This is a genomic window from Paraburkholderia sp. GAS32, assembly GCF_050434225.1.
GTDB lineage: Bacteria > Pseudomonadota > Gammaproteobacteria > Burkholderiales > Burkholderiaceae > Paraburkholderia > Paraburkholderia madseniana.
Genome location: NZ_JBNPVS010000036.1, coordinates 1 through 57,226 on the forward strand (window position 1 = coordinate 1; position 57,226 = coordinate 57,226).

Sequence of the window (57,226 nt, forward strand, 5' to 3'; positions counted from 1 at the left end):
TGGTTACCAAGGCGGTTTCGGTGACGGCGGCTTAAAACGCCGAAGGCCGTCATCAGGCTTTCAGGGCGAGGTTTCTGACTTCGCCCGCCTGATTGATTGCTGTGCCAGGTCCGCGAGCGCTCGTTCGCGGACTTTTTTGTTTATTGCAACTTCCCTCACGTCATGCAACCCACACTGATCGGACAGGCCGTCGAACTCAGGCCACTTCAACAGGAACACGCCCAGGCACTGCTCGACGCAGCCGTGGACGGGCAATTGTGGAATATGAAGCTGACTGTCGTGCCGGGTCCTGAAACCATCGGCAGCTATATCGCGACCGCGCTCGACGGGCGCGCGGCCGGCACGGTGATGCCGTTTGTGATCGTGAGGCGCGACACCGGGGCGATTGTCGGCAGCACGCGGTTCTGGAAGATCGATCGGATGAACCGGAAGCTGGAAATCGGCCACACGTGGCTGGGCGAATCGGTACAGCGCTCGGCGGTGAACACCGAGGCCAAGTACCTTCTGCTGAGTCAAGCGTTCGAAGCGATGCAGTGCGTGCGCGTGCAGTTCACTACCGACGAGCTCAACGAGAAATCAAGAGCGGCGATTCTGCGGATCGGCGCGAAACAGGAAGGGATTGTCCGGCACGAGCGGATCATGCCGGATGGGCGCAAGCGCAATTCGGTGCGCTTTAGCATCATCGATGAAGAGTGGGCGGAGCTTAAGGCGATGTTGGAGAGGAAGCTGGGGCGGTGAAGCCCCACCTCCACGTCACGTGACTCGCCCCACTTCTTCGCGTTCAGACGCAAACCAGCCGCCCCACCCCTTCAAACGTGCACGTCCCGCTCACTAAGCGGCTGCGGTGGCGTCGTCGCTGCCGCAAACTCCTCGCGCAACGCATCGCGCGTATGATGCCGGCGCACCCAAAGCGCGGTCAGAATCGGCACCAGAATCGCGGTCACGAGACACGCCGTCGCGACCATCGCCGTCGCAGCCGGCACCAGCGGCTTGAAGCGCGGAATCATCTCGCCGATGATCGCCGGATTCGCCACCGCGGCCCCCGCCGTCGACGAAGCCGCCAACCCCGCCGCCCCATTTCCGCCCGCGATCCACCGATCCGCGAGGATCAGCGGAATGCCCGTCACGACGATCACCCCAAGGCCCAGCACGATGCCCGGCAAGCCGCTCGTGACGATCACATTCAGGTCGATACCGTTACCGAGCGCGAAGCCGAAAAAAGGAATCAGCGGATGCACGCAGCGGCCAAAGAACTCGCGCAACTCGCTGTCCAGGTTACCCAGCGCGAAGCCGATCAGGAACGGCAGCACCGCGCCGACGAACAGCCGCGGTTCGAAGAACGCGACGCCGGTCGCGCCGAGGATGATCATGCTGACGAGCGGCCCCGATTCGATCGACATCAGGACGAACGCGCCCGCCTCCTCCTTGGAGCCGTATTGCTGCATCACGGCCGCATAGAGACCGCCGTTGGTCATGTCCATCGACGTCGTGATCGCGAGCACCGAGAGGCCCGCGAACAGGCCCGCCTTGACGCCGTCGATCGGAATGAAGTGCGAAGCAACGATCGTTGCAATCCACGCCACCACCATTTTGGTCACGAGCAGCGTGCCCGACTTGCGCAGTACCGTGCCGGTCGCCCGCAGGTCGATCGTCGCGCCCATGCAGAAGAACCACACCGCCAGAATCGGCACGGTGCCGGTAATCAATCCATTGGTGAACGACCCGAGGTACTTCCCTCCGCCCGGCGCAAACGTGTGGACACAGGCGCCGAGCAGCAACGGCACCAGCATCAGGCCGCCTGGAATGCGGTCGATGGCCTTCTTGAGCTTCATGCCTCCTCCATGGACTTTGCGTCCAGTTGTCGGGTGGATCACCCGGGGTGATGTCCCGTTCTTGCGCCGGGCGACTCCCTTTCGGCGCAATATAGCATCGCGATAGGAACAACGTTCCGATTTTGATAGACTTCCTGATCATCGTTTACCCGTGTGTCACCCAGAAGGCTTGCCGCGCTTGATGTGGCAGTGCAATATTTTCGGACCGATGTTCCAGATTTGAAATTCTGCGCTACAGTCAGCAACAGAACGCCGTCGTAAAACGGCACGGCAAGACACCCCATCCGACCGGAGGCAAGAGCAATGGAAGTGAGACAGAGCATCAACAGCGAGCACGCGAAGACCCTGGATACCGCCGGACTGCGCAAGCAGTTCCTCGTCGAAGACGTGTTCGAACGCGACGCGCTGCGCCTCACGTACAGCCATATCGATCGCATCATTGTGGGCGGCGTGTGGCCGGCGACGCGCGCGGTCGAGGTGCCTACCTCGCTAGGCAAAGCGATCGGCGTCGGCTATCTGCTGGAGCGTCGCGAGCTTGGCGCGATCAACATCGGCGGCGATGGCTGGGTCGACGTGGACGGCACGCGCTATACGGTGCGCAACGAAGAGGCGATCTACATCGGCAAGGGCAAGCAGGCCGTCGCGTTCGGCAGCGACGACGCGGCGCGCCCCGCCAAGTTCTACCTGAACTGCGCGCCCGCGCATGAGTCGCACCCCACCCGCACGATCTCGCTCGCGCAAGCATCGCCCGAAACGCTCGGCGACCCCGCCACAAGCAATCGCCGCACCATCTACAAGTTCATCGTTCCCGAGGTGCTACCCACCTGCCAGCTCTCGATGGGCATGACGAAGCTCGAACCGGGCAACCTCTGGAACACGATGCCGTGCCACACGCACGAGCGCCGCATGGAGGTGTACTTCTATTTCAACGTCGCCGACGACGCGGCCGTCTTCCACATGATGGGCGAACCGGACGAAACGCGGCACATCCTCGTGCACAACGAGCAGGCCGTGATCTCGCCGAGCTGGTCGATTCACTCTGGCGTCGGCACGCGCGCGTACACGTTCATCTGGGGCATGGTCGGCGAGAACCAGGTGTTCAGCGACATGGATCACATTGCGGTGCGCGATCTGCGTTGAAGGCGAGCAGGCTCCTCCCTCAGCGCTGCACGGGCACCGCAAGCACCGCAGGCACATAGGTACCACGAGCACCCTGGACGCCACCGGCACCGCGAACGACATAGGAACCTACGCACAGTGAACAGCTTCGATCTGACCGGTAAGGTCGCCATCGTCACCGGCAGCAATGCGGGCCTCGGCGCCGGCATGGCCGTCGCGCTCGCCATGGCCGGCTGCGACATCGTCGGCGTGAGCCGCGCGGACGCCGGCAATACTCCCGCGCACGTCGAAGCCACCGGCCGCCGCTTCGCGGATGTGCGCGCCGATCTCGCCTCGATCGCTCCGGTCGACGACATCGTGCGCGCCGCAGTCGAAGCGTTCGGCCGCGTCGACGTGCTCGTGAACAACGCAGGCATCATCCGCCGCAAGGACGCGCTCGACTTCGGCGAAGACGACTGGGACGCCGTCATGGACGTCAACCTGAAGAGCGTCTTCTTTCTTTCGCAGGCCGTGGCGCGGCAGTTCGTGAAACAGGCAAGCGGCGGCAAGATCATCAACGTCGCGTCGATGCTGTCGTTTCAGGGCGGCATCCGCGTGGCGTCGTATACAGCGTCGAAAAGCGGCGTGCTCGGTCTCACGCGGTTGCTCGCGAACGAGTGGGCCGCGCAGGGCATCAACGTGAACGCGATCGCGCCGGGCTACATGGCCACCGCGAACACGGCGGCGCTGCGCGGCAACGCGCAGCGTAACGATGAAATCGTCGGACGTATCCCGGCGGGCCGCTGGGGCACGCCGGCGGATCTCGCGGGACCGGTGGTGTTCCTCGCGTCGTCCGCGTCGGACTACGTGCACGGCCATACGCTTGCAGTGGACGGCGGCTGGCTCGCGCGCTAGCGTGATGGAAGCAGAGAGGTCACGCGGCTCGCGCGACGCGGTATGCTCTCGGCGCTGGGGGCGATCGGCATCGGGCTGTGAGCGGATTTTGATCGGTTTGGCATCAACAGGGAATGACGGACATGGCAGCAATGGGCAAGCAGCGCAAGGACGACGACGCCGTACACATGCAGGAAGCGGACAGCGCGGGCGGTATGGCTAACGACAGAGGCGAATCGGCCTCGTCGATCGGCAGGGTCTTCGCGATTCTTGGCGCGATCGGCGACAGCGGGCAGATCGGCATCAGCGAATTGTCGCAGCGGCTCGGCATGTCGAAGACCACCGTGCACCGCGTGATCCAGACGCTGAAAGCGCTCGGCTATGTGACGCAGGAAATCGAAACCGAGCGCTACCGGTTGACGATCCGCCTGTTCGAACTCGGCGCGAAGGCGCTGGAAAGCGTCGATCTCGTGCGCGAGGCCGATGTCGAGATGCGCCGCATCGGCCAGGTCACGCGCGAGGCGGTCCACCTCGGCGCGTTTGACGAAGACGCCATCATCTACATCCATAAGATCGACGCCGACTACGGGCTGCGCATGCAGTCGCGAATCGGCCGCCGCAATCCCCTGCACAGCACGGCGATCGGCAAGGTGCTGCTCGCGTGGATGGACCCGGCAGAAGCGCGCGAAGTACTCTCACACGTGGAATTTCGCAAGTCGACGCAAAAGTCGCTCGCCTCTGCCGACGCTGTGTTGAGCATCCTGCCGCGCGTGCGCGAGCAAGGCTACGGCGAGGATAACGAGGAACAGGAGGAAGGGCTGCAGTGTCTCGCGGTGCCGGTGTTCGACCGCTTTGGCCGCGTGATCGCCGGCCTGTCGATTTCGTTTCCAACAATGCGCTGCGGCGCCGACACGAAATCGCACTACGTCGCGCTACTCAAGCAGTCGGGGCTCGCGATCTCGACGCGGCTCGGCTATCGCGAGGCGACGGAGCATGTAATTGTCGAAGGGTTGAACTGAAAAACGCAGGCCCCCCAAAAAATTCGACGGAATTCTTCGGGGCGCCTTCATCACGTACGCAAGCAGTGTGGCATGCACAGTGTACGCATGCATAAGCGGCCCGCGACGTTCAAGCAGCCCTCGCAGCCGGATTCGGTTCGACGCTGCGCGTAAAGCTGCGGCGACCATCGACGCTCACCGGCACGTCACCCTTCAGCGTCACACGACGTACCACGCGGTGAGCGTCGCCGTAGTCGTTGACGGCGTAGTGCTGGGTCGCGCGGTTGTCCCAGATCGCGACGTCGCCTGCCTGCCAGCGCCAGCGCACGATGTTCTCGAGACGCGTCACATAGGCCTGCAGCAGTTCCAGCACATGCGCCGACGCGCTCGGCGTGAGACCGACAAAGCTCTTCACGAAATGACCGAGAATCAGCGTCTTTTCGCCGGATTCCGGATGCACGCGCACGACCGGATGCTCGGTCTCATAGCGTGTCGACACGAACACTTCGCGATAGCGTTTGAGCGCTTCGGCATCTCGCCCGCGCTCGCCGACGTTGCCATAGTTCGCGTAGTCGTATTCATTGCTGTGCACGGCCCACAATTGCTCGGCGAGCGCTTTGAGCGGCGGCGGCAGATCGTCGTATGCGGTCGCGGTGTTGGCCCAGACGGTGTCGCCGCCCACTTCCGGAATCGTCACGCCGCGCAGGATCGACGCTTGCGGATATGCGTCGACGAAAGTCACGTCCGTGTGCCACGAATTCGCACGGCCGCCACGATGCGAATCGAGTTCGAGCAGGTAGTCGGTGCCGTCCACCACCGGCACCGTGGGGTGTGAAACCGGCTCGCCAAGCAGCTTGGCGAAGGCCTCCTGATCGGTATCCTGCAGGTGCGTCTGGCCGCGGAAAAAGATCACCTTGTGGCGCACCAGCGCGGCGCGAATCGCTTCGACGGTGGCCGGTTCGAGCTGGCCCGACAGGCGCACGCCGCGAATTTCCGCGCCGATGCGGCCGGTGACGGGATGAATGTCCAATGCGCTGGACGTCGCGAGACTGAGATTCGACATGCGACGCAACTCCTGGGTTTGAGGATGAGACAGGTCAGAGCGCCGGTTGAATCAACACTTGATTGGCTCTGTCTGCTGAATCGACGAACCATTATCGGCAGAGTGGGCGCCGCGAATCTATCGCGCTTTGGACACTTGATAGAAGAGCTTTTTATATCGTTATGAGTTTTCTCACGCGGCATCGCTCACGTCCCGCAATGCGTCCATATCGATCACGGTGATCCGGCTATAGCGCACGTCCACGATGCTAACCAGTGTTAGCGGCGCGCGTAAAAGACTTGTTTTTTATGTGCTTATCACGCGCTCGGGAGTGGCGATCGCGCGCCGATGCAATGACGTCGAAATCGCCATGATCCAGGCATCAGGGAAGGATATTGGTAGGCCCGTTGGCCACCGACGGAACGCGGCTCGCACGCAGACGACAGGCGATTAATACACGAGAAGCAACAAGCCGCTAACGCACACTAACCGATCACGGCAGCATCCGCTGCATTGTCTGATCCTTGAGCACGAAGCGATGAAACAACGCGCCCGCGATATGCAGTGCAACCAGTGCGAACAATACCCAGGCCAGATAGCCATGAATATCGCCCATTTCATGCCCCACTGACGAACCGACCGCCGAGATGCCGGGATATGGCAGTACGCCGAGCAGCTTGACGGACCATCCACGCGAAGAAGCGTTGGCCCATCCCAACAAAGGCACAGCCACCAGCGCGAGATAAAGCAGACCGTGCGTGATGTGCGAAACGACACGGAGGAAAGGCGACAGCGAGGCTGGTGATGGTGCCGGCGTATGCGTGAGACGCCAGACAATTCTCACCACCACCGCTGCAATCAGCGCTGCCCCGACGCCGAGATGCCACGCGATCAACCCATCGGGCCGCGTGCCCTTATGAATATCCGGCATGGTCCAACCGATCACGAACTGCGCAGCGATCAACAGAACCACCAGCCAGTGAAGAAACCTGGCTACACCGTCATAGCCTGATGCATAGCGTGAGAAACTGGCCGAGTCCGAGCGCATGGTCATGAGAATGTTTTAGCCGCAGTGAAGCCATTGAATGAAGAGAGCGTATTTGCGCCGAGGATACACACATTCTGGGCGCACTCACGCAGGATGCTACGGATCAAACCTTAAGAAAAGCTGATGCCGCGTTTGACGATCTCTTTCACGCGCGTGGGGCGGCGACGCACCGGTAACGCATCAGCGACCACGTAGAAAGTGCGAATCGCAACCCATCACATCGACTCACATCCCTAGTCTGCAACTGAATGTATCCGTCAGGCATACGTGTGGCGACCTGTTACGCCCTGCCTGCTCCAGTTGTTCATAAGCATGCGTTTCAACCTGCCCGAGCACCACGGATGCATGAAGGCCCGACGTTTTTCATAGCGCGCTCAACGGGTTGCCCACCGCGGGTTGCCCACCGATTTCTCGCTGGCGGAACGACTAATCGCAGCGCTGCAACGCGTCCCCATACCGTGTCACATGCGCGGCCGACATGCGAATGAATCGACACGTCCTGTTACACACGAACACACCGGTAATCCAGCCGCTCAGTAGAGTTCGATCACACGCAAAAGGGAAGGCAACGTCATGAAACGAATTTTCGCGCTGGTGTTGTTAGCTGTCACCCTCGGGAGTGCATTGGGCGGTTGCATCATCGTGCCAGAGGGCGGCTATCACGACCATGAGCACTACTACCACGATCACGACCATTACTAAGCGCTGCTCGCGCGGCGCACTCCACTCTCAATCGTAAAACCCGAGAATAAAACATGAGCAATTCACGAAACCGCTGGCTGTCCATGGCGATCGTTGCAGGCCTGGGGATCGGTGCATCTTCTGTCGCGCTGGCGCACGTCGATGTGGGGGTGAACATCGGCATTCCAGGCGTGGCCTATGCCCCTGAGCCGGTCTATGCTCCGCCTCCGCCTGTCTACGTACCCGCTCCGCCGGTGGTAATAGTGAGTCCGGGCTGGTACGGCGAGCGCTATTACGACGGCCACCGCTACTGGGAACGACGCGAGTGGGAAGAACGCCATCACGAGCGCGAATGGCATGACGCGCGCGGCTATCGCGACGGCCCGCACGGCGACCGGCACGGCCACGACGGCGATCACGGCGATTGGCACGGCCATGGCGATGACCACGGCCGGGGCGATCACTAATGCATGGGCCGGTGCAGCGTCGCTGACGCCGCCGGCCCGCGCAGGCATTCGCGCCACACCTTTTTCAGGAGCGACGATTTGCTACGCAGCGATCCACGGCGTGTAACCGCACAAATCGACGGCACGCTCATCTCCGCCGAATACAGCGAACAAACCGGCCAACTATGTTTGCGTCAGGATGGCGCCGTGCTCCGCGAATGGTTCCCACCTCATTCGTGGATCGCGATTGCATCAGTGGCGGGAGCGCGGCACTGGGGTACGCGGCCCACCGACGAGGACCTTCGCGCCCTGCTGCGCAACGAAATGACCTTGTTGCGCACGCCATAACCGCGTGACGGATACGAAAAAAGGCCGGTCATCGGACTTGTTCCGATGACCGGCCTCTTATTTTCAACTCGCAGATATTGAACGAGCCGAATAGCGCCGCAATGATCCGCGTGTTTCGTTGTGCCCTATCGTTGTGCCCTTAGCGCGCGTTATAGATCGGCGGCGAATACGAGCTTACCGACATGTCATTGCCGTGACCTGCTTGCCACGAGCCGCGACTGGCCGAACCATAACCGCTGGTATCGGCTTGAGCAGCGCCCTGCTGCGTGGAAACTTGCGCTTGCGTGCCCTGCGCGTCTTGCGGGGCAGGCTGATTCGATTGCGCAAACGAAGCGATCGGGGCGCCAAGAACAACGGCAATAGCAACAGCTTTGATGAGCGATTTCATGAAACCACCTCTAGAGAATGTCTTATACGCGCTGCAGATGTCACAGATCGTGCAGTCGGTGGAAGCAGTGTAGAGGTCGATCAGACGCGGATAAATCCTCCATTCCTGAATTCAGTGTTGCTTTTGACACGACAATCGCGGAAGCCCGCCCATCAAGGGTTTGCCGGAGTGCGCGGGTCCCGCCGGGGTTCGTCTGAGCAAAAATTTCCCGCGCATTCTATAAACGCTGGCGACACAAAGCTGCGCGCGCAGATCTCCATCCCTCTTAAACGACAGCGATGCCCACGTAGTTCTCCGCCATCACGGTAGCCGCCGCACGCGACGTGGTCACGTATTCGAGCTCGGCTACCTGCAACTGCTGTTCGAACGGCGAGGCACCTTCAATGCGGTGCATCATGCTCGTCATCCAGTACGAGAAATGCTCCGCGCGCCAGATACGCTTGAGCGCGGTTGCACTGTAACTGTCGAGCAGATCGGTGCGATTTTCGACGTAGAACGCGCTCAGCGCCTGGGTCAGTACACGCACATCGGCAACGGCGAGATTCATGCCTTTCGCGCCGGTGGGCGGCACGATATGCGCGGCATCGCCGGCGAGAAAGAGCCGGCCATGCTGCATCGTCGCCGATACGAAACTGCGCATGCCGACAATGTTCTTCTGGAAGATCTTGCCGTCCACGATGTGCTGGCCGTCGTGCGAATCGACGCGTGCGTGCAGTTCGGCCCAGATCCGGTCGTCGGACCAGTTGTCGACGGAATCCTTCGGATCGCATTGGAAATACATGCGCTGCACGTTCGCCGAGCGCGTGCTGACCAACGCAAAACCCCGATCGTGACGCGCGTAGATCAATTCTTCCGACGACGGCGGTCCTTCGCACAGAATGCCGAACCAGCCGAACGGATAGACGCGCTCGAAATCTTTGCGCAAGGCCTGCGGGATCGAGGCACGCGACACACCTTGCGAGCCGTCGCAGCCGATCACGAAGTCGCATTGCAATTCACACGCTTCGCCTTCGTGGCGATAGCGGATCGACGGCTGATCGGTATCGATGCCGTGCAGCGACGTCTCCGTCACACCGAAACGCAATGCCCCGTCGGCAGCCAGGCGCGCGGCGACCAGATCCTTGATGACTTCGTGCTGGGCGTAGACGGTGATCGAACGGCCGGTGAGCCCGGTCAGATCGATACGGCGCCGCTTGCCTTCGAAAGCCAGTTCAAAGCCGTGATGCAACGCCCCTTCGGCCTTCATGCGCGCGCCGACACCTGCATCGGTGAGCAGGTCCATCGTGCCTTGTTCGAGGACGCCGGCGCGGATGGTGGATTCGATCTGTTCGCGAGTGCGCGATTCGAGTACGACCGAGTCGATGCCGCGCAAGTGAAGAAGATGGGAAAGAAGCAGGCCCGCAGGCCCGGCACCGATGATGCCAACTTGGGTGCGCATGAGTTGTCTCCTGAATGCGGCGTTTGATATGCACGCAGTTTGACGATCATGCGCTGTATCGCGCAACGCGATATGGATGATATGCAGTATCTAGTTTTGAGATAACGGATGTACCGGTTCGAGCGGACTGGACACAGGTCAATGCGTCATCCCGTTGCCCAGTCGGCTCTTGCGCTTACTCGACCGATAACCGATCGTCCGTGTCGCTTTGCGCGGCCTCGAGGTAAACCCTGGTCAATTTCCGGATCTCGGCAAGCAACCTCCGGCGCACTGCGGGCTTCTCGTCGTTCGCCCCGGCGACTGCTTTGAGCACATGCAGAAGCAGCACCGCCTTCGTCTCGGACTGCGCCTTCGTCAGATGCGGAATCGCGTTACGCAAAATCGTGGCGATGCTGCCGCGCATCGTTTCGCGAAAACGTGCGCGCCGCTCGTCGCTGCCACCGCGCGCATCAACAAGTGCGATTGCCAGACTGCGCTGCGATTGCAGCGACAGCATGAAATCGACGAATGCATCGGCGAGCTGGCCTGGAGTCATTGCCGACGACTGATCGGCGAGCGCGGTAAAGCTGCTCGTCGTGTCCTGCACATAGCGCGAAAGCAGCGCATCCGCCAAAGATTCTTTGGACGGGAAGAACCGGTACAAGGAGCCAATCGCGGTGTTCGAGCGCGCGGCGATCTCGGTCATGGTGGCCGCGTCGTAGCCCTTCTCGGTAAACACCGCAACGCCTGCTTCCATGATTGCCGCGACCCGTAGATGCCCCCGTTGTCGTTTCGGCTCCTGCGCACCGCTAGAAAGTGTCGTTGCCATATCGGAGAGTTTTAACCGCTGTTTTCTTGCGAGCCTGGCTTCGCATCGTGATGTGGATTCCAGCGTGCATGTTAACCCCGCGGCTGGCGACGGCCAAGACTACTGGCGCCGCACCGCATGTGCGCCGTTGCTCACCGTCCGCAGTCCGGTCTGGTCGGGTTTGACATATGCGAGGGCATCCTCTACTATCTTTTGAGAGGATACCCTCGCATAAATGCGGCATGATCCATGTCGCCCGATCGCGTTTTTTGCTAACCAGACGAACCATTCCATGAGCTATCTCGCCCTGTTTTTCTCCGGCGCGTTTCTGTGCAATTGCGTCCCGCACCTCGCGAGCGGCCTGCGCGGCGAGCCGTTTCCGACACCTTTCGCGAAACCGCGGGGTGTCGGCGATTCGTCGGCATTGGTCAACGTGCTGTGGGGATATTTCAATCTGCTGGCCGGCCTCTATCTGCTCACGCGGCAGCCTGTCACGATCGGTGTGAATGCAAACTGCCTCGCGGTATTTGCAGGCGCGCTGGTCTTAGGCGTGTATATGTCCGTGCATTTCGGCAAAGTCTGGCAGGGTAAGCACGCTCGTTAATAGGCGAAGCAGCGGCGCCTGTCGCCAGGCGCTGTCTTCTGCCACGCTGCAATTCGCTCCGTTACGCGAGGAACAATCGGTACACGGGATTCTGCGTCTCTTCCCAGCACGGGTAACCAAGCGTCGTGAGAAAGTGGTCGAACTCGCTGTTCTCGCTTTCCGGCACCTGGATGCCGACCAGAATCGAGCTGTAGTCCGCACCCTGGTTGCGATAGTGGAACAGGCTGATATTCCAGTTCGGCGCCATTGACGACAAGAACTTCATCAGCGCGCCCGGCCGCTCCGGAAACTCGAAACGGAACAGACGTTCGTCGTGGGCCAGCGGCGAACGGCCGCCGACCATGTAGCGGATGTGCTGCTTCGACAGTTCATCGAAAGTCAGATCGACGGTGGCAAAACCATGCGCCTCAAACGCGCCCGCGATCTGCGCCGATTCGCTGCGATTGCGGATCTGCACGCCAACAAAGATATGGGCTGAATTCGCGTCCGCAATGCGGTAGTTGAATTCGGTGACGCTGCGCGTGCCCACCAGTTCGCAGAACCGGCGGAAACTGCCGCGCTCTTCCGGAATCGTCACGGCGAACACGGCTTCACGCGCTTCACCGACTTCAGCGCGCTCCGCCACGAAACGCATGCGATCGAAGTTCATGTTCGCGCCGGACGTGATCGCAATCAGCGTCTGGTCCTCGATGCCTTCGCGCTCGGCATACTGTTTGGCGCCCGCCACGGCCAGCGCGCCGGCCGGCTCCAGCACGCTGCGGGTGTCCTGGAACACGTCCTTGATCGCGGCGCACAGCGCATCGGTATTCACGAGCAGCACGTCGTCGAGATATTCGCGGCACAGGCGGAAGGTTTCCTCGCCGACCAGCTTCACGGCCGTGCCATCCGAGAACAGCCCGACTTCGTTCAATGTGACCCGTTCGCCTGCTTTCAAGGAAGCCGCCATCGCACACGAGTCGTCGGTCTGCACGCCGATCACCTTGATCTCCGGGCGCACCGATTTCACGTACGCGGCCACACCTGCCGCTAGGCCACCACCACCGATCGGCACGAAGATCGCGTGGATCGGGCCCTGATGCTGGCTGAGAATCTCCATCGCGACCGTGCCCTGGCCGGCGATCACGTACGGATCGTCGAACGGGTGGACAAACGTCAGGCCGCGTTCTTCCTGCAGCTTCACCGCGTGCCCGTACGCATCGCTATAGGACTCGCCGAACTGCACGACTTCGACGGTCGCTCCGCCATGTGCGCGAACCGCATCGACCTTCACCTGCGGGGTCGTCACGGGCACCACGATGATCGCCTTCACCCCCATGCGGGCCGCCGACAACGCCACGCCCTGCGCATGATTGCCCGCCGACGCGGTAATGACGCCCCGCTCCAGCGCGTCCACCGGAATATGCGCCATCTTGTTGTACGCGCCGCGCACCTTGAACGAGAACACTGGCTGGTTGTCCTCACGCTTCAGATAAACCGGATTACGCAGCCGTGCCGACAGATTCGGCGCGCGTTCGAGTTCGGTCTCGCGGGCTACGTCATAGACGCGCGCGGTCAGGGTTTTCTTCAGGTAGTCGTGGCGCAATGCGACGCTGTCAGCGGCTTCGTCGACCTTATTGAGTTCGTGTAACGGCAAGGCAAGCTCCTGTGCGGCAAGGACAAGTCATCAAAGAGATCACCAGGAGGCAGGCAGAAAGCGGACATAAAAAAACCCGCCTCGTGGGGCGGGTTTTTGTCACTGCGTATCAGACGCGCGCTAACCCACCATTCGATGAATGGTGCTAATAATCAGCGCAATACGGATGTCGAGGCAGTTCATGCGTTCGATCTTCGTTGACTGGACGGGCTTTGTCAATCCCTGTTCGTTACGTCGGGCAGCGTCGTCTATAGGTCTCACGAGGTCGACCACGACACGCAGTATTGCTGGCAACGCGGCAAACGGCATAGCAACCCACGCGGAAACCGGTGCCGCGGAAGACACCGCGAACTCAAGGCTGCGGGACTTCCGCGACACGCAAGCGGGGATTCGGCGCGACGGTTTCACGCCACGCGCCCAGCACGCTTTCGCGCAGAAACGCGTCGAACTGCGCCATCACCGCATCACGCGCCGTGCGTGAAAAGAGCGCGTGATCCACCTTCCCCACCACCTTTACGCTGACGTTCCTCAGCTTGCCGAGCTGGCTGCCGTTCGGTCCAAAATGAATCTCCAGCTCGTCCAGCCCCTCGTCGAGCGGACCGTACATCAGCGCGGTTCGCACACCCTTGCGCTCGAGTTCCAGCGCGATTCTGCGGACCGATCCACCTGGCGTCGACTGCCCGAAGAGCCGTTCGAGCGCCGTACTGACACGCGCGGTGATGCGCGCGCATAGACGGCGCGTGAGTTCCGCGATGATCGCGCGACCGTTCGCCTGTCCGGTCAATAGCCGCAGCCACTTGCGTGGATTGCGCATCGCGCGCCGGTAGACGACGCTCGACGCCACGTGCTGCGCGCCCGGCCGCGTCCGCGCGCCGCCCCACACAAAAAACGGCAGGTTGACGGAGGCGCAGCCTGCCACGGCTGGGTGAGCGAGCGCCGTATGAAGACTGACGTACGCGCCCGTGCAGACGCCGAACATGACGGTCTTCGAATGGCCCTTTGCCACCAGCCAGTCGACCCCGGCCCTGGCGTCGGCGACTGCGTACCGGGCGTACACCATGTCGAGCGTCAGCGCTTCATCACGACGAAGACTGTCGCCGAGACCGCTGAGGTCCATGCGCAACGACGCGATGCCCTGAGCCGCGAGATGCCGCGCCATCAGCACCGTGAAGCGGCCGTCGCCGACGCGGTGCACGCCGCCCGTGTTGACGAAAAGCACCGCCGGGGCGCCTTCAAGTGCGCGCAATGGCTGACAGAACACGCCGGCGTAACGCCCGCCATCGAACACGACTGGCGTCTCACGGCCATGCGCGAACTCGATCCTCGCGGTGGCTGCGCAGCCTCGCATCTCGACGGCCGTCCCGGCCGCTGTGCCTGCGCTCGCACCCAGCCATTCGAGCGCGCTATCGAAAGCCTGGCCAGGCGTCTCGCTGTAGCTAGGATCGAGCAGGAACCTGCTGTACTCGCTGAAAATCTGCAGGTCAACCTGGACGCCCTGCGCCTGGTAATGCGCGGCCAGCCGCTTCAGACGCGCACTTTCGTTCAGGTCCTGCAGCAGCACCCGCTGCGCGGGACATTGCACGCCCTGCTCGAGATCGATCTTTGCGAGCATCTCGAGCGAGTCCGGATAGAGACGGAAGCCATGCGCACCGATCGTTTCCGCAGCCTCCGCATCGGGACTGAATCCGAGCGCATGTTGCGCACTGAGCCAGCTTTGATGCTGGATTTCCAACTCGCGGATATAGCTCTTGCCCGAACTGACCGGCATGAGCAGCACGAGATTCTCGACGCCGCCCAACTCCTCGGCGGCCAACGCCGCGAGCGTAGCCCCCAGACGCAACCCGCATAGACTCAGACGCGTCACGCCGGTTTCGGCGCGAAGCCACGTCGCAGCCGTCTTGATACTGTCGAGCCATGCCCGCAAGCGCTGCGGATCTTCCTCGTGGCCGCTCGAATCGCCGGTGCCGGGGTAGTCGAAGCGCAGCGTGGGCATGCCGCGCGCCGCGAGCGCCTCGGCGAATTCGCGCCAGCCGTGATACGTGCACAGTGCTTCATAGCCGAACGGATTGCAGAGCACCACGCCCATCTCCGCCTGAGCGCCAGCCGGCCGGTGCAGCCATCCGAAACAGCCGTCGAAAGTTACCGGCGTCATGGTGGACGGATTCGTCATGATCGGTTGCCGGAGCGCCACGTCAGGTTCGCGGCGCAAGCGATTCCTCGGGCACGAGGTGCGCAATCACGCGAGCGAGGGAATCGATGCTCTGAAACAGATCGTGGGTAATCAGCGCGGCTGGAATTTCGATGGCGAAGGTTTCTTCGATGGCCATCATGAGGCGAACCGATCCGAGCGATGACAAACCTGCCGCATAGAGATCGTCGCGATCACCTAGTGCATCGACCGGTACGTCGAGACAGGCGATCTCCTGAAGCAGGCCGCGCATGTGATTTTTCATTTGACACCCCGAATACCTGAATTTTCAGCTACAGCATCGATGCGTCAGGCGAGCGCATCGCTGCTTGCACAGCATTCGGCGAGCGCCTTCCTGTCGATCTTTCCGTTCGTACTGAGCGGCAACGCGTCGAGTTGCACGATCCGTTGCGGCACGGCGTACACCGGCAAGCGCTGACGGCACGCCTGCAGAATCTGTAGCGCGCTGCCTTGCGCGCTGGTCACGAAGGCAATCAGGCCGCCGGCACGGCCCGCATCGTCGACGGGCCATGCGACCACCGCGCAGAGCGCCGCCTGGCTGCATGCCTGCACGACATGTTCGACTTCTTCGAGCTCGATCCGATTGCCGCGAATCTTGATCTGCGTGTCCAGCCGCCCTTGAAACACAATGCCCTGCCCGGCTACCTCGCGCGCGGCGTCCGAGCTTCGATACCAGCGTTGCGACGTGCGGCCCGGATAGCTCATCGAGACAAAGCGGTAATTGCCTGGCTCGTCCGCTGACAGATAGCCCGCGGCTAACTGGGGCCCGCCGATCAGCAACTCACCGCTTTCACCGGGCGCTACCGGCGCGAGCGCGGCGTCGACGATCAACAGTTCCATCCCCGGCAATGCGCCGCCGAGCGGCATAACCGCATGCTGCGGATCGCCGGGAGAATCCGGCGTGACTTCGAAAGCCGCGCAGGCCACCGTGGTTTCCGTCGGTCCGTACATATTCAGTACCCGGCTGTTCGGCGCGGCTTGCAACCACGCCTGCACCAACAAACGCGGCAAGGGCTCGCCGCCGAACAGGGTGACGCGCACGCTCGGAAATTCGTTCGCGCCCAGTTTGCGAAATTGCTGCATGAAGCCGGCCACCGAGGGCACGCTGCTCCAGTGCGTAATCGCGTGGTCCTTGATAAAGGCCGCGTTGTAGATCGGCTCGACAGTCTTCGGCACGTACAGGCAGCCGCCGTTTGCCCAGCACACGAACATGTCGTGTACTGACGGATCGAAAGTGAGTTCGCACCATTGCGCGTAGCGCGCACGGGGCATCCTGCCCAGCAGTTGCAGTTGCCCGGTTACGTAGGCGTGAGCGTTGGCGTGCGAGATCGGTACGCCTTTGGGCGCGCCGGTCGAACCGGACGTGAAGAGTACGTAGGCCAGATCGTGCGGTGCGCGTGACGTGGCGGCTTCTGCAACTGATGGTTCGGAATGGAGCCCGCCTTCGTCATCCAGCAGCAATATCCGCGGACAGTCGTCAAGCAACGACAACACTTCGCCGAGCACTGCCTTGCAACGCCGGTCGACCAGCAGCAGCGGCGCGCCCGACTGCTCGATCACGGCTGCAATGCGCGCGGCAGGTACGTTGGGATTGAGCGGCACGTAAGCGAAACCCGCCTTGAGGATCCCCAGCAGGCCGGCGTAGGCGGCCACACTGCGATGCGCGAACAGCAGACAGCGTCCGAGCCGGCCGGCCGGCATGGCGGCCGTCAATCCGGCCGCGATCCGGCGCGCCCGCGATGCGAGTTCGTCATAGCCATAGAGGCATTCATCGACCCATAGCGCGGGACTATCCGGCTCGCTCGCGGCAGTGTCGAAGAAGAAGGAATCCAGCATTCACAGTCTCGGTCCATTAGGCATGGAACCGGCGCGCGCATCGGCTGATCCGAACGGGCGCGAAAAAAGTTGCCGGTTATGCCGAAAGCACGCTGCCGGAGGCGTGAGCGACCCAGTAACGCGCTGCGTTATCGCAGGAGAGTTTCACAAGAAAGAGGCGCGGACGACACCGAGGAAAGCCGGTGTCCTCACGCGATATCGCTAGAGAACGCTGTCGTCCAAGGCTTCGTGAGAATCATAGGATCCGGCACGGCCGGTATATGTGCGATACCGCTCTCAACAGACGAATGAGGGGTGTTTGACGGTGCGCCGCTGCGAGCGGCGCGCTTCATACAGGTGTGTTAATTACGCACACCGCTTTGCTTCCGGAAGGCGTCCAGAATGTGCCGCTCCAACGCGTTGTAGTCGCGGCCGAAGTGATGGTCGCCCGACGTACGAATCACCTCGACGCCGGTGTTGGTCAGCGCCGGACACAAGGTGTCCTTCTCGTCTTCACCGTAGAAGCACTGCACGATCGCGGGTGGTACGCGTGCAAATTCCGGCTGCACCTTCAAGGCTTTGTCGCTCGCCGGCATACCGAGCCAGCCGCCCACGCGGATCTGGAAATCGGCGTCGGGCGCGAAACCGAGCAGCGCAATTAGCGACACTTTCGCACGCAGCGCTTCAGGCAAGCGGTTATAGGCGAACGGCATGACGTCGGCGCCGAACGAATAGCCGACGAGCGCAATATGGTCCGCATGCCAGCGTGCCCCGTAGGTCTGTATCACGCGCGCGAGATCGCGGCTCGTCTGAGCCGGTGTCTTTTCGCTCCAGAAGTAGCGGAGGCTGTCGATGCCGATCACCGAAACGCCGTCTTTCTGCAAGGCGAGCGAGATGGTCTTGTCGAGGTCGCGCCAGCCGCCGTCGCCGGAAATCACGATCGCCATGAGGCCGTTCGGATGCGCTGCGGGCAATTCGATCAGCGGCAGATCGGAGACGTCGTCATCGTTCGTCGACGCTGTCTGCAAATGCGGCGTGACCATCGCAACGAGCCGCGTGCGATCGCCGTTGCCGGGCGTCGCCTTTTCGACGAAGCCAGGCACCTTGTCGCGGATGATCGTCGGGTCCGGCGGGCACGGTTGGAAGCGCGAATCCAGCGTGCGCTCCGCGTCCACCGAGACCGCGCCGGCAACCGTATTCGACGGCGCCTGTTCGAGCACATGCATCGCCAGCGTCGCGCCCTGCCCCGTACCCGCGACGATCGGCGCGAAATAGCGGCTCGATTGCGATTGCCGTTCGAGTTGATGGCTCAAGGCTTCAGCGTCGCCCACCAGTTGATGGCAGGCTTCCTGTTTCGCGCTCAGATTGGCCGCATAGCGCGCCGTATCCACGCCGACGGTCAGCGCCCCGGCCTTGGCGAGCGCATCGGCGGTTTGCTGGTCGGCCGCACTCCAGCCGCCGGCCGCCGAGTAAAGCACCACGAAGCCGCGCAAGGGGCCGGCTGGCTGTGTCACCGTCACGTCGCCATAACGGCCACCTGATACGGTGGTGGTTGCGGCCAGGGCGGCCGCGCTGCCAACAACAAGGCCCGCCGCCACGGCGAGCCTGAAAAACGGATGCAATGTCATGAACGCCGGCCTCCTGCCAGCAATGACAGGTCCGCGAGCGTGAAGAACACACCCATCGAACCTGACGCCGCGAGATAGCGCGGCTCCCAATGCGGCTGGAACTTGCTCTTGAAAGCACGCAGTCCGCGGAAGTTATAGAAGCGGCCGCCGAAGCGCCACACGATGCCCGCCAGCCGATGCCAGCGCGACGCGAGCGGTGTCGGCTGCATGCCGGAGAGCGGCGCGATGCCGAGACTGAGCGAGCGAAACCCCGCCTGCTTCAGATGCAGCGCCAGTTGGGTAAACAGATATTCCATCGCATACGGCGACGCACTTTCCACGTGCCGCATCACGCCGACCGTTGCTTCGGTGTTCATGTCGGTTGTCATGAAGGTCACGAAAGCGGCCGGCTCGCCGTTCTGGCGCACCAGCATCACGGATTGCGCGGCGAGGTATTCGTCGGTAAACGCTGCCACCGAAAAGCTCTTTTCGCGCGCGTCGCGGCTATCGAGCCAGCCGTCGGAAATCTCGCGCAGCGTTTCGAGCGACGCAGGCACATCGGCCTGATCGATCACTTCGACGGCAAAGCCGTCACGTTCGCCGCGCTTGAGCGCATAGCGCAGATGCGCGCGATGCGAGCCCTTCAGGTCGAAATCGTCGAGCACCACGTGGGCTTCTTCGCCGAGCTTCATCAGCGTGAGGCCGGCGTCGAGGTAAAGCGGCAAGGCATTGGCGCGCACCTGATAGAACGCGGCACGGCCGCCGTGTGCATGCGCGAGCGCGACGAACTTGCTGATCAAGCCGGCCCACTCCTCGCGCGGCCCAACCGGATCGTGAAGCGCGGCCCACGTGCGGCCGTTTTTTGCGTACATCAGGAAGGCTTCGCGCGATTCGGAAAAGAGGAAACTCTTGTCGCCCATCAGCGCGAGGCCGGCGTCGCTGCGCTCCTGGGCGCGCACGATGCGCGCCGCGTCTTGCAGATCCTGCGGAGCAGGCATGACGAAACGGCCCGCCGCAGGGCGCAGCAATTGCCAGAAAGAGAACGTGGCGGCGAACAGGCTGGCGGCCAGGGTCGCGCGCAGCGCACGCGGGGCGCGTTCGTCGAAAGCGAATTGCCACCAAAGGTCGCGCGTGTACGGCACGTCGCGGAACGCAAACAGCATCACCCACACGGCGAGCGCGAGCACCATCGCCACCGACACCAGCCAGCCCGCCGTAAAGCGCTCGGCAAACAGCGACGAATGGCGGTTGAAACGGCGGCGCGTGGACAACAGCAGCGCGATCAGCATGCCAAGCACACTCGCTTCCACGAAGGCGAGGCCTTTGGTCAGCGAGAGCGCGAGGCTCAGCACCGCCAGCAGCAAGGTCATCCACCACGCGGCGTCCAGACGCCGCAGCAAACCACGCGCGACGAACAACAGCAGCACGCCGAGCACGCTGCACAGCATCTGCGAGCTTTCGAGCACCCACAGCGGCAGCACGTCGCGCAGAATCCGGATGCGCTGCCAGAACGCGGGCGTCGCGCTGGAAATCACCAGCATGCCGCCCACGACGAAAGTCACGAGGCTCAGAAACAGCGGCGCGAGTTTGTAGGCACCTGCCGCGTGCCGCAGTGGCAGGCGGCTTTTCAGCGCGCGACCTTCGAAGCCGGCGAGCAGCGCCGCCGAGACGATCAGCGGCACGCCGAAGTAAATCGCGCGATAAGCAAGCAATGCCGCGACCATCTGATGCGTTTGCACGCTGCCGTTCAGCGTGAACACCATCGCGGCTTCGAACACGCCGACACCGCCGGGTGTGTGGCCGATCATGCCGAGCAGCATCGCGGCGGCATAGACGGTGATGAAGGTCACGAAGCCGACGTCCGCATGCGGCAGCAGCGCCCACAGCGCGAGACCCGCGGCCACCACGTCGAGTACCGCGAGGGCCACTTGCGCGAGCAGATCGCGGCGCGCCGGGATGTCGAACGACAGCCACTGCCAGCGCGTGCGGATCGGTCGCGTGTCGCGACGGCAGGCGGCGGCCGCGAGTCCGAGCACGACGAGCAGCGCCGCGCCGCTCCAACGCAGCGTAAGCGGCGGGAGATGCAGCATCGTCGCAAGCGGGTCGGCGAGGCACACCATGCCGAGTGCCGTCATCAACACCAGCGCGAGCCCGAGCGACACGCTCGTGAACACGGTCATGCGGCCGATCTGTGCGGGGGTGACGTTCGACACCCCGTAGACGCGCACGCGCACCGCGCCGCCCGTCAACGCACCGAAGCCGGTCGCATTGCCGAGCGCGGAGCCCGCGGTCGCGCCGATCCACAGGGCCGCGCGCGGCACCGCCGCGCCCAGGTAGCGCAAGCCGACCGCGTCGCGACCGACCAGCGCGATATAGCTGAGCGTGGTCGCGCCGAGCGCCGCGGCCCACTCGCCTGCCGTCAGGTGACGTAGCTCGCGCATGACCGAGCGATAGTCGACCGCTTGCGAGAGATGTTGCAAGACGAGCAGCAACAGCCCGCAAATGACGAGTGCGAGCAAGGGCGAGAGGAGGCTCCGCTTGCCAAGCGTCTTCGATATACGGTCGAACATCGCGCCTGGCTGGTCGAATTTATTGTTATATCGGTGGAACATGGTCAATGCGGACCTTCGTAGAGCTGTCGTGGCGACGGGTCGTCTGTCACGGCGTCGCCTTACTTCGGCGATTACAAATGGATAACGGCAAAGTGTTGAAAAGGTTGACAGTGTCAGCCAATGTCAGTGAATTCGTCGGGTTTTAACCTGGGCCGGTCATTGAAGCTGAACGCACTTCGCGGCATGACGGGGCGCATGGCAGAGCAATATGGCCGATAAAACGGTCGATATTGCCGATTGGCTTGGCGTGCTGATGAGGACCGCTACGCTCGACAAGGGGCTGGATTTTAAACGCTTATTGAAGATCGCGAGACAAAGATTCGACATGGGGTCGATATCGTTCGATCGCGCACCGTTTTAAAGGCTGATTCGCTCCATCAAGATTTTCGCTGCGCGTGCCGTAATCGAGATCAAGAGCACGGCGCAATGTTGGTTTTTTGCGGCGGAAATGGCGGCAATTGAAGGAGAACGATGATGGCAGATCAGGATTGGGTGATGGCCGGTGTGTATCTGGTCGGGTTGGTGTCGATGGCGCTTCTGATGAGCGCGTTGTCCGCGCGAGCGACCAAAGTGCAGCGCGTGGTTGCATCGCGAATCAGGAAGTAACGCACGGGCGCTGCGCGTGCCGGCAATCCAGAGGTCGCCCTCCAGCGCCCTGATGCGGTTTGGTGCTCTAATCGATGACGATGCATCGATTCCGAAGCACGCTTCCCTCAGGACAGGAGACACGGATTGACGAACGAACAACAGCTCGAACGCTGGCTCGCACGCGAGCAGGAAGTCTTGGCGACGCTTAACGCCGGCCCGGGCCCCGGCGTCGCAAGCCCCGAACAGGTGGCGGGCAAGACCGGCCTGGAAGTCATGCAGGCGATGATGAACGCGGAGCTGCCCTACGCCCCGATTGCGCGCACGCTCGACTTTACGATCGTCGAAGTCAGTGCTGGGCAAGCGGTCTTTCAGGGCACGCCGCTCGCGCAGCATCTGAATCCACTCGGAACCGTGCACGGCGGCTGGATCGCCACCTTGCTCGATTCCGCGCTAGGCTGCTCGGTGCACACGATGATGGCGCCGGGCCGCGGCTACACCACCGCCGAGCTGAGCGTGAATTACGTGAAAGCCGTGACGCCGCGCGTGCAACGCGTGCGCGCCGAAGGCAAGGTGATTCATTGCGGACGGCAACTGGCCACGGCGGAGGCTCGCCTCGTCGGCCCCGACGGCACGCTCTACGCGCATGCCACGACGACCTGTCTGGTGTTCGAGATCCCGAGCCGCTAAAAGATACGGTCAAAACCGCCGGTTGCTTGCCACGGTCGATGACTTGGCGGCAGCCCGGCTATGCAAGCGTGCGATCCGGCAACTGGCGCTGCGCATGCGTTCGCCCCGCCTTACTTTGCAGCGCCCGTGGTGACACTGGCGCTTCCCGATGCTTACTGCGGACGGCGATGCGCTTCAGCGATCACAGCGCAGTTTTGCAAATGCAGGTTCAGTGCATGCAGAGCCAGTGCGCGGAGCTTGCCCAGCCAGGTGTTAGCGGCGGGTGCAGTGCGGACAGCAGCGGCGTTGGAAGCGGTGTTCATGGCGGACTCCTGTATAGGGTTTATACCTAGGCAATAACCCGATTATAGCCCTCTCATGCCGCACCGCAACAAATATCAAAAATGTCGCCGGCATGTTGTGGGACGGCGACATCCGCGATCCCCGCAGTCTCGAAAAGGGGCGCCATCAGGCGCTGCACTATTAACCATCCGCACCGTACAGGTGCAATAATGTCGCCTTTGCCTGCGACCTCCCGCCGCAGATCGCCCGCCCCTCATGACCGTCGTTCAGAAAGCCCTGATTGCGCCCCTTATCGTCGCATGCGCGATGTTCATGGAAAGCGTCGATGCGAATGTGATCGTCACCGCCTTGCCGGTCATGGCGCGCGACTTCGGGCGCGATCCGGTCACACTGAAAATCGCGGTGACGAGCTACGTGCTCGGTCTCGGTGTGTTTATCCCGGTGTGCGGCTGGCTTGCGGACCGCTTCGGTGCGCGGACGATTTTCCGCACCGCGATCGGCATCTTCGTGACCGGCTCGCTCCTGTGCGCCGCGTCGAACTCACTGGCCACCTTCACCGTCGCCCGTTTCGTGCAAGGCGTCGGCGGCGCGATGATGGTGCCGGTCGGGCGGATCATCATCTTTCGCGTGGTCCACAAGTCCGACTTCATCCGCGCGATGAACTATCTGAGCGTCCCGGCGCTGCTCGGGCCGGCAGCCGGACCGCTGCTCGGCGGCTTCATCACCACCTATCTGCACTGGCGCCTGATCTTCTTCATCAATGTGCCGATCGGCATTTTGGGTATCTATCTGACCAACCGGTATATCGCCAACACGCGTGAACCGGATCCCGGACCGCTCGACTGGATCGGCTTTTTTCTGTCGGCGGCCGGCGCGGTGCTGCTTCTGCTCGGACTGTCGCTAGTCGGCGGCGAACTCATGTCGAATCGGGACGCGTTCGGCATGTGTGCGAGCGGCGCTGCGCTGCTGGTCGTCTACGTCGCGTACGCACAGCGCGTCAAATTGCCGTTGCTCGATCTGCGCTTCTTCAAGGTACCGACTTTCCAGGCGAGCGTGCTCGGCGGCTCGCTGTTTCGCATCGGCCTCGGCGCGCTGCCCTTTCTGCTGCCGCTGATGCTGCAGGAAGGACACGGCATGAGCGCGTTCGAGTCCGGCCTGATTACCTGCGCGTCCGCGTTCGGCGGCATGTTCATGCGCACCTTCGCCTCGCGCGTGCTGCATCGCTTCGGCTTCCGTTCGGTGCTGGTGGTCAACGCGGCGCTGTCAGGGATTGCGATCGCGGCGTGCGGACTGTTTTTCCCCGGCACGCCGACCTGGATCATCTGGTTCGTCGTGTTGCTCGGCGGCTTCTTCCCCGCGCTGCAATTCACGAGTCTCAACTCGCTGACTTACGCGGAAATCGCCAGCCGCGACGTGGGGCGAGCGACGAGTCTCGGCAGCGTCGTGCAGCAGATGTCGCTCGGCCTGGGCGTGACGGTGGGCGGTATCGTGCTGCAGATTTCGCGCGTGCTGCACGGACATCCGGGCATCATGTGGTCGGATTTCTGGCCCGCGTTTCTGGTGGTGGGCTTGTGCTCGTTCGCTTCGATTCCGGTCACGCTGCGCATGCCGCATCGCGCGGGTGAAGAAATCTCGCGAGGCGGTCGAGGCTAGCGCCCGCGCTTATCCAGTCAGGAAGCGCGCGTTGACGGCTAGCCGGGACCGCACGGCCGGCGCCGCGTTTCCGCCTGCTCCAGCAACGCTTCGAATAGCGCGAGTTCCACCGGCTTGACGAGATGGGCGTGAAATCCCGCCGATTGCGTACGTTCGCGATCGCTTGCGTGACCGAAGCCGGTCATGGCGGCGAACACCGTGTCGGACAGAGCGGGCATCGCGCGCAACGCCTCGAGCGTCGCGTAACCGTCCATTCTGGGCATCGCAAGGTCGATCAAGGCAAGGTGGGGCGCGAGGCGCGGCGCAACGGCGAGTGCCTGCTGGCCGTCGTAGGCAATGCGGACTTCGTGGCCTTTGAGTTCGAGCAGCATGGCGAGGCTGTCGGCGGAGTCGCGATTGTCGTCCACCAACAGAATACGCAACGTAGACACCGCGTTTCCCGCCACGCCGGCCTGATGAGCCTGCTCTGCGGGGAGCGCTGCGGCAAACGGCAAACTGAGCGTGAACGAGCTGCCGCACCCCACTCCCTCGCTGCTCGCGATGATGCTTCCGCCATGCAATTCGACCAGCGATTTGCACAATGTAAGGCCGATGCCGAGGCCACCTTCGCCGAGGCTTTGCCCTTCCTTTTCCTGCGCGAACAACTCGAAGATCGAATCGAGCGAACGTACCGGAATGCCGCGGCCACGATCGCGCACTTCCAGCACAGCCATCTGATGATCGACGCGTCCGAAGATCTCGACGCGGCTGCCAGGCGGCGAAAACTTCGACGCATTATGCAGCAGGTTTTGCAGCACCTGCACGAGCCGCGTCGTGTCGCCGTGCACGATCAGCGGCTCGACCGGCATATGCGTCCCCACGCTCTGTTCCCGCGCATCGGTAAACGGCCGTGCCGCTTCGATCGCACGCGCCACCACTTCGGCCAGATCGACACGCGCGAGGCGCAACTCGACCTTGTCCGACATGATGCGGCCGACGTCGAGCAGATCGTCGACGAGACGCGTGAGGTGCGTGACCTGGCGGTCGATCAGATCGCGCGAGCGCGCCAGCGTGGGGCTCATGCCCGCTTCGAGTTGCATCACGCCGATCGCGTTGCGCACCGGTGCAAGCGGATTGCGCAACTCGTGGGCGAGGGTCGCGAGAAACTTGCGCATGCGCTCGCCGGAGCGCTCCAGCTCTTCGCGCTCACGGCGCTCGGTCAGATCGCGCGTGACTTTGGCGAAACCACGCAACCGGTTCGATTCGTCATAGACGGCGGTGATGTTGACGTTGGCCCAGAAGGTCGTGCCGTCCTTGCGCACGCGCCAGCCCTCGTCTTCGACACGGCCGAGCTGCCTCGCGATCGCCAGTTCGCGCGCGGGCTTGCCGGCCGCTGCTTCTTCGCGCGTGTAGAAGTTCGAGAAATGCTGGCCGACGATTTCCTCGCGTGTATAGCCTTTGATGCGCGCGGCGCCTGCGTTCCAACTCACCACATAGCCGTCCGGATCGAGCATGAAAATCGCGTAGTCTTTCACGTTGTCGACCAACAGACGGAAGCGTTCCTCGCTCTGCCGCAACGCTTCCACAAACGCGCGCTGGGTGGTCAGATCGCGGGTAATTTTGGCGAAGCCGGTCAGCACACCCGCCTCGTCGCGCACCGCCGTGATGACCACGTTGCACCAGAAGGTCGTGCCGTCTTTGCGAACCCGCCAGCCTTCGTCCTCGAAGCGGCCAGTCAGCGCTGCCTGCTGCAACTCGTAAGCGGGCCAGCCGCGCGCCACGGCTTCGGCAGGGTAGAAACGCGAGAAGTGCTCGCCGATGATTTCGCGCGCCGCGTAGCCCTTCAGTTTTTGCGCGCCGGCATTCCAGCTGACGATACGTCCGGTCGGATCCAGCAGGAAGATTGCGTAGTCTTCAATCGACTGGACCAGCGCCCCGTAATCGACCTCGGCGGGCGTGTTCGCGTGGAGCACGCGCGGCTCGTCAGCGGTCTCGCCGTTGTCGCCTGCGGGGGGGACATCAGTCTTGTTCATGGTGAAAAGCGTCTATTGGTATGTTCAGGCAGCATACACCGGCTCACTTCCATATTTCGCTCATGACCCAGCCTCATTGGACAACGTCAGCGGGCTCGATCAAACCACGACCACGCCGCAGAAACTCCGTCCCTCAATGCCCCCCGGCACCAGCCGCCGCTGCCGCACTCGCCTTGTCCGGCTTCGTCACCCAGATCAACGGAATGATCACCACGAAAATCACGGCTGAAAGCCAGAAAATATCGTTCAGACCGAGCATCGCTGCCTGCGTATTCATCGACTGTTCGAAGAACGCCATCGCCTGAGAAGCGCTTCCGCCCAGCGACGCTTGCACGGCGTCCAGAGCGGAAGTGAACGTTGGATTGTTCACACTCGTTTGCTCGGCCAGCCTCGCATGATGCAAGATCGTACGGTCATTCCAACCCGTAGTAGCAAGCGACGTTCCCACTGCCCCGGCAAACACCCGCGCGAAATTCGATAATCCCGCAGCGGCCGGAATCTTGTCGGGTGTGAGGCCGGAAAGAATGATCGCCGTCAGCGGCACAAAGAACAATGCAGTCGGAATACCTTGCAGCAGAGTCGGTAAAACCAGGGTCCACGTATCCACGCCAGTCGTGTAATGCGAGCGCATGAAAAACACGCCGGCAAACCCGAGAAACGCCAGCGTCGCCAAGACTCGCGCATCCGACTTCGGCATGATCTTCGCCATCACCGGCGCGAGAATCACGGCAAAGATGCCAAGCGGTGCGGTAGCCAGACCGGCGTCCACCGACCGGTAGCTCAAGTACTCCTGCATCCATTGCGGCAACAGGACAAGGTTCGAGAAAAACACCGCGTAGGCCACCGAAATCGCAATCGTGCCACCCAGAAAATTACGCCCTCCGAACAATCGCAAGTCGACGATCGGATTCTTCTCGGTCAGCTCCCAGATCAGAAAGAACACAAAGCTGATCGCCGCGAATACGGTCAGCGCGACAATCACAGGCGAATTGAACCAGTCCAGGTCCTTGCCCTTGTCGAGCATGATCTGCAGGGAGCCCACCCATGCGATCAGCGAGAGCAGCCCCACCTTGTCGATCGGCAAGCGTTTGGTCGGGGTTTCGCGCGTGCGGTAGATCGCCCACGTCACGCCTGCTGCAAAGATGCCTACTGGAATATTGATGTAGAAGATCCATGACCACGAGTAGCTATCGGTAATCCAGCCACCGAGCGCCGGGCCGGCGATCGGGCCGACCGTCGCTGTCATGGCCCACAACGCCAAAGCGTGCGAGCTCTTTTCCCGCGGATACGAGCCGAGCAGAATCGCCTGCGACAGCGGAATCAACGGACCCGCCACCGCACCCTGCACGATCCGCGCCGCGAGCAGTACCGGCAGAGTCGGCGCAATGCCGCACAACCACGACGAGAGTACGAACAACAGAATTGCCCACACGAACAGTTTGATTTGCCCGACGCGCTGCGTGAGCCAACCCGTCAACGGAATCGCAATCGCGTTGGCCGCGGCGAACAGCGTAATCACCCACGTCCCCTCGTCCACCGACACACCAAGATTGCCCGCAATGGTCGGAATCGCGACGTTCGCAATCGACGAATCAAGCACGTTCATAAACGTGGCCAATGCCACGGCAAGCGTCGCCAGCACGAGCTTGCCGCCGGTCAGAGGCGGGAGCGTGGCGGAATTGGGCGAACCATTCATTTCATCACCTATGGAAGAAGGCTAATGCCTGACTTGTCAGCTAATCGGTTAAAAAAACGGGCGTCAGGAGATCGCCCGTTCAACCTGCTATCCGTGCTGCGTTCTTTGGTGTCGCGCTTGCCGCTACAGCGCGTGCCGATGGCATGTTCTGCGCGATGATCCTGGCGATTTCGGCGTCGGCGTCGGCGCCGTACTGGGCGAACACGTCCGTGCGATACGTGGTGTTGGTTGCCGCGCCCAGTTGGGTGCCTGACTCGTCGCGCGTTTCGACATCGACTTGCATCGACAAGCCGATCCGCAGCGGATGAGCGTTCAGTTCGTTCTGGTCAAGCTGGATTCGCGCCGGGAGGCGCTGTACCACCTTGATCCAGTTGCCGGTCGCATTCTGCGCGGGCAACACAGCGAATGCGGCCCCCGTGCCCGCCGAAAAACCCACTACGTGGCCGTGATACTTGACGCTCGACCCATACACGTCGGCAGTCAGCGTGACCGGTTGGCTGATGCGCATGTGCTTCAATTGGCCTTCCTTGAAGTTCGCATCGACCCACACGCCGTCGAGCGGCACGATCGCCATCAACGGCGTGCCCGGTGCCACGCGTTGACCGACCTGCACCGAGCGGCGCGCCACATAGCCCGTAACCGGCGCGGGCAAGGTGTTGCGTGCGTAACTTAGGTACGCGTCGCGCACTTTCGAGGCGGCTGCCTGCACGTTCGGATGCTGTTCGACCGACGTGCGATCGGTTAGCGCGTGGTTGGCCGCGGCCTGCTGGCGAGCGGCATCGAGCGCCGCTTGCGCGGAGCTGACGGCGTCGCGCGCATGAGCGATGTCCTCGCCGGATACCGCGCCCGTTTCGGCAACGGCCTGGCGGCGCTTGAGGTCGTCTTCGGTGCGCGCGAGATCGGACTGACGTTGCGCGATGGTCGCGGCGTAGAAGTCGTTGTTCACGTAGAGGCCACTGACCTGTCTCACGGTCTGGCCGAGCGTCGCTTCGGCGTTCGACAGCGCGACTTTCGCGTCGGCGTTATCGAGCGTCACGACCGGTGCGCCCTGCTTGACGATCTGCGTGTCGTCGGCGTTCACTGCCACCACGGTGCCGCTCACTTGCGGCGTCAACTGCACGAGATTGCCGTTGACGTAGGCATCGTCGGTCGACTGATGATATTGACCGTTCGTGATGTAGTAGGTGCCGTAGCCCGCGCCGGCCAACACTACTGTGGCGGCCAGCAAGGCGAGCAGCAGCTTGCGCTTCGCAGGCGCCGTCACCTGCTTGGCTTGGTCCGCGTCCGCCGTCTCGCGGTTGGTGGTGATCGTATCGCTCATTTTGTGGGTCCTGACAGAAAGTGAAAGCGTCGCGATGGCGTCTTAGCGGGTGGCGACGACGGGGTTGGTTTGTACTGCCGAACTGGCCGAGGTTGCCGACGCGGCCACGCTGCCCTGTGCGCGCGAATCAGCGCTGTCGGTATAGCCACCGCCCAATGCGGCAGCCAGAGCAATTTGCTGATCGCGCCGGTTCATCTTCAGATTCGCGACCTGCTGGTCGGCGGCGAGCGCCGTGGTGTCGGCATTCAGTACCGTTAGCTGATTCGCAAGACCGGCCTTGTACTGTGTGAGCGCCAATTGATCGGCACCGCGGGCGGCTTCCTGGGCGGCTTGCGCGTCGCCGAGTTGCTCGTCGGTCGAACGGATTTGCGCGAGTTGCGTCGCGACTTCGGACAGCGCGGTGACGAGCGTCTGGTTGTACGTCGCGACGGCGTAGTCGAAATCGGCATACCGGCCCTTTAGTTGCGCGCGCAACTGACCACCGTCGAAGATCGGCAGATGGATCGCGGGACCGACCGACGCCGTGCGGCTCGCTGCGGTCAGGAAGCGGCCGAAGCCAAACGCGTCGAGACCGATAGCCGCACTTAGGTTGATGTCGGGATAGAACTCGGCCTTGGCTTCCTTCACGTCATGCGTGAGCGCGTCGACGCGCCATCTGGCAGCAACCAGATCCGGGCGGCGGCTCACCAGGTCGGCAGGCAGGTTGTCCGGCAGACGTACTTCGTCACCGATTCCGAGCGTTGGGCGCGCAATCGCGAGGCCACGGTCCGGGCCGGCGCCGAGCAAGGCGGCCAGTTGATAACGGGTGGTGAGGATGCTGCCGTCGAGCGACGCCAACGTCGCACGACTCGTGGCGAGGTTCGCTTGCGCCGTCTTGCGCTCGACCTGGGTATCGAGGCCCGTTGCGATGCGGCCGGCGGTGATGCGGTCGATCTGCTCGCGCTGCGTGATTTCCTGCTGCGCGATGTCGCGTAACGCGTACAGACGGGCGAGCTGGTTATAGGCCCGTGCCGTTGCGGACGTCAGCGACAGCCTGACGACTTCGGCATCCGCCTCGCTCGCCTGCAGTTGAGACAACGAGGCCTTGAGTGCTTCGCGATTCTTGCCCCACAAGTCCAGATCGTAGGAAGCGGATAACAGGCCTTTGTTCTCCGATTGCCATGAACCGCCAAACGGCGGCGGCACCAGCGCCGTGCCCGAATACTGCTGGCGCGTGAACGAATACGTGGCGCCGACTTGCGGCATCGTGCTGGCCTTCGCCGTGTCGCTATACGCAGCGGCTGCGGCAACGCGTGCCCGGGCCTGTTCGATCGACGGATTGCCCTTCAGCGCTTCCACAAGCAAGGCCTTCAGTTGCGCGTCGCCGAACTGATCCGCCCAATCGGCGGCGGGCCAATGGCCGTGATCCGCGGGGAGGCTTTGTTGCGTCGCGTAGGTCTGCGGCTGTGCCATCTGTTTGTCGCTCGAGATGCCAGCGTAGTTCGCGCAAGCCGACAGCACGGCCGCGAAGATTGCCGTCACGCCCACCTTCGCGATGCGTGACCTGGCTGCCTGCCTATTTAGCTGCAATATCATTTGCTGACCTGTCAGATATTAGGGTAAAAAAATGGCTGCAATCGTTCGCAGCGTTGTTTGCCTCGTTGCTTGCTAGTCTTCGAGAAACTTGTTCAGCAGGCGGCGCAATTCCTCGAATTCGGCTTTGGTGAATTTCCTCAAACGCCCGTTCAGCACCGCCGGAGCAATCTGCGGAAGATGCTCGGCGACGTCCTCCCCTGCCTTCGTCAACTTCAGATTGACGACGCGCCGGTCCTCGATACTGCGCGAGCGCTCCAGCAGACCTTTGGTCTCGAGCTTGTCGAGCATGCGTGTCATCAAACCCGTGTCGATACCGAGATGTTTGGACAACTCGAACGGCGTGGTCGCAATGTCCTGACGCAACGACAGCAGGATGCCCATTTGCTGGCTGGTGATATCCAGATCTTTAAGCGCGGCGTCCATTTCCGTAATCAACACGTTGCGCGCCTTGTTGATGGCGAACCCCACACTGTTTGTCAGACCGAAACTCTCCGGCGTGTAGTGATCCATGCGTAGCTCCTTGTTGGTTGGAATCAATATATCTGCATAGTCAGATACTGTCAAATTTAAATTTGTAGAAGTCAGATTCATGAATGCAAGGCGGGACGACAAGTATGTGCAGACGAATCCATTGCGCGTGGGCCGATGATCGCGGGGCGGACCGCGGAGAACGGCCTCCCGCGCCGGCTGGACGATATAGCCCGCCGTCAGACCGCCGCGCCAACCTTTTCCGCCAGCTTCGCGTCGTAACTGGAATGGACGTGCACCCGCTTCTTCTCCGGATAGGCGTACGCGTATGCCTTGCGCAGCGCCAGCGACGCCTCGTGAAAACCGGACAGAATCAGCTTCTGCTTGTTTGGATAGTTGGCGATGTCGCCGACCGCGAAAATGCCGGGCCGCGAGCTTTCGTAGTTGGACGTATCCACGTCGACGCGGCCGCCGTGGATCGACAGATTCCACTGCGCGATTGGCCCGAGATCGGCAACCAGCCCGTACAGCACGACGAGTTGCTCGGTGTCGAGTTGCGTTTCGCCTTCGATATGCCGCAGCGCGATCGACTTCAGCGTATCGCCTTCGACGTTGAGCCCCGAAATCGCGCCGACGATGAAGTCCATCTCGCCGGCCTCGACCGCGCGCCGCATCGACTCGACGCTCGAATCCGCCGCACTGAAGCCGTTGCGACGATGCACCAGCGTTACGCGCCGCGCGACCTTGCGCAGTGCCAACGCCCAGTCGAGCGCGGAATCGCCGCCGCCGGCCACCACCACCGTCTTGCCGGCGAAATCGGCGAGACGTTGCACGCTGTAGTGCACGTGACGCGACTCCAGCGGCACGGCTTCCGCGAGCGTCAGTTTTTGCGGCACGAACGCGCCATTGCCGGCGGCAAGCAGAATCGCCGCCACGTCGAATACGAGGCCGCGGTCGGTGCACACGGTCCAGCGTCCATCGTCGCGCTGCTCGACCGACTCGACCCGTTGCTCGAGATGGATGGGCACATCGAACGGCTTGCATTGCGCCATCAAACGCTCGACCAGTTCGCGCGCGGTACACGAGGGAATTGCGGGAATGTCGTAGATCGGCTTGTCCGGATAGAGCTCGATGCACTGCCCGCCCACCTTGCCGAGCCCATCGACGATCTGGCACGACAGGCCGATTACACCGGCTTCGAAAGCGGCAAAAAGGCCGACAGGCCCGGCGCCGACAATCAGGACATCGGAGCGAATCGGTTGCAAAAGCGGGTCTGTTGCGGACGTCATTCGGAGTCTCATGGGGTAGATCGATGATCCACCATACAGAATCGCCCGAAGCCCGGCAACGATGCCATTACAGGCGATAAGGACGCTTGAGTTCAGCAGGCCTCGGACCGCCAGCGGCGCACGGAGACCTCGTTGAATAGATTAAATTTATGGAACTATAAGAAAACAACATTATTTTTATAGCCGACGGCTTCGTATAGTCGAGCCCAGTTCGAATGCGCCCTCCGCTCGGCGCCCTCCTTTCCCGCTACTGGACCACGATGAAACTACTCAAGTTCGCCCCTCTCGCGATTGCCGGCGCGCTCTCCAGCGCCGCCCATGCGCAAAGCAGCGTGACGCTGTATGGCCTGATTTCGGCGGGCGTCGGCTATGCGACGAATCAGGGCGGCAAGAACGCGTGGCAGGCACTTTCGGGGACCAACCAGAACCCGCGCTGGGGTTTGAAGGGCATCGAAGATCTGGGCGGTGGCACGACCGCGATCTTCCAACTGGAAAACGGCTTTAACGTGATGACCGGCACCGCGTCGCAAAACGGCCGCGAATTCGGCCGGCAGGCGTTCGTCGGGCTCGCCAGCAAGACGTACGGTACGTTGACCTTCGGCCGTCAGTACGACACGGTGCACGACTACGTCGGCCCGGTGATCATCGCGAGCAACGGCGTCAACATCGGCGACAACGACAACGGCTATAACGATATCCGCGTGCAGAATGCGGTGAAATACGTGACGCCCGACTATCACGGCCTGAAGGCCACCGCCGAGTACGGTTTCAGCAACGCCACCGGTTTCGCCAACAACAATGCGTACAGCTTCGGTGCCGGTTACGAGAACGGCCCCCTGAAGTGGAGCGTGGTCTACGCGCAGTACAACCACCCGTTTAGCGCGACCAATCCGGACGGCGCGATTTCGAACGACTATGCGTCGTCGCTGCTTATCTTCGCGAAGAGCGCACTGCATCCGGCCGCGTATGCGAGCAAGCAGCGCATCTTCGGCACGGGCGGCTTCTATACGGTCGGCCCTGCGCAATTTGCAGCGCTCTTCACCGATGTCCGCTACGATTATCTCGACGGTTCGCATCTGCATTTGCAGAACTACAACCTGAACCTGAACTACCACGTGACGCCCGCGCTCGTTCTCGGCGCAGCGTATGCCTTCACTGACGGCAAATACGATGTGATCAACACGAGCCCCAAATGGCATCAGGTCAATCTGCAAGCCGACTATTTCCTGTCGAAACGCACCGACGTCGCGCTGACGGTGATCGCGCAGCAAGCTGCTGGCGACGCGCAACACGCGCAGATTTTTGCCTATGCGCAATCCACCGGCATCCGTCAAATGATCACGACGGTCGGCATGCGCCACGTATTCTAACGATGATGAACGCCTTCGATCCAACGCAGGACCGGCGCGCGTTTTTGCGCACGGCCATGGGACTGGCTGCGGGTGCATCGGCGTGGCCGATGCTGGCCGCCGCTTCAGGTGTTGCCGGAGCGGCTGACGCGGCCAGTGGCACGTCCTCTTCGAGCGCCCCCGCCTTGCAAAGCGGCACGCGCCGCAGCGTGATCATCGATTGCGATCCCGGTCAGGACGACGCGATTGCGATCCTGTTCGCCCTCGGCGCGAGCGACCGGCTCGACGTGCGCGCGATCACAACGGTCGCGGGCAACGTGCCACTGAACCTCACCGAACGCAACGCGCGCATCGTGCGTGACTGGGCCGAGCAGTCGCAATCGCTGCCGGTCTATGCCGGCTGCCCGAGTCCGCTCACGCGCGAACTGATCACGGCCGCCAACGTGCACGGCAAGACCGGTCTCGAAGGTGTGCCGCTGCATGAACCGCTCGCGCCTCTCGCGTCGCAGCATGCGGTCGCCTTCCTCATCGACACCTTGCGCGCGGCGCCGCCGCATAGCGTGACGCTGTGCGCGCTCGGGCCGTTGACCAACCTCGCTACCGCGTTCGCCGAAGCACCGGAGATCCGCAACGGCATCCGCGAAATCGTGCTGATGGGCGGCGCCTTCTTCGAGCGCGGCAACATCACGCCCGCGGCCGAGTTCAACATCTATGTCGACCCGCAGGCCGCGCAAGTCGTGTTTGCGAGCGGTGTGCCGATCGTCGTGCTGCCGCGCGACGTCGCCGTGAAAGCGCCGATCACGCCGGCCCGGATCGCGCCGATTCGCGCGCTCGGCAATCGCTGCGGCACCATGGCCGCCGACATCATGGCCGCGGAAGTCGCGTATCAGAAGGGACGCCGGGGCATTGAAGAAGCGCCCATGTACGACCCCTGCGCGACCGGCTACCTGATCGAGCCGTCCCTGTTCAAGGGACGCGAGGTCAACGTGATGATCGAGACAGTCGGCGAATGGACGCTCGGTGAAACCGTAGTGGACTGGAGCGGACACAGCGGCCGCAAGCCGAACGCGACCTGGATCACCGAAGTCGACGCGGACGGTTTTTATGCCGCCTTGCGCGCACGGCTCGCCACACTGCCGTGAAGCGGCGAACGCGTGAACTCGTGAAAGGCTCGGTAACGGTCATGCATACCGCACGCGTTGTGTCAGATATGCGCGGCGAGCCATTCGCGGCAAGCACGCACGTGCGGGCCGCGGTCGTCGCCGGCGAGCGAAATCAGTGCGATCGAACGGGTGACGCGCGGCTTGTCGAGGCGCAACGCGATCAGTTCCGTGTCGTGCAGATGCATGGTGTAGAGACTGGGCAGCACTGCTATCGCCAGACGGTTGCGCACGAGTTCGTACAACGGCTCCGTGTACTCGACGCGGTAGGCGACCGTCAGTTGCAGACCTTCGGCCCCGCCGGTGCGCTGCAATGCATCGCTGACGCTGCCGCGCACGAACACCGCGAGGTCGCGGCCCACCAGCTTTGCCCACGCGAGGCTCTTTTTCTGCGCGAGCGGATCGTCGCGCCGCACCACCACCACGATCTGATCCTCGAACAGGTCCTGGTAGCGCAACGCGGCTTCGCCGTCGTTGTCCGCCGCGGCCGCATCGGGTTCGTGCACACCCACGCCGAAATCGACTGCCCCCTGGCGCACGGCATCAATCAAGGCGGTGTTCGGCATGTCGTTCAACGTGAAGCGCAGCGACGGTTGTTGTGCGCGCAACAAGGTGAGCGCGGGCAACAGGCGCGCCGCAGCCGACGGAATCAGTCCGATACGCACCGTCTGCACGCGTTCGGCGAAGGTGCTCGCCATATCGTCGAAGGTGCCGCGCGCCTGATTGAGCAGACGCTCCGCCAACGGCAACACGCTGGCGCCCGCATGCGTGAGCGTCAGCCGATGCGCGGAGCGCGCGAACAACGGGCCGCCGAGCAGGAACTCGATCTGCCGGATCGCCGCGGTCAGCGCAGGCTGCGTCAAGGCGAGCGACTGCGCGGCCTGCGTGAAGCTGCGTGCATGCGCAAGCGTCACGAAGTACTGGATTTGCCGCAGCGTGAGCGCGGGCAAGAGGGACGAACGGTCGGTCATGGAGAGCAATGCATCGACGCAATGCGCAGCAGTATAAATGGCGTGGTTACAGGATGAATCAATTGATCAATAACGAATCTTCAATGCCGACAGCAAACAACCTGGCACCCGCAGCGCGCGACGGCTGGCTCGAACGGCGTTTCGCACTCGTCGAACGCAAGACCAGCGTGCGTATCGAAACGATCGCCGGCATCACGTCGTTTCTGGCGGCCGCCTATCTGCTGGTGGTGATTCCGTCGCTGCTGTCGGCGGGCGGCATGGATCGCGGCGCGGCGACGACCGCAACGATTCTGGTGTTCGTGCTGAGCACGGTGCTGATGGCGCTGTATGCGAATCTGCCGTTTCTGGTGGGGCCCGGCATCGGCGGCTCGGTGATTCTCGGCATTACGCTCGCAGGCGAGCATGTCGCGTGGCAGACGGGCCTCGGCATCGCCTTCGTGTCCGGCGTGCTGTTTCTGATCCTGACGCTGGTGGGCGCGCGCAGTCTCGTGGTGCGGCTGATTCCGGCGCAAATCAAGCTTGGGCTTGGCGCCTCGATCGGCTTGTTCATCGCGGTGCTCGGCTTCCGTAATGCGGGGATGGTGGTCGCCAACGCGAAAACCAATGCGCTCGCGCTCGGCGATTTCTCGCGGCCCGGCACCCTGGTCGCCTTGATCGGCCTTGGCGCGGCTGTCGTGCTGCAGGGCCGCCGCGTGCCCGGCGCGATCTTGTGGGCGATCCTGATTGCGGCCGCTGCCGGTGTGCCGCTCGGTGTCACACATATGCCCGCGTCGTTTCTGTCGTGGCCGCATAGCATCGCGCCGATTGCGTTCAAGCTCGACATTGCGAGCGCATTGAGCGTGGCCGCCATTCCGTATCTGTTCGTGTTCTTCGCGGCGGAGTTTTTCTCGACGCTCGGCACCACGCTCGCAGTCGGCGCCAAAGCGGATCTGCTCGACGAAAACGCGAATCTGCCGAATATCAACCGCCCGTTTCTCGTCGATTCGATTGCGGCGACGCTCGGTCCGGTGTTCGGCATTCCGGCGCTCACGGCGCTGGTGGAATCCGCGGCAGGTGTTGAAGCGGGTGGACGTACGGGCCTTTCTTCGCTCGCGGCCGCCGCGATGTTCGCACTAGTGCTGTTGTTCGTGCCGGTCGCGCTGGCCATTCCGAAAGAAGCCACCGCGCCCGCGTTGATCCTGATCGGACTGTCGATGTTCAGCACGATCCGCCATACACATTTCGACGACTTCAGCGACTCGTTGCCGGTTCTTTCGATGGTGCTGCTCACGTTGATGTCGAACAGTTTCGGCACCGGCATTGCGGGCGGTCTGCTCTGCTATGTGCTCGTCAAGCTGCTCGCCGGACGTTTCCGTGAAGTACCGTGGGGCCTCTATGTGCTGGCCGTGCCGCTCGGCTATTACTTCTATACCGTGGTCAAGCCGCATTGAGATTTGCACCTTGGCAACTTTGTTACCCGACTTTGCTGCACATTTTTATCCTGCATTCGCACTAAACTGAATTAGCGTCGAGTTTTACGCACTACCGAAAACCATACCGACATGAAAGAGACATTGGGCAACGTGCCCGCATCGCGCCTTGGCATTACGCTCACCGATGCCCATCGCGCCTTCTTCACCGCCCTGCCGAAGGTCGAATTGCATTGCCACCTGCTGGGCGCGGTGCGTCACGAGACCTTTATCGCGCTCGCTGAAAAGAGCCGCGCGCCGATCGACCGCGAAGAGATCGACGCGTTCTATACTCGCGGCGAAAAGCCCGTCGGCGTGCTGCGTGTGCTGCGCGCGCTCGACGAGCATCTGCTCACGCATGCGGACGACCTGCATCGCATCGCCTACGAATATCTCGCCGATGCCGCCGCACACCAGGTGCGTCATAGCGAATTCTTCTGGAATCCTACCGGCACGGTGCGCGTCTCGAAGATTCCCTATGCGGATGCGCAAGCGGCCATCGTCACCGCGATTCGCGACGCCGCGCGTGACTTCGGCATCAGCGCGCGACTGATCCCGAGCATCGACCGCGAAGCCGATCCCGACGAAGCGGTCGCGCTGGTCGACTGGATGTGCGCGCATCGCGCGGACGAAGTAGCGGGCCTCGGCATCGACTATCGCGAGAACGACCGGCCACCTGAGTTGTTCTGGAAGGCGTACCGCAATGCGCGCAACGCCGGCTTCAAGACCACCGCGCATGCGGGCGAATTCGGCATGCCATGGCGCAATGTCGAGACTGCCGTGGACCTGCTCCATTGCGACCGGATCGATCACGGCTATACGATCGTCGACAACCCGCAGTTGGCGGCCCAATACGCGGAACGCGGCATCGTGTTCACCGTGGTGCCGACCAACTCCTACTATTTGCGCACGCTCGCCCCGGAAGTCTGGGCCGAACAGCATCCGATGCGGCACATGCCGGGTCTGGGCCTGAAAATTCACCCGAACACCGACGACCCGACACTGCACAAAGTGACGCCAAGCGAAGCATGGCAATTGATGTATAGCCACTTCGGCTTCAGCATCGCCGAGTTGCGGCAGTTCATGTTGAACGGCATCGACGGCGCATGGGTCGACGATGCAACGCGCCACGCATGGCGCGCGGCGTGGGGTGTGGAGTTTGACGCGTTAGCGGCGGGGCCTTGCCCGCTTAAGTGCGGACAGTGCCTCGGCTCAGGCTAGCCACTCCCACGCGGTTTCATTCACCAATCCACGACCCGCGCAAATCGCTGTCGTGCAGCAATTGCAGCAACGTGCCCGCCGGACGGCTCAGCCGTTTGGCGGCCAGCGCGATGAATTCCACCGAGGGCAGTGTCGGCAGACTGGCCGCGTTGAGCGGCGGTGTCAGGCCCCGCGCGGCCAGATACTGTGGCCGAACCGTGATACCGAGCCCGCCTCGCGCAGCCGCAATGCAGCCCGAGTGACTGCTGCTCGTACACACCACCTGCCAGCTAAAACCGGCTTCGGCGAGCGCGTCGAGCACCACCGCCCGTGTCACGCTCGGCTCCGCGACCAGAATCAGCGGCAACGGCTGGCTAAGATCGACCAGTGTGCCGGTGCGCGCCAGCCACTCCAGCCGCCCCGTGAACAGCGGCACGCCGCGCCGGTCACCCAGACGGCGCTTGCCGACCAGCAGATCGATCGAGCCGGCGTCCAGCAACTCATACAGCTTGCCGGTCATGCCGATCGTGATTTCCAGTTCGACATCGGGATGCGCGTCGCGAAACGCCGCCAGCACCGTAGGCAGCGGCCCGAGCGCGACGTCGTCCGATGAACCGAGTCGCACGCGCCCTTTCAGGCGCGGCGCGCGAAACTGCGATTCGGCCCGCGCGAGCGCTTGCAGGATCACGCTGGCGTGCGCGAGCATGGCCTCGCCGTCCGGCGTCATCGCGAGCGAATGGGTGTCGCGAACGAACAGGCGCCGCCCGACGCTCTGTTCGAGCCGGCGGATGTGTTCGCTAACGCTCGACTGCGTGAGGTCGAGTTGCCGCCCCGCCTCAGTGAAGCTATGGCAGGCCGCGACTGTCGCGAAGGTCTTGAGCCAGATGGGATTGAGCATGTCTGTCATTGTGACCCTGGTCATCGGCAAAGTCGATAACAGTCAACAACCCTAGTGGGGTTCCCGATCGACGACGATGTCAATATGATGACGGAATCCCCCCAACGATCGCTCCGAGCTCGGCCCGCCGGTCCGTCCGCCCCGCCGCCCCCGCAGCTCAATTGAACATGAACAAGGATTCAGCCCAGACCGCGCTACTCTGGATCGTCGCCGCCGGTTTTTTCATGCAGTCGCTCGACACGACGATCGTCAACACCGCGTTGCCGTCGATTGCGAACAGCCTGCACGTCGCACCCCTCGCGATGCAGCCGATCGTGGTTGCCTACACGCTGACCATGGCGATGCTCACCCCTGCGTCGGGCTGGCTCGCCGACCGCTTCGGCACGCGGCGCGTCTATTTCGTGGCGATTCTGATATTCGTGCTCGGATCGATCTGCTGCGCGAGCGCTCATACGCTCGGTCAACTGGTGATGGCGCGGGTCCTGCAAGGCCTGGGTGGCTCGATGCTGCTGCCGATCGGCCGGCTCGCCGTCCTGCGCAGCGTCTCGAGCGAGCAATACGTGTCGGCGCTCGCGTTCATTTCGATTGCCGGCCAGTTGGGGCCGATCGCCGGCCCGACACTCGGCGGCTGGTTCGTTGAGGCCATCACGTGGCACTGGATCTTTCTGATCAATGTGCCGATCGGTGCGTTGGGGCTCTACGCGGTGCAGCGGTTTTTGCCGGCGCATGGCGAAACCCAGGCGCCGCCGTTCGACTTCGTCGGTTGTGGGCTGCTGTCGCTGTGCATGATCGCGTTTTCGCTGGCCGTCGAGGCGCCGGTCGAGACGCATCGCGCGGCATGGTCGGCAGGTCTCTTCGCGCTCGCGGTAGTCAGCGCGCTCGCCTACATTCCACACGCAAAGCGCCGCAATAATCCGCTCTTCAAACTCTCGCTCTTTAGCGAACCGAATTTCAGCGTGGGTCTGATCGGCAACCTGGTGTGCCGCATCGGCTCGAGCGCCGTACCGTTTCTCGTGCCGTTGCTGCTGCAATTGCAACTCGGCTACACACCGCTGCATTCCGGCCTGATGATGCTGCCTGCCGCACTTGCCGGCACCCTCACCAAACGCTGGATTGCGCCGCTCGTGCGCCGCTACGGCTATGACACGTTCCTGCTCGTCAACACGACAATCGTGGGGTCGGCGATCGTTGCGTTCGCATTGATTACGCGTGGTACGCCGCTCATCGTCGAGATCGTGATTCTGGCGGTGTTCGGCGGCGCCAACTCCATGCAATTCGCGGCGATGAACAGCGTCACGCTCAAAGGCCTCTCGCATGAAGATGCCGGCAGCGGCAACAGCCTCTTTTCGATGGTGCAGATGCTGGCGATCGGCTTGGGTGTCTCGATCGGCGGCGGGCTGGTGAATCAGTTCTCCGCGCAATGGGGATCGGCGGCGCTCGGGTTCCGCCTGAGCTTCGTGTGCGTGGGCGTCATCACGCTGGTGTCCGCATGGGTGTTTCGCCATCTCGACGAAGCGCCCGTCACGCGCGACGTGCGTGGCCAGGCGACCCAAGGTGCGGGGCGCTGACTGCCGGCGTGGCGGATTCGCGTACGCGCCGGGCCCTGGCTACGCTGAGTCGGACCTGACCGAGGCCGACTCAGCGCACTGCCGCCGCTACCCTCAGTCCGGCAAACGGATGCCGGACAATCCCTCGCACGCTTCGCTCGAATAAAAACTCGCGACATGATGACGCTCTCCGTTGATCAGTCATATATGCCTGACGCATGGTGAGAACCGCGTTCCATCGTGCAGCAGGCGAACCCGTGCAGATTAGCGCCAAACGAGTGCCTGACGCGATAGCGCGGCTGTCATTCCACTCATGATGCGGTGTCATTGATTGGCTCGGACAGATGGCGTTTCCCGGCGTCGTCGCATGAATTCAAACAGTGTTTCGCGATAGCATGTCATGCATTAATGCATAACAAAGGAATATCACATGCCATTTGACGAGCGCATGCTGAACGGTATGGGCGTGCTGACGGCAATTGTCGACTGCGGCAGTTTTGCGGCGGCAGGCGAAGCACTCGACATGTCGCAATCCGGCGTCAGCCGTTCGGTTGCACGGCTCGAAGCACGCCTCGGCATCCGGCTATTCGACCGCACCACCCGCTCCGTCACGCTGACCGACGAAGGCCGGCGCTTCTACGAACAGATCGTGCCGCTGCTCGGCGGACTCGAAGAAGCGGCTGCTTCGGCGGCGCAGGGCGCCACGGCGGTTCGCGGACGTCTGCGCGTGAACATGGACCCGTTCTTTTCACGTCTCGTGCTGGGGTCGAGGCTCGGCGGCTTCATCGATAAGCATGCCGATCTGCAACTCGAATTGATCGCGCGTGACCAGTTAGGCGATATGGTTGCCGACGGTTTTGATCTTGCGATCCGTTTCGGCGACCCGCCGGTTTCGACGCTCATCGCGCGCAAGCTGCTCGACACGCGGGTTCTGACGGTCGCCGCGCCGTCGTATCTGAAGAAACATGGCCATCCGGCAAGCCCGGCCGAACTCGAAAGCGGCAGGCACGTGTGCATCAAGTTCCGCGATCCGCTAACGGGTTACCCGTTCAGTTGGGAGTTTCACCGCGGACGCAAGAAGACGGTGATTACGCCGCAAGGCCGCCTGACCGTGAACGACGTCGGCACCTTGCATAGCGTGTGCGCCGCGGGCCAGGGCGTCGCGCAGATTCTCGCCTTCGGCGCCGAGTCGTTGCTCGCCAGTGGCAAACTGGTCGAACTGTTTCCCGACTGGAGCGACGAGGTTTATCCGCTTTATGCGCTCTATCCTTCGCGACATCATCCGCCGGCCAAGGTGCGGGCATTCTTCGACTTCATCGTTTCGCTGACTGGCGCCCCGACACGCGAAACGACCGCTTGAATGGCGGCTGGGCGAGTGTGACGCGCCGGCAGCCATCGAGCAGCATCCGTGCGTTTATCGGCGTGGCGTTTTTCGGCCTGGAAAGCGCGACTTCGCATCTTGTACGCTAGCGTGCAGACACAATCTCGCGGTGCGCGCAGGCTAAGTGAAGGCACTCACAGCACGTACGGAAAAACTATGTCGAACTACCCATTTGAGAGCGAGCTCGCCCATCTCGAACAGATTATTCCCTTTCTCGTGTCTGCTCCGCCGTTGGGTCTGCCCTATTGGCGACGCCGGATTCTCGCCTTGTCGCCGCCTGAAGGACGTCTACCGGTTGGCAGTGTCCAACGTATCGGCAGGTTAATGGACGTATTCGAGGAAATCGAACGCAAGGCTTCACCGGACGCGGCGTCCACAGCAAGGACAACGACACGCTAGCGCGCTGGACGGCGAGCCGGATCAGCAAGCAGTGCTCGCCCTCACTTCGCCAGGGGGCGTTCGCTAGATCGCCTGCAATGCCGGTAACAGCCGGTCGAATTCGCGTTTGACCACCGCGTAGCATTCACACACGTGGGCCTCCAGACCGGGCCGGTCCAGCACGGTGATATGGCCGTGGCTATAGCGGATCAAGCCGGCGTTCTGCAGTTTGAGCGCCGCCGCAGTAACACCGGATCGGCGCACGCCGAGCATATTGGCAATGAGCTCCTGAGTCATACGCAATTCGTTCGACGGCAGGCGGTCGATGCTGAGCAGTAGCCAGCGGCACAATTGTTGATCGATCGAATGATGGCGGTTGCATACCGCGGTCTGCGCCATCTGGGTAATGAGTGCCTGCGTGTAGCGCAACAGAAGGCGCTGCATGGGCCCCCCGCGATTGAATTCGTCTTTCAGCATGCGGGCATTCAAGCGCCAGGCGCGGCCCGCGCTTTGCACGATCGCGCGGCTCGGCGTAGTCTCACCGCCCATGAACAGCGACACGCCGACAATGCCTTCATGTCCCACGATGGCGATCTCTGCCGAGGCGCCGTCTTCCATCACATAGAGCAACGAAATAATCGACGTGGTGGGGAAAAAGACGTGTTCGAGTTGACCGCCGGATTCGTAGATCACCTGACCTAACGGCAAATCGACTTCAACCAGATGCGACTCGATGCGCGCCCACTCCATTTCGGGCAACACCGCCAACAGGTGATTCGCTTTTGGGTCACCCTTGAGCATCGGTGGCTCCTTGCTGGGTTCCGGACGCGCCAGCGGCGCGGCTACGCATTGATCTGCGGAAACGGCGCAAGCACGCGTTCCGCTGCAGCGGTGATTATGAACCGCGCGCCGGACGCGCGGAATCGGGTAAAGCGCCCGCTTCGCTGCTGCCGTGAGCTTCAACGGGCACGGCACAAACAGAAAAACCGGCTTGGCGCCGGTTATTTTCGTTCCGAATGCCTACAGAGCGACGGGTTTCTTTTTGAGCATCAGGGGTCGGCGCGTTTGCATCAGCGTGCGTTTCGCACCCAGCCACTTCGTCACGTGCTTGACCCATTGCTTGGGCGCGGCTTCATTGCCCTGCCCCTGCTGCGGCTCGTTTGCCGCCGGTGCGGCCGTTTTTTCGCTTTCGGCGAGGCGTGCTGCTTCGCGCCGCCGTTTGCTGTCGGCAATTTCTTCTAGGTTGACCTGGTCATCATCCATGCTGGAACTCCCGCGACAAAGCAAGGCGAGACGCCGGTAGGCGCCGCGCTGCTTCGGCTGTGGAACAAGGCGGCGCACGGCAGGTCCGGTTGGACCTACCGCGCCGCGCTCGCTGTATCAAGAAATCGTGTAGCGGTTTTGCGGACCGCCGACATACAGACCGCGAGCGAGCGTGAGGATTTGCTCGCGATGACGGTCGAAGGCTGCCAGCACTGCCGGCTCGTCGGAGCCTGCGCTCGGGCTCAGATTCGAAATGACCGAATTGTTGACAGTGAAGGCGATTTCGCGCGCATTGTCATAGCCCCAGAAATTGACACAATGACGGAAGGCGTCATAGCTGCGGCTTGGGTTCGGGAAGTTGAGGGACATTTCACGCTCCCGTGGTGTTTTCCTTCTCCACGGTGCGCTGAATATGGGGCGCGGTCAAGGTGTTGTTTGTAAGTGTGGGTGTTAGTCGGGCAAGCTGCCCGAATGCCACGACGAAGGGCGCGATCAGTCGCCGGCAGACCGTTCCGGAAAAAACCCGACGAAGGCGAACCGTCAGTGAGTTGATTTATTAACCGCTGACCCAACCGCTAGCCCAAGCGGCTTTGATGCGTTTTGGCATCAAAGCCGCACAAATTTTCCCCTTCGAACCCCTTTCACAGCGCGGACATTTCTTCCGATTTATTACGGATTATTTTTTTCCTGCAATGGACTATTTTGCTGCATGCAGCAATGTGTGCGCAAAGCGAACCGGCTGCCGCCCCTTAACAGATAAGAACGGAGACGCCTGTGTTCACCTTCTCCACTCCTACGTCCCGCACCTCTCCCAAGGTTTCCATTTGCCTGCCCACCTACAATCGGCCTGAGTTGATCGTCGAGTGCATCGATTCGTGCCTCGCGCAGACGTATGGCAATCTGGAGATTGTGATCGGCGACGATTCAAAGGACGCACGCACCCAGCAGTTGATCGCGCAACGCTACGCGAACGAGCCACGCGTGCGCTATGCGAAGAACCAGCCGGCACTCGGCCAGGCTCGCAACGTTGCGAGTCTGTTCGCGCGCGCACGCGGCGACAAGATCCTGCTGATTCACGACGACGACCTGCTCACCACCGACGGCGTCGAAAAGCTGGTGTCGCTGTGGAAGCTTCATCCGCAGCTCGAAGTAGCCTTCGCCGATCAGTACGAGGCCGATCACACCGGCGCCGTCGACTTCGAAGGCAGTGCACGCCTGAACACCGCGTTTCGACGCACTCGGGACGCTGAAGGCTTGCAAGCTTTGCCGGGCAGAACCGGCCTGATCCAGATGTTCCCGAACAACGGCTGGATGGCGAACGCGGAGCTTGTCAAACGGATCGGCTACAGCGACCAGCACGGCATGTGCTGCGATTTCGTGTTCGGCACCGAACTCTGTCTCGCGGCGCGCGAGGTGTTTTATCTGCACGAATACGTGTCGGTGTATCGGAAGACCGCGACGTCGATCTCGCACAGCACGCGCGGCACGACGGTTGCCGCGACCGTCAGTGCGTATGCGTTCGTCAAGGCGCTGAAACTGCCGCCGCAACTGGAACCGTCACGCAAGCTGGCGTTGCGCCGTCTCGCGCCGATCGTCGTCTCGGTTCATGCGAACAATCGCCAGGTCATGCCCGGGTTGAAGATCGCGTTCACGCATCTCTTCGCCTACAACTATGGTTTCAGCACGCGGCTCTATTACCACCTGCTCATGCTCTCGCGTGCGGCCGTGAGCGTACGGCAGCGCGCAACGGTGGCTGCGGTGGTCGCGGCAGCACCGGCTGTCGTCACCGAACCAGCCGCCGCTGTGACGGAGCTCGTCACGGACCTCGTGACCGATCAATCCGAACTGGTCTGACGCTGCCGTAGCTGGAAGCGGCTGTCCGTTCCTTCGCCGCAGCGCGTTCCATCGGCCCAATCGCCGGACAAACATCGCTGCGGTTATAAGGCTTTACGGCTAGCCGCTTAGTCGCCAGACAACGCCTGGGTGGCGGCCGGTGCGCGTGGCCGCACGATGCGCTTGCGCCGCGTCAATGCATAAGTGGCGATGCGGTCAAGCGCCGTGCACAACACCAGATAGATGAAGCCGACGAACAAAAAAATCTGCGCGGGATAGACCATCAGCCGGTTGCTGACCTGCGTCGCGACGAACGACAACTCGCCGACGCCGACGATATACGCAAGCGAGGTGTCCTTCACCAGCGACACCCATTGATTCACGAACGAAGGCGCCATGATGCGCATCGCCTGCGGCAGCGACACATAGCGCAGTGTTTGCATCCGCGTGAGACCGAGCGAGAGCCCGGCTTGCCACTGGCCGTCGCCGACCGCACGAATGCCCGCGTGCACCGAGTGCGCGAGGTACGCACCGCCGATCAATAAGCGCGTTTTCTGCTAAGCATCCACTCATTAGCAAACGTGTATTTGTCGCTTGGGCTTGCACGCGCGACTGATTAGGATGGGCCTCGAAGCGTCATCAGCCCGGAGGTTAATCGCCATGTCCGACAGTGCCTGTTTCAAGCCGCGTGTGATCGAGCCGGTCGTCGTCAATCAGCCGGAAGGACTGGGGCTTGCCGTGGAGTTGTGGCTTGCGCATCCCGTCGATGGGATCGCAGGGCGCGCCGTGCAGATTCATCTGCGCAGCGATGCGAAGATGGCGCAAGCCGAGTCGCTGCGCGACCTGCTTCATGCGCTGGGAACGGAGATTGTGGTGGCTTGAGCGTGCGCTTCGCGCCGTGCTTTCCGATGCGATAAAAAAACGGCGGCCGGGTTGCCCCGGGCCGCCGTCCTCAAAGAGCGCTCATGCGCGCTCTTCGAGCGTATCGCTGAAGCTCAATCTCACGCTCAAGGCTCAAGGCGCAGATAGCCTTCTTTCGAAGGATCGCGCATGCGCAGCGACACGAGACCTGCGATCGCGCACAGCGCGGTCACATACCAGTAGAACGTCGACTCGCTGCCCACCGATTTCAGCCACAGCGCGACGTATTCCGCCGAGCCGCCGAAGATCGCATTGGCCACCGCATACGACAACCCGACGCCGAGCGCGCGCACTTCCGGCGGGAACATTTCAGCCTTGATCAGGCCGCTGATCGACGTATAGAAGCTGACGATCGCCAGTGCCACGACGACAAGGCCGAAGGCCGCATACGGGCTCGTCACGTCTTTCAACGCGTGCAGCAGCGGCACCGTGCCGATGGTCGCAAAGAAGCCGAAGAACAGCATCGAACGACGGCGGCCGATGCGATCCGACAACGCGCCGAACGCCGGTTGCATGACCATGTAGACGAACAGCGCCGCGGTCATCACGTTGCTGGCCGTCTTGGCGTGCATACCGGCCGTGTTGACCAGGTACTTCTGCATGTACGTCGTGAACGTGTAAAAAATCAGCGAGCCGCCGGCCGTAAAGCCGAGCACCGTCGCGAATGCACCCTTGTGCAACCACAAGCCGCGCAGCGTGCCGGCTTCCTTGCGTTGGCGCGTTTCAGCCGTGGTCGTTTCTTCGAGCGATTTACGCAGATACAACGCGACCAGCGCCGCCAACGCACCGATCACGAACGGCACGCGCCAGCCCCACGCTTTCAGTTCTTCGGTGGAGAGGGTTTGTTGCAGGACCACCAGCACCAGCAGCGCGCACAACTGGCCGCCGATGAGCGTGACGTACTGGAACGACGCGAAGAACCCGCGACGGCCCTTGAGCGCGACTTCACTCATATAGGTGGCGCTGGTGCCGTACTCACCGCCCACCGACAGGCCCTGGAACAGGCGCGCGACCAGCAGCAGCGCCGGCGCCAATGCGCCGATCTGCGCATACGTGGGCAACACCGCGATCACGAGCGAGCCACCGCACATCATGAACACCGACACCATCATCGCGGTCTTGCGCCCGTGCTTGTCGGCGAGCCGGCCGAAGAACCAGCCGCCGATCGGGCGCATCAGGAAGCCCGCGGCGAAGACGCCGGCGGTGTTGAGCAACTGCGTGGTGGTGTTGCCGCTCGGGAAGAAGGCCGGCGCGAAATACAGCGCGCAGAACGAGTACACGTAGAAGTCGAACCACTCGACTAGATTGCCCGATGAAGCGCCAACGATCGCGAAGATGCGGCGGCGGGTGTCGTGTGCGTCGTAAGTCCTGGCGACGGTTTGGTCGGATAGGTCGGTCATGCTGTTGTCTTCCTTGTCTTTTAACGGAGGTAGCGGTCGTGGCGCCGCCTTCACAACGCGCGCATCGAGGTGCCGCGGTGGCACCTATAGCGCGCGTGCGCGAATTTTACAGAATGGCAAGGGAAAGATGGGGGGTTGTTAGGGGCAACGGGGCACTGGGCGGCATGATGCTGCAGCGCGGCATCGGTTATGGCTTGTCGGCTTTCAGCGCGTACCAGCTTGGCCATTGCTGCCTGATCAGTGCCTTGACGTTGCCCACAATCGCGATCAGGTCTTCGACAGCCTTAACCGACGGCGGCGGCGCAGGCGATTCATAGATTTTCTCGTTGCGTTGCCGCGCGGCGTATTCAATCTCCGAACGGTCGTCGAGATCGAGGTCCGGTTTGACGTGATCGAGCAAGGTTCCGATTACCTTAATACGGTGGCCATCCCCGCCACCTGGCGCCAGGCCATGGATGTAAATAAATCCAACAGCCAACGCGTGCACCGCTTCATAGGCATTGGCATAGCGCACGATGGGCGAATGTCTGTCGTCCTTTGCCGCCTGGAAAAACGACGCGGCGTTGCGGCGAAACTGCACGGCGTTCGCCGCGGTGAACGGCGTCTTACGGACGTACGCGGCGTTGAGCATGCCGGTTAGCTTTTCAGTCAGTTGAAGTGGAAACATCGAGCATGATTTTCGGGCCTTGATCGATTGACTCTAGCACGGGATCCGAGCGGCGCTTTTGCTCCCACTCATGCTCCGGGTACACGCTCACGTGGATTTCCCTGCCAAGCGCCTCACCTGCCACGTCGAGTTCGCGTTGCACGCGGCCGAGACGCGCGTCGCCGATCACCATGACGTCGATGTCACTAGCGGACCCAGCCGTTCCAGCGGCCATCGAGCCGAAGATGAACGCGTACTTTATTTTGTCGCTGATCATGGCCAGCGCGCGCTCGATCGGCTCCTTCAGGCCAAAGCTCTTGACCGCGATTTGTCGCAGCTCCGGGTAAAGCGGATGCTGAGTGTTCGCCTGGTAAAGCGCACGTCCGCCGGACTGCTGAAGGACCACGTCACCTGCAAGCAATTTCGCGACGAAGTCCTGAGTGGAGCTTCGGCCGCCACCGCTCAACTCGAACAATTCAGAAAGCGAATAAGCGCGTTCCGGGTTCAGAACAAACGCGCCCAGAATGCGCTGCTGTTTAGGTGTGAGAAGAAAGTCCGCGAGCATCAAATACCCTTTTTCGGTACTTTGTTACCGGAAATCGGTATTTGAAATTAAATACCGGAAACCGGTAAAATAGTACCGTTTTCCGGTAAAAGACGCAATGCGACGGCGGCATCGCGCATGTCGTCATCGAGCACCGAGAACAGACGCATCTCGCGGATCAGATGCGGCGGATGTCGCTCATCCCGAGAGGCTCGTTGCAAGCTCTTCGAGCCCGGCTTCGTGAGCGTCACGCATTAACGCTTCGACTTCAGGCAAGGTGCGGCGCACAAGTGCTCGCGCCGATCGCGGAAGTTCGGCGCAGGCGTCTTCGATGTCGCCGGTGCGATGTTCACCGAGCATGGCCAGCAATACCGACGCCTGGCGCACATCCTTTTGCGACTTGACGAGCGTGTTCGTTCGCAGGCGCGACACGAGTAGTTTGTGAATGGCAAAGCGGGCTGCGTCAGGCACGCGCACGGGCACAGCGCCATGCCGTGACACGAGCGTTCCGGCCTGGGATCGGCCTAGCAGGTAGGCCAGATACGGCAAGCCCGTGGCATGCGCATTGAGCTCGGCCACAGGCACCGTGGGAAACGAATCGTCATGCGAGGGAACCAGCAAGTCGACATGAAAGCGCGACTTCCCTGCCTCTGTAAACGATGTGGACGCCTCGCCGCGTTTCATGGCAGGGACCGGCACGAAGTTAATTCCAGTCTCCTTGAGCATCGCGAGCAGTCCGCCTTCGGGAAGATTGACGAGCGCGAGCTGATGCCGGCGCGCGATATCGATATCCTCGGTCTCGTATGAGACGGCCTTGATGCCGAGCGAGTTGAGAATCACGGCGTAAGCGTGCGAGCCGACCAGCACAGCCCCGGCCTCGAAAAGGCCGTAATTGTAAAGAACGCCGACGGTAGCGTAGGTTTTGTTGTCTGCAAGTTGAAAACCCAGCTTGCCGAGATCGCGGATTCGCGAGATGAGATCCTTGCTCAGATCGATGCTTTGCCGCACCTCCTCCACCCGGCTATCCACCTCTGGATCGCCCTTTGGACCGCCAAGGCTCTCCTCCTGCTTCTTGCCTTCCGGCCCCATGTACTGACGGGCGTAGTAGATAGCCCCGCCCCGTTTATGTTCGATAACCGTTCCGGGCGCGCCCATCAGGACCTTGTCCTGAGTGGCCGCGGCCTGTTCGATGTTGGCGAACTGGGAGCAGTAGGCTTGCTCTTGCTGCTCGTAGAGAGGAAAAGGCGGCATGGGACCTTTCAGTAATTTTTTATATTTTACTGAAAAATGCCCGTCTGTGGTTTTTTCAGTACTTTTTCACGAATTACTGAAAAACGGAGGCCAGGCGACCAGCCAGACTCCGAATGACGAAAGCCCCTGTTCGTCATAGACAAACAGGGGCTTCGGACACATCAGAAAACCAGCCTCCACGCGACAAGGCCGAGCGAACTCAAACCCTTATCGCCGGCGGCACATACTTACACTCATACCGCTTCCTCACCGTGCCATTCTCATCGACGCTTTCCAGGTAGACGTCGAACTGCCACAAGCGCGCCATGTGCTTGAGCACTTCATCGCTGTCGCCGGACAGATGCCGGTTGTCGCTCATGAAATGCCGCAGCGTCAGACTCCGGTCGCCCCGCGTATTCACCGCCCACACCTGGATATTCGGCTCCCGATGATGCATGTCGTACTGCCGCGACAACGCCTGACGCACGTACTGATACCCGCTGTCGTCATGAATCGCGGACACTTCGAGCGCATCGCGCATGTCGTCGTCGAGCACCGAGAACAGACGCATCTCACGGATCAGATGCGGCGACAGATACTGCGCGACGAAACTCTCGTCCTTGAAGTTGCGCATCGCATAGTGCATTGCCTGCAGCCACGGGCTGCCCGCCAGTTCGGGGAACCACTTGCGGTCCTCCTCCGTCGGCGATTCGCAGATCCGGCGGATATCGCTCATCATCGAAAAGCCGAGCGCATACGGGTTAATGCCGCTGTAGTACGGTTTCGTGACCGGCGGCTGGTAGACCACGTTGCTGTGCGAATGGAGAAACTCCATCATGAAGCCGTCTTCCAGCTTGCCCTGGGCATACATCGTGTTGAGCAAGGTGTAATGCCAGAACGTCGCCCAGCCTTCGTTCATGACCTGGGTTTGCCGCTGCGGATAGAAATACTGGCCGACCTTGCGCACGATGCGGATCACTTCCCGCTCCCACGGCTCGAGCAGCGGTGCGTTCTTCTCCGCGAAATACAGCAGGTTTTCCTGCGGCTCCGGCGGATAACGCTCCTCGATTTCCTCCGGCAACGGCGTATGCCGGGTCGGCAAGGTGCGCCACAGTTCGTTGACCTGCGATTGCAGATAAGCCTCACGTTCGCGGCGGGCCGCAAACTCCTTTTCCAGCGACAGTTTCTGCGGACGTTTGTAACGGTCCACGCCGTAATTCATCAACGCATGGCACGAATCGAGCAGCTCCTCCACCCGGTCGAGCCCGAAGCGCTCCTCGCACTCCGCGATGTAATTCTTCGCGTAGACGAGGTAATCGATGATCGCGTGTGCATCCGTCCACAGCTTGAACAGATAGTTACCCTTGAAGAACGAATTGTGGCCATAGGCCGCGTGCGCGATGACGAGCGCCTGCATCGTCATCGTGTTCTCTTCCATCAGGTATGCGATGCAAGGGTTCGAATTGATGACGATCTCGTACGCCAGCCCCATCTGCCCGCGACGGTAGCTCTTTTCGGTGGAGAGAAAGTGTTTGCCGAACGACCAGTGACGGTAGTTCACCGGCATGCCGACGGACGCGTAAGCGTCCATCATCTGTTCGGCGCTGATGAGTTCGAGCTGGATCGGATACACGTCGAGTTCATATTGCTCTGCAACACGGGCAATATGCGAGTCGTACTCTTCGATCAATTCGAAGGTCCAGTCGGACGGGCACGGCAGAGGCCGTCTATCGGCTACGTTCATACGGACTTCCCTTTGCCCCTCAGTGGGCGTTCCGGTGTGTCCCCGTGCTGCAGCGGCGTCGACTGCTCCGGCTGCGGCGGCTCCCGTATCGTCCGCCTTCGCCTCGGCATGCCCCGACTGTTGCTGCTGCGGCACGCCTTTCCCGCGCGCCGGCTGATCGCCGCGCGCTTCGTTGTGCAGGTGCTTTGCCGTCATGAAGACGCCACCTGCTTTTCAAACAACTCCCGAAACACCGGATAAATGTCAGCCGCGGTCTCGACCTTCTTCATCGCCATGTGCGGCTGGCTCAGCGCCAACTGTGCATATTCGAGCCACAAGTTCTGCTCTTCCGGCGTAACCTGGATATACGCAAAATAGCGCACCTTCTCCAGGATGTCATCCGAAAGTATCTTGCGGCACTTGGGCGAATCGTCGGTCCAATTGTCGCCGTCAGAAGCCTGAGCGCCGTAAATATTCCATTCAGTCGGCGAATAACGCTCGTCCATCACCTTCTGCATCAGCTCCAGCGCGCTCGACACCACCGTGCCGCCGCTTTCCGTCGAATGAAAGAACGTGTCTTCGTCGACCTCTTCGGCGCGGGTGTGGTGGCGAATGAACACCACTTCGATCTTTTCGTAGTTACGCTTGAGGAACAGATACAGCAGGATGAAAAAGCGCTTGGCGAGATCCTTGCGCTGCTCGTCCATGGAACCGGACACATCCATCAGACAGAACATCACCGCCTGGCTGGACGGCGTGGGCTGCTTCACCCGGTTCACGTAGCGCAGATCGAACGGATCGATAAACGGAATGCGCCAGATGCGCCCGCGCAAATGGTGGATTTCCTCTTCGAGCAGTTTGATCTCCTCGCGCCGGTCGTCCGGATCGGCCTTCATCACTTCGAGTTGCCGTTCCATCTCGTGCAACTGATTGACGAGCGGCGCACCAAGCGCAATCCGGCGGCCGAGCGCGCTGCGCAGCGAACGGACCACGTCGATATTGTTTGGCGTGCCTTCGGCCGCCCAGCCGGCGCGGATGCTTTTCCACGTGGGCACGGCCATCAGATGGGTTTTGACGAGACGCGGCAGTTCGAGGTCGTCGAAGAAATACTGCATGAATTCTTCGCGGCTCAGCTCGAACACGAAGTCGTCCTGACCCTCGCCCTCGTTGCTCGCCTGGTTGCCCCCGCCTCCGCCGCCGCCCCCTTGCGGGCGCTGGATCTTGTCGCCGCGGATGTAGTCGGAATTGCCCGGATGCACCATTTCCCGCTTGCCGCCGGGACCATGCCGGAACGACGGTTCCGCGATGTCCTTGCGCGGGATGGTGATGCTCTGGGTGTTCTGAATATCCTTGATGCTGCGATCGCGAACCGCTTCCGAGACGGCGCGACGAATGTAGTTTTTAACGCGACGTAAAAAACGCTCGCGGTTTGCAATGCTCTTGTTCTTACCAGCTAACCTGCGGTCGATGATTTGATGAAGCACGCCCGGTCTCCAGTATCGACCGGAGTTGGCGCTTCAGCGCTTACTCCGGTCCTATGCAGTCGCAATTTCCGCTGCGCGAGACGCACGTTGCAATAGGCATGTCCGCAAACACAACGCTATGTCCATGCAACTTGCGCTTCGCAAGGTGCCCGCGCGGTCGGACCGCGCGGGCGGCACGCAGTGCGTATCATGACGACTTGCGCACGCGCAGATACCAATCACACAGCAAGCGCACCTGCTTCGGCGTATAGCCCTTCGTCACCATGCGATTGACGAAGTCTTCGTGCTTGCGTTGCTCTTCCGCCGAACCCTTGGCGTTGAACGAAATCACCGGCAACAGCTCTTCCGTGTTCGAGAACATCTTCTTTTCGATCACGACGCGCAGCTTCTCGTAGCTGATCCACGCGGGATTCTTCCCCGCATTCGCAGCCCGCGCACGCAGCACGAAGTTCACGATCTCGTTGCGGAAGTCCTTCGGGTTGCTGATGCCCGCAGGTTTCTCGATCTTCTCCAGTTCGGCGTTCAGCGCCGCGCGGTCGAAACTCTCGCCGGTGTCGTGGTCGCGGAACTCCTGATCCTGAATCCAGAAGTCTGCATACGTCACGTAGCGATCGAAAATATTCTGACCATACTCGGAATACGACTCCAGATACGCGGTCTGAATCTCCTTGCCGATGAACTCGGCATAGCGCGATGCCAACACGTCCTTGATGAACGACAGGTACTTCTGTTCGGTTTCCGGTGGGAACTGCTCGCGCTCGATCTGCTGTTCGAGCACGTACATCAAATGCACAGGGTTCGCCGCGACTTCCGTCGAATCGAAGTTGAATACGCGTGACAGGATCTTGAACGCGAAGCGGGTCGACACGCCGGTCATCCCTTCATCCACGCCCGCGAAATCACGATACTCCTGATACGACTTGGCCTTCGGATCGGTGTCCTTGAGATTCTCGCCGTCGTACACCTGCATCTTCGAGAACAGGCTGGAATTTTCCGGCTCCTGCAAGCGCGTGAGCACCGACATCTGCGCCATCATCTTCAACGTACCCGGCGCGCATATCGCACTGGCCAGCGACGAATTGCGCAGCAGCTTCTCGTAGATCTTGACCTCTTCACCGTAGCGCAGGCAGTACGGCACCTTCACAACGAAGATCCGGTCGAGTAGTGCTTCGTTGTTGCGGTTATTTCGGAACGCCTTCCATTCCGACTCGTTCGAGTGAGCGAGGATGATGCCATCGAACGGGATCGCGCCGAAGCCCTCCGTGCCCTTGAAGTTGCCTTCCTGAGTCGCGGTGAGCAGCGGGTGCAAGACCTTGATCGGTGCCTTGAACATTTCGACGAACTCGAGCAGGCCCTGGTTCGCAAGGCACAGGCCACCGGAGTAGCTATATGCGTCCGCATCGTCCTGCGCATACTGTTCAAGTTTGCGGATGTCGACCTTACCGACCAGCGACGAAATGTCCTGATTGTTTTCGTCACCCGGTTCGGTCTTGGCGATACCGATCTGGCGAAGGATCGACGGGTAGCGGCGCACCACGCGGAATTTGCGGATGTCGCCGTTGTATTCGTGCAGGCGCTTCACCGCCCACGGGCTCAGAATGTTTTTCAGGTAGCGGCGTGGAATACCGTATTGCTCTTCGAGGATCGGACCGTCCTCGTCGTAATCGAACAGACCGAGCGGCGACTCGTTCACGGGCGAGCCCTTGATCGAGTAGAACGGCACGCGTTCCATGAGTTGCTTCAGACGTTCCGCGATCGACGATTTACCGCCGCCGACCGGTCCCAGCAGATACAGAATCTGTTTCTTTTCTTCGAGCCCCTGGGCCGAGTGCCGGAAGTAGGCGACCACCTGCTCGATCACTTCTTCCATTCCGTAGAACTCACGGAATGCGGGGTATACCTTGATGACCTTGTTCGCGAAGATACGCGACATGCGCGGATCGTTGCGAGTGTCGATCTGTTCTGGTTCACCGATTGCCGTCAACATGCGTTCGCCAGCCGTAGCGTACGCGGCGGGATTGTCTTTGCAGAGCGCGAGATACTCCTCGAGCGAGAGTTCATCTTCTCGCGTTTTCTCGAAGCGGGTCGCGAAACTGCTGTAGATATCCATGCTACCTCCTCGCCGAAGTCTAGACCGATGTCGTGCGCGGCGCGCTATTCGGAAACGACATCGCTCGAATTCATCCTAAACCCTTTTAAATTTTTTTTCACGAACTACGTTGCGAAAATCGCGCCGTACCCGCCTCCCAACATTCCTCACTTGGAAACACAGATTCGCTCACCTACAATCTTCCGCTCACATCACAGCGAATGTGCAGCGATCTCCGGCTCACGTTACTGCCTCTCCTGCGCCCTCTGCTCGCCATGATGACCAGCACGGCTCGCTATGCTCCGTTACACGAATCGTCTCGTTCATCGAACGATCCCACTGCTCCACCGGACGGCCTGTCTGCATGCGCACACTTTCTTGCATTGAGCACGGACGTCATGCGTTTTCTATGCCCGGAACCTTTTTTCATCAACGCGCGGCATCGCCATTTGGTCTACAGCGACATGCGCTGTGTTACATGTTCGTTCGCCGCGCTGACCTGAGACGCTGTTCACCGACGCATCTGCAAGCAGTTCGTCAACGCGCTGGCGGTATTGTTCCGCACTATTTCGCTTGAAGCGGGGTGTGTTGCCGCCCGCTTGCTGCCCATGCCTGCCTCGCGTAGTAACCGCGTCGGCGATATGGTTAGCCGCATGTATAACTGGATCACGGCAGCGCATCGGGTCGCTTCATAGGTGTATACGGCTAAG

General features: G+C 61.8%; 51 protein-coding genes and 1 pseudogene. 20 read left to right on the forward strand and 32 right to left on the reverse strand.

Features of this window, described 5'->3' with window-relative positions; all coding sequences use genetic code 11:
- Positions 1-162: 162 nt before the first annotated feature.
- Positions 163-738 (forward strand): GNAT family N-acetyltransferase, encoded by a 576-nt coding sequence (locus tag P3T25_RS33380; RefSeq protein ID WP_171927544.1) that lies wholly within the window; start codon positions 163-165, stop codon positions 736-738.
- 71 nt (positions 739-809) lie between these two features.
- On the opposite strand, the gene kdgT is transcribed toward P3T25_RS33380, so the two are convergent.
- Positions 810-1,832, reverse strand: coding sequence for a 2-keto-3-deoxygluconate transporter (kdgT, locus tag P3T25_RS33385; protein ID WP_171927545.1), 1,023 nt, complete (start codon positions 1,830-1,832; stop codon positions 810-812).
- A 303-nt stretch (positions 1,833-2,135) separates the two neighbouring features.
- On the opposite strand from kdgT, the gene kduI reads away from it, so the two are divergent.
- From kduI to kdgR, 3 genes are all read left to right on the forward strand, one after another.
- Positions 2,136-2,972, forward strand: a complete 837-nt coding sequence (gene kduI, locus P3T25_RS33390) for a 5-dehydro-4-deoxy-D-glucuronate isomerase (protein ID WP_154567799.1) — start codon at positions 2,136-2,138, stop codon at positions 2,970-2,972.
- Positions 2,973-3,089: 117 nt separating this feature from the next.
- On the forward strand, positions 3,090-3,845 hold the full coding sequence (kduD, locus tag P3T25_RS33395; protein WP_171927546.1) for a 2-dehydro-3-deoxy-D-gluconate 5-dehydrogenase KduD: 756 nt from the start codon (positions 3,090-3,092) through the stop codon (positions 3,843-3,845).
- A gap of 122 nt (positions 3,846-3,967) precedes the next feature.
- On the forward strand, positions 3,968-4,843 hold the full coding sequence (gene kdgR / locus P3T25_RS33400; protein ID WP_171927547.1) for a DNA-binding transcriptional regulator KdgR: 876 nt from the start codon (positions 3,968-3,970) through the stop codon (positions 4,841-4,843).
- A gap of 109 nt (positions 4,844-4,952) precedes the next feature.
- Here the strand turns inward: kdgR and P3T25_RS33405 are convergent, their stop codons facing one another.
- Together P3T25_RS33405 and P3T25_RS33410 are read right to left on the reverse strand one after the other, a co-directional pair.
- On the reverse strand, positions 4,953-5,885 hold the full coding sequence (locus P3T25_RS33405; protein WP_429361274.1) for a TauD/TfdA dioxygenase family protein: 933 nt from the start codon (positions 5,883-5,885) through the stop codon (positions 4,953-4,955).
- A gap of 472 nt (positions 5,886-6,357) precedes the next feature.
- Positions 6,358-6,918, reverse strand: a complete 561-nt coding sequence (locus P3T25_RS33410; protein WP_429361276.1) for a cytochrome b — start codon at positions 6,916-6,918, stop codon at positions 6,358-6,360.
- A gap of 567 nt (positions 6,919-7,485) precedes the next feature.
- On the opposite strand from P3T25_RS33410, the gene P3T25_RS33415 reads away from it, so the two are divergent.
- The 3 genes from P3T25_RS33415 (at position 7,486) to P3T25_RS33425 (ending at position 8,387) form a co-directional block, all read left to right on the forward strand.
- Positions 7,486-7,614 carry a hypothetical protein gene (locus P3T25_RS33415; protein WP_266260989.1) on the forward strand — a complete coding sequence of 43 codons (129 nt, stop codon included), beginning with the start codon at positions 7,486-7,488 and terminating at the stop codon, positions 7,612-7,614.
- 53 nt (positions 7,615-7,667) lie between these two features.
- A complete protein-coding gene (locus P3T25_RS33420) occupies positions 7,668-8,060 on the forward strand; it encodes a hypothetical protein (RefSeq protein ID WP_429361278.1) in 393 nt (130 codons plus the stop codon).
- 78 nt (positions 8,061-8,138) lie between these two features.
- Complete coding sequence (locus P3T25_RS33425; protein ID WP_154567779.1) at positions 8,139-8,387, forward strand: hypothetical protein; 249 nt, start codon at positions 8,139-8,141, stop codon at positions 8,385-8,387.
- A 139-nt stretch (positions 8,388-8,526) separates the two neighbouring features.
- Here P3T25_RS33425 and P3T25_RS33430 read toward each other — a convergent pair whose 3' ends face one another.
- The 3 genes from P3T25_RS33430 to P3T25_RS33440 all read right to left on the reverse strand — a co-directional run bounded on the left by P3T25_RS33430 (position 8,527) and on the right by P3T25_RS33440 (position 10,949).
- The gene (locus P3T25_RS33430; protein WP_266260987.1) at positions 8,527-8,775 is read right to left on the reverse strand and encodes a hypothetical protein; all 249 of its coding nucleotides are present in this window, start codon (positions 8,773-8,775) and stop codon (positions 8,527-8,529) included.
- A gap of 265 nt (positions 8,776-9,040) precedes the next feature.
- Entirely contained in the window at positions 9,041-10,213 is a 1,173-nt protein-coding gene (locus P3T25_RS33435) for a 4-hydroxybenzoate 3-monooxygenase (RefSeq protein WP_429361281.1), read from the reverse strand.
- Between the two features lie 175 nt (positions 10,214-10,388).
- Complete coding sequence (locus tag P3T25_RS33440) at positions 10,389-10,949, reverse strand: TetR/AcrR family transcriptional regulator (protein WP_233468938.1); 561 nt, start codon at positions 10,947-10,949, stop codon at positions 10,389-10,391.
- A gap of 343 nt (positions 10,950-11,292) precedes the next feature.
- On the opposite strand from P3T25_RS33440, the gene P3T25_RS33445 reads away from it, so the two are divergent.
- On the forward strand, positions 11,293-11,604 hold the full coding sequence (locus tag P3T25_RS33445) for a hypothetical protein (RefSeq protein WP_154567772.1): 312 nt from the start codon (positions 11,293-11,295) through the stop codon (positions 11,602-11,604).
- 61 nt (positions 11,605-11,665) lie between these two features.
- On the opposite strand, the gene ilvA is transcribed toward P3T25_RS33445, so the two are convergent.
- From ilvA to mprF, 6 genes are all read right to left on the reverse strand, one after another.
- Complete coding sequence (gene ilvA, locus P3T25_RS33450) at positions 11,666-13,237, reverse strand: threonine ammonia-lyase, biosynthetic (RefSeq protein ID WP_429361284.1); 1,572 nt, start codon at positions 13,235-13,237, stop codon at positions 11,666-11,668.
- A 352-nt stretch (positions 13,238-13,589) separates the two neighbouring features.
- Positions 13,590-15,407: a serine aminopeptidase domain-containing protein gene (locus tag P3T25_RS33455; RefSeq protein ID WP_429361286.1), complete on the reverse strand. Its 1,818-nt coding sequence runs from the start codon at positions 15,405-15,407 to the stop codon at positions 13,590-13,592.
- Positions 15,408-15,429: 22 nt separating this feature from the next.
- On the reverse strand, positions 15,430-15,690 hold the full coding sequence (locus P3T25_RS33460; RefSeq protein WP_154566642.1) for an acyl carrier protein: 261 nt from the start codon (positions 15,688-15,690) through the stop codon (positions 15,430-15,432).
- Positions 15,691-15,734: 44 nt separating this feature from the next.
- The gene (locus P3T25_RS33465; RefSeq protein ID WP_171927552.1) at positions 15,735-17,282 is read right to left on the reverse strand and encodes an amino acid adenylation domain-containing protein; all 1,548 of its coding nucleotides are present in this window, start codon (positions 17,280-17,282) and stop codon (positions 15,735-15,737) included.
- Between the two features lie 341 nt (positions 17,283-17,623).
- Complete coding sequence (locus P3T25_RS33470) at positions 17,624-18,889, reverse strand: virulence factor family protein (RefSeq protein WP_154566644.1); 1,266 nt, start codon at positions 18,887-18,889, stop codon at positions 17,624-17,626.
- Positions 18,886-21,438 (reverse strand): bifunctional lysylphosphatidylglycerol flippase/synthetase MprF, encoded by a 2,553-nt coding sequence (mprF, locus tag P3T25_RS33475; RefSeq protein WP_233465156.1) that lies wholly within the window; start codon positions 21,436-21,438, stop codon positions 18,886-18,888. Before mprF ends, P3T25_RS33470 begins: the two co-directional genes overlap by 4 nt.
- A 250-nt stretch (positions 21,439-21,688) precedes the next feature.
- On the opposite strand from mprF, the gene P3T25_RS33480 reads away from it, so the two are divergent.
- The 3 genes from P3T25_RS33480 (at position 21,689) to P3T25_RS33490 (ending at position 22,755) form a co-directional block, all read left to right on the forward strand.
- Positions 21,689-21,841, forward strand: coding sequence for a hypothetical protein (locus P3T25_RS33480; protein WP_154566646.1), 153 nt, complete (start codon positions 21,689-21,691; stop codon positions 21,839-21,841).
- 110 nt (positions 21,842-21,951) lie between these two features.
- Positions 21,952-22,086, forward strand: a complete 135-nt coding sequence (locus P3T25_RS33485) for a hypothetical protein (RefSeq protein WP_267905075.1) — start codon at positions 21,952-21,954, stop codon at positions 22,084-22,086.
- Between the two features lie 126 nt (positions 22,087-22,212).
- Positions 22,213-22,755, forward strand: coding sequence for a PaaI family thioesterase (locus tag P3T25_RS33490; protein WP_154566647.1), 543 nt, complete (start codon positions 22,213-22,215; stop codon positions 22,753-22,755).
- Positions 22,756-22,907: 152 nt separating this feature from the next.
- On the opposite strand, the gene P3T25_RS33495 is transcribed toward P3T25_RS33490, so the two are convergent.
- Positions 22,908-23,057: a hypothetical protein gene (locus P3T25_RS33495; RefSeq protein ID WP_171927554.1), complete on the reverse strand. Its 150-nt coding sequence runs from the start codon at positions 23,055-23,057 to the stop codon at positions 22,908-22,910.
- Between the two features lie 235 nt (positions 23,058-23,292).
- Here P3T25_RS33495 and P3T25_RS33500 point away from each other — a divergent pair, with 235 nt between their 5' ends.
- Positions 23,293-24,690 carry an MFS transporter gene (locus tag P3T25_RS33500; RefSeq protein WP_171927555.1) on the forward strand — a complete coding sequence of 466 codons (1,398 nt, stop codon included), beginning with the start codon at positions 23,293-23,295 and terminating at the stop codon, positions 24,688-24,690.
- A gap of 38 nt (positions 24,691-24,728) precedes the next feature.
- On the opposite strand, the gene P3T25_RS33505 is transcribed toward P3T25_RS33500, so the two are convergent.
- The 6 genes from P3T25_RS33505 to P3T25_RS33530 all read right to left on the reverse strand — a co-directional run bounded on the left by P3T25_RS33505 (position 24,729) and on the right by P3T25_RS33530 (position 33,051).
- Positions 24,729-26,702: a hybrid sensor histidine kinase/response regulator gene (locus tag P3T25_RS33505; protein WP_429361291.1), complete on the reverse strand. Its 1,974-nt coding sequence runs from the start codon at positions 26,700-26,702 to the stop codon at positions 24,729-24,731.
- A gap of 133 nt (positions 26,703-26,835) precedes the next feature.
- Positions 26,836-28,398: a DHA2 family efflux MFS transporter permease subunit gene (locus P3T25_RS33510; protein ID WP_171927557.1), complete on the reverse strand. Its 1,563-nt coding sequence runs from the start codon at positions 28,396-28,398 to the stop codon at positions 26,836-26,838.
- Between the two features lie 79 nt (positions 28,399-28,477).
- Positions 28,478-29,719, reverse strand: coding sequence for an HlyD family efflux transporter periplasmic adaptor subunit (locus tag P3T25_RS33515; RefSeq protein WP_429361294.1), 1,242 nt, complete (start codon positions 29,717-29,719; stop codon positions 28,478-28,480).
- 42 nt (positions 29,720-29,761) lie between these two features.
- A complete protein-coding gene (locus P3T25_RS33520; RefSeq protein ID WP_171927559.1) occupies positions 29,762-31,294 on the reverse strand; it encodes an efflux transporter outer membrane subunit in 1,533 nt (510 codons plus the stop codon).
- Between the two features lie 72 nt (positions 31,295-31,366).
- Positions 31,367-31,804: a MarR family winged helix-turn-helix transcriptional regulator gene (locus P3T25_RS33525; RefSeq protein ID WP_154566652.1), complete on the reverse strand. Its 438-nt coding sequence runs from the start codon at positions 31,802-31,804 to the stop codon at positions 31,367-31,369.
- Between the two features lie 197 nt (positions 31,805-32,001).
- Positions 32,002-33,051: an NAD(P)/FAD-dependent oxidoreductase gene (locus tag P3T25_RS33530; protein WP_171927560.1), complete on the reverse strand. Its 1,050-nt coding sequence runs from the start codon at positions 33,049-33,051 to the stop codon at positions 32,002-32,004.
- Positions 33,052-33,311: 260 nt separating this feature from the next.
- Between P3T25_RS33530 and P3T25_RS33535 the strand changes: the two genes are divergently transcribed.
- Positions 33,312-34,421 (forward strand): porin, encoded by a 1,110-nt coding sequence (locus tag P3T25_RS33535; RefSeq protein ID WP_429361297.1) that lies wholly within the window; start codon positions 33,312-33,314, stop codon positions 34,419-34,421.
- A gap of 2 nt (positions 34,422-34,423) precedes the next feature.
- Entirely contained in the window at positions 34,424-35,542 is a 1,119-nt protein-coding gene (locus P3T25_RS33540) for a nucleoside hydrolase (protein WP_233468940.1), read from the forward strand.
- Between the two features lie 62 nt (positions 35,543-35,604).
- On the opposite strand, the gene P3T25_RS33545 is transcribed toward P3T25_RS33540, so the two are convergent.
- Entirely contained in the window at positions 35,605-36,531 is a 927-nt protein-coding gene (locus tag P3T25_RS33545; RefSeq protein ID WP_429361300.1) for a LysR family transcriptional regulator, read from the reverse strand.
- A gap of 83 nt (positions 36,532-36,614) precedes the next feature.
- Here P3T25_RS33545 and P3T25_RS33550 point away from each other — a divergent pair, with 83 nt between their 5' ends.
- Both P3T25_RS33550 and add read left to right on the forward strand, forming a co-directional pair.
- Entirely contained in the window at positions 36,615-37,961 is a 1,347-nt protein-coding gene (locus P3T25_RS33550) for an NCS2 family permease (RefSeq protein WP_429361302.1), read from the forward strand.
- A gap of 111 nt (positions 37,962-38,072) precedes the next feature.
- Positions 38,073-39,200 carry an adenosine deaminase gene (gene add, locus P3T25_RS33555; protein WP_429361304.1) on the forward strand — a complete coding sequence of 376 codons (1,128 nt, stop codon included), beginning with the start codon at positions 38,073-38,075 and terminating at the stop codon, positions 39,198-39,200.
- A 16-nt stretch (positions 39,201-39,216) separates the two neighbouring features.
- On the opposite strand, the gene P3T25_RS33560 is transcribed toward add, so the two are convergent.
- Positions 39,217-40,077: a LysR family transcriptional regulator gene (locus P3T25_RS33560; protein ID WP_154566661.1), complete on the reverse strand. Its 861-nt coding sequence runs from the start codon at positions 40,075-40,077 to the stop codon at positions 39,217-39,219.
- Between the two features lie 167 nt (positions 40,078-40,244).
- Between P3T25_RS33560 and P3T25_RS33565 the strand changes: the two genes are divergently transcribed.
- Complete coding sequence (locus tag P3T25_RS33565) at positions 40,245-41,645, forward strand: DHA2 family efflux MFS transporter permease subunit (RefSeq protein ID WP_429361306.1); 1,401 nt, start codon at positions 40,245-40,247, stop codon at positions 41,643-41,645.
- 409 nt (positions 41,646-42,054) lie between these two features.
- Positions 42,055-42,984, forward strand: a complete 930-nt coding sequence (locus tag P3T25_RS33570; protein WP_171927563.1) for a LysR family transcriptional regulator — start codon at positions 42,055-42,057, stop codon at positions 42,982-42,984.
- 483 nt (positions 42,985-43,467) lie between these two features.
- Here the strand turns inward: P3T25_RS33570 and P3T25_RS33575 are convergent, their stop codons facing one another.
- The 3 genes from P3T25_RS33575 to P3T25_RS33585 all read right to left on the reverse strand — a co-directional run bounded on the left by P3T25_RS33575 (position 43,468) and on the right by P3T25_RS33585 (position 45,015).
- A complete protein-coding gene (locus tag P3T25_RS33575; RefSeq protein ID WP_154563821.1) occupies positions 43,468-44,184 on the reverse strand; it encodes a Crp/Fnr family transcriptional regulator in 717 nt (238 codons plus the stop codon).
- A 219-nt stretch (positions 44,185-44,403) separates the two neighbouring features.
- Entirely contained in the window at positions 44,404-44,646 is a 243-nt protein-coding gene (locus tag P3T25_RS33580) for a hypothetical protein (RefSeq protein ID WP_171927565.1), read from the reverse strand.
- A gap of 117 nt (positions 44,647-44,763) precedes the next feature.
- A complete protein-coding gene (locus P3T25_RS33585; protein ID WP_093644935.1) occupies positions 44,764-45,015 on the reverse strand; it encodes a DUF1488 domain-containing protein in 252 nt (83 codons plus the stop codon).
- Between the two features lie 405 nt (positions 45,016-45,420).
- Between P3T25_RS33585 and P3T25_RS33590 the strand changes: the two genes are divergently transcribed.
- Complete coding sequence (locus P3T25_RS33590) at positions 45,421-46,500, forward strand: glycosyltransferase family 2 protein (RefSeq protein ID WP_171927566.1); 1,080 nt, start codon at positions 45,421-45,423, stop codon at positions 46,498-46,500.
- 107 nt (positions 46,501-46,607) lie between these two features.
- On the opposite strand, the pseudogene P3T25_RS33595 reads toward P3T25_RS33590, so the two are convergent.
- A pseudogene (locus tag P3T25_RS33595) lies at positions 46,608-47,021 on the reverse strand (ABC transporter permease subunit); the annotation flags it as partial.
- A 118-nt stretch (positions 47,022-47,139) separates the two neighbouring features.
- Here P3T25_RS33595 and P3T25_RS33600 point away from each other — a divergent pair.
- Entirely contained in the window at positions 47,140-47,361 is a 222-nt protein-coding gene (locus P3T25_RS33600; RefSeq protein ID WP_054039606.1) for a hypothetical protein, read from the forward strand.
- Positions 47,362-47,486: 125 nt separating this feature from the next.
- Here the strand turns inward: P3T25_RS33600 and P3T25_RS33605 are convergent, their stop codons facing one another.
- The 7 genes from P3T25_RS33605 to P3T25_RS33635 form a co-directional block, all read right to left on the reverse strand.
- Positions 47,487-48,800 (reverse strand): MFS family transporter, encoded by a 1,314-nt coding sequence (locus P3T25_RS33605; protein WP_154563811.1) that lies wholly within the window; start codon positions 48,798-48,800, stop codon positions 47,487-47,489.
- A 187-nt stretch (positions 48,801-48,987) separates the two neighbouring features.
- Complete coding sequence (locus tag P3T25_RS33610; protein ID WP_429361311.1) at positions 48,988-49,467, reverse strand: hypothetical protein; 480 nt, start codon at positions 49,465-49,467, stop codon at positions 48,988-48,990.
- Complete coding sequence (locus tag P3T25_RS33615) at positions 49,445-50,011, reverse strand: nucleotidyltransferase domain-containing protein (RefSeq protein WP_154563807.1); 567 nt, start codon at positions 50,009-50,011, stop codon at positions 49,445-49,447. The genes P3T25_RS33610 and P3T25_RS33615 overlap by 23 nt, the downstream gene beginning before the upstream one ends.
- A 177-nt stretch (positions 50,012-50,188) precedes the next feature.
- Positions 50,189-51,241 carry a GSU2403 family nucleotidyltransferase fold protein gene (locus tag P3T25_RS33620; RefSeq protein ID WP_429361313.1) on the reverse strand — a complete coding sequence of 351 codons (1,053 nt, stop codon included), beginning with the start codon at positions 51,239-51,241 and terminating at the stop codon, positions 50,189-50,191.
- A 199-nt stretch (positions 51,242-51,440) separates the two neighbouring features.
- Positions 51,441-53,159 carry a SpoVR family protein gene (locus P3T25_RS33625; RefSeq protein ID WP_266260958.1) on the reverse strand — a complete coding sequence of 573 codons (1,719 nt, stop codon included), beginning with the start codon at positions 53,157-53,159 and terminating at the stop codon, positions 51,441-51,443.
- A complete protein-coding gene (locus tag P3T25_RS33630; RefSeq protein ID WP_168435845.1) occupies positions 53,156-54,427 on the reverse strand; it encodes a YeaH/YhbH family protein in 1,272 nt (423 codons plus the stop codon). The genes P3T25_RS33625 and P3T25_RS33630 overlap by 4 nt, the downstream gene beginning before the upstream one ends.
- Before the next feature lie 187 nt (positions 54,428-54,614).
- Positions 54,615-56,537, reverse strand: a complete 1,923-nt coding sequence (locus tag P3T25_RS33635; RefSeq protein WP_154563799.1) for a PrkA family serine protein kinase — start codon at positions 56,535-56,537, stop codon at positions 54,615-54,617.
- Positions 56,538-57,226 lie beyond the last annotated feature (689 nt).

What these genes read in the sequence shown, in the direction of transcription:
- P3T25_RS33380 (WP_171927544.1), top strand. Translation starts at nt 163, where the DNA reads ATGCAACCCACACTGATCGGACAGGCCGTCGAACTCAGGCCACTTCAA.
- kdgT (WP_171927545.1), bottom strand. Translation starts at nt 1,832, where the DNA reads ATGAAGCTCAAGAAGGCCATCGACCGCATTCCAGGCGGCCTGATGCTG.
- kduI (WP_154567799.1), top strand. Translation starts at nt 2,136, where the DNA reads ATGGAAGTGAGACAGAGCATCAACAGCGAGCACGCGAAGACCCTGGAT.
- kdgR (WP_171927547.1), top strand. Translation starts at nt 3,968, where the DNA reads ATGGCAGCAATGGGCAAGCAGCGCAAGGACGACGACGCCGTACACATG.
- P3T25_RS33405 (WP_429361274.1), bottom strand. Translation starts at nt 5,885, where the DNA reads ATGTCGAATCTCAGTCTCGCGACGTCCAGCGCATTGGACATTCATCCC.
- P3T25_RS33410 (WP_429361276.1), bottom strand. Translation starts at nt 6,918, where the DNA reads ATGACCATGCGCTCGGACTCGGCCAGTTTCTCACGCTATGCATCAGGC.
- P3T25_RS33415 (WP_266260989.1), top strand. Translation starts at nt 7,486, where the DNA reads ATGAAACGAATTTTCGCGCTGGTGTTGTTAGCTGTCACCCTCGGGAGT.
- P3T25_RS33420 (WP_429361278.1), top strand. Translation starts at nt 7,668, where the DNA reads ATGAGCAATTCACGAAACCGCTGGCTGTCCATGGCGATCGTTGCAGGC.
- P3T25_RS33430 (WP_266260987.1), bottom strand. Translation starts at nt 8,775, where the DNA reads ATGAAATCGCTCATCAAAGCTGTTGCTATTGCCGTTGTTCTTGGCGCC.
- P3T25_RS33435 (WP_429361281.1), bottom strand. Translation starts at nt 10,213, where the DNA reads ATGCGCACCCAAGTTGGCATCATCGGTGCCGGGCCTGCGGGCCTGCTT.
- P3T25_RS33440 (WP_233468938.1), bottom strand. Translation starts at nt 10,949, where the DNA reads ATGGAAGCAGGCGTTGCGGTGTTTACCGAGAAGGGCTACGACGCGGCC.
- P3T25_RS33445 (WP_154567772.1), top strand. Translation starts at nt 11,293, where the DNA reads ATGAGCTATCTCGCCCTGTTTTTCTCCGGCGCGTTTCTGTGCAATTGC.
- P3T25_RS33455 (WP_429361286.1), bottom strand. Translation starts at nt 15,407, where the DNA reads ATGACGAATCCGTCCACCATGACGCCGGTAACTTTCGACGGCTGTTTC.
- P3T25_RS33460 (WP_154566642.1), bottom strand. Translation starts at nt 15,690, where the DNA reads ATGAAAAATCACATGCGCGGCCTGCTTCAGGAGATCGCCTGTCTCGAC.
- P3T25_RS33465 (WP_171927552.1), bottom strand. Translation starts at nt 17,282, where the DNA reads ATGCTGGATTCCTTCTTCTTCGACACTGCCGCGAGCGAGCCGGATAGT.
- P3T25_RS33470 (WP_154566644.1), bottom strand. Translation starts at nt 18,889, where the DNA reads ATGACATTGCATCCGTTTTTCAGGCTCGCCGTGGCGGCGGGCCTTGTT.
- mprF (WP_233465156.1), bottom strand. Translation starts at nt 21,438, where the DNA reads ATGTTCGACCGTATATCGAAGACGCTTGGCAAGCGGAGCCTCCTCTCG.
- P3T25_RS33480 (WP_154566646.1), top strand. Translation starts at nt 21,689, where the DNA reads ATGGCCGATAAAACGGTCGATATTGCCGATTGGCTTGGCGTGCTGATG.
- P3T25_RS33485 (WP_267905075.1), top strand. Translation starts at nt 21,952, where the DNA reads ATGATGGCAGATCAGGATTGGGTGATGGCCGGTGTGTATCTGGTCGGG.
- P3T25_RS33495 (WP_171927554.1), bottom strand. Translation starts at nt 23,057, where the DNA reads ATGAACACCGCTTCCAACGCCGCTGCTGTCCGCACTGCACCCGCCGCT.
- P3T25_RS33500 (WP_171927555.1), top strand. Translation starts at nt 23,293, where the DNA reads ATGACCGTCGTTCAGAAAGCCCTGATTGCGCCCCTTATCGTCGCATGC.
- P3T25_RS33505 (WP_429361291.1), bottom strand. Translation starts at nt 26,702, where the DNA reads ATGAACAAGACTGATGTCCCCCCCGCAGGCGACAACGGCGAGACCGCT.
- P3T25_RS33510 (WP_171927557.1), bottom strand. Translation starts at nt 28,398, where the DNA reads ATGAATGGTTCGCCCAATTCCGCCACGCTCCCGCCTCTGACCGGCGGC.
- P3T25_RS33515 (WP_429361294.1), bottom strand. Translation starts at nt 29,719, where the DNA reads ATGAGCGATACGATCACCACCAACCGCGAGACGGCGGACGCGGACCAA.
- P3T25_RS33520 (WP_171927559.1), bottom strand. Translation starts at nt 31,294, where the DNA reads ATGATATTGCAGCTAAATAGGCAGGCAGCCAGGTCACGCATCGCGAAG.
- P3T25_RS33525 (WP_154566652.1), bottom strand. Translation starts at nt 31,804, where the DNA reads ATGGATCACTACACGCCGGAGAGTTTCGGTCTGACAAACAGTGTGGGG.
- P3T25_RS33530 (WP_171927560.1), bottom strand. Translation starts at nt 33,051, where the DNA reads ATGACGTCCGCAACAGACCCGCTTTTGCAACCGATTCGCTCCGATGTC.
- P3T25_RS33535 (WP_429361297.1), top strand. Translation starts at nt 33,312, where the DNA reads ATGAAACTACTCAAGTTCGCCCCTCTCGCGATTGCCGGCGCGCTCTCC.
- P3T25_RS33540 (WP_233468940.1), top strand. Translation starts at nt 34,424, where the DNA reads ATGATGAACGCCTTCGATCCAACGCAGGACCGGCGCGCGTTTTTGCGC.
- P3T25_RS33545 (WP_429361300.1), bottom strand. Translation starts at nt 36,531, where the DNA reads ATGACCGACCGTTCGTCCCTCTTGCCCGCGCTCACGCTGCGGCAAATC.
- P3T25_RS33550 (WP_429361302.1), top strand. Translation starts at nt 36,615, where the DNA reads ATGCCGACAGCAAACAACCTGGCACCCGCAGCGCGCGACGGCTGGCTC.
- add (WP_429361304.1), top strand. Translation starts at nt 38,073, where the DNA reads ATGAAAGAGACATTGGGCAACGTGCCCGCATCGCGCCTTGGCATTACG.
- P3T25_RS33560 (WP_154566661.1), bottom strand. Translation starts at nt 40,077, where the DNA reads ATGCTCAATCCCATCTGGCTCAAGACCTTCGCGACAGTCGCGGCCTGC.
- P3T25_RS33565 (WP_429361306.1), top strand. Translation starts at nt 40,245, where the DNA reads ATGAACAAGGATTCAGCCCAGACCGCGCTACTCTGGATCGTCGCCGCC.
- P3T25_RS33570 (WP_171927563.1), top strand. Translation starts at nt 42,055, where the DNA reads ATGCCATTTGACGAGCGCATGCTGAACGGTATGGGCGTGCTGACGGCA.
- P3T25_RS33575 (WP_154563821.1), bottom strand. Translation starts at nt 44,184, where the DNA reads ATGCTCAAGGGTGACCCAAAAGCGAATCACCTGTTGGCGGTGTTGCCC.
- P3T25_RS33580 (WP_171927565.1), bottom strand. Translation starts at nt 44,646, where the DNA reads ATGGATGATGACCAGGTCAACCTAGAAGAAATTGCCGACAGCAAACGG.
- P3T25_RS33585 (WP_093644935.1), bottom strand. Translation starts at nt 45,015, where the DNA reads ATGTCCCTCAACTTCCCGAACCCAAGCCGCAGCTATGACGCCTTCCGT.
- P3T25_RS33600 (WP_054039606.1), top strand. Translation starts at nt 47,140, where the DNA reads ATGTCCGACAGTGCCTGTTTCAAGCCGCGTGTGATCGAGCCGGTCGTC.
- P3T25_RS33605 (WP_154563811.1), bottom strand. Translation starts at nt 48,800, where the DNA reads ATGACCGACCTATCCGACCAAACCGTCGCCAGGACTTACGACGCACAC.
- P3T25_RS33610 (WP_429361311.1), bottom strand. Translation starts at nt 49,467, where the DNA reads ATGTTTCCACTTCAACTGACTGAAAAGCTAACCGGCATGCTCAACGCC.
- P3T25_RS33615 (WP_154563807.1), bottom strand. Translation starts at nt 50,011, where the DNA reads ATGCTCGCGGACTTTCTTCTCACACCTAAACAGCAGCGCATTCTGGGC.
- P3T25_RS33620 (WP_429361313.1), bottom strand. Translation starts at nt 51,241, where the DNA reads ATGCCGCCTTTTCCTCTCTACGAGCAGCAAGAGCAAGCCTACTGCTCC.
- P3T25_RS33625 (WP_266260958.1), bottom strand. Translation starts at nt 53,159, where the DNA reads ATGACGGCAAAGCACCTGCACAACGAAGCGCGCGGCGATCAGCCGGCG.
- P3T25_RS33635 (WP_154563799.1), bottom strand. Translation starts at nt 56,537, where the DNA reads ATGGATATCTACAGCAGTTTCGCGACCCGCTTCGAGAAAACGCGAGAA.